71 protein-coding genes (1 of these 71 running past the window's edge) are annotated in these 54,838 nt (G+C 40.0%); 12 read left to right on the forward strand and 59 right to left on the reverse strand.

What is annotated here, in order from left to right:
* The 15 genes from LVY74_RS02300 to LVY74_RS02370 all read right to left on the reverse strand — a co-directional run.
* Positions 1–854, reverse strand: partial view of a host specificity factor TipJ family phage tail protein gene (locus LVY74_RS02300; RefSeq protein ID WP_237813663.1) — the 5' end (the start) only. 1,957 nt of this gene lie to the left of the window's left edge; the window shows 854 of its 2,811 coding nt (coding positions 1–854); its start codon is at positions 852–854; its stop codon lies beyond the left edge, outside the window.
* Positions 832–1,197, reverse strand: a complete 366-nt coding sequence (locus tag LVY74_RS02305; protein WP_237813664.1) for a hypothetical protein — start codon at positions 1,195–1,197, stop codon at positions 832–834. The genes LVY74_RS02300 and LVY74_RS02305 overlap by 23 nt, the downstream gene beginning before the upstream one ends.
* 26 nt (positions 1,198–1,223) lie before the next feature.
* Positions 1,224–1,718 (reverse strand): DUF1833 family protein, encoded by a 495-nt coding sequence (locus LVY74_RS02310; protein ID WP_237813665.1) that lies wholly within the window; start codon positions 1,716–1,718, stop codon positions 1,224–1,226.
* Positions 1,702–2,730, reverse strand: coding sequence for a hypothetical protein (locus LVY74_RS02315; protein WP_237813666.1), 1,029 nt, complete (start codon positions 2,728–2,730; stop codon positions 1,702–1,704). The genes LVY74_RS02310 and LVY74_RS02315 overlap by 17 nt, the downstream gene beginning before the upstream one ends.
* A 5-nt stretch (positions 2,731–2,735) precedes the next feature.
* Positions 2,736–3,653 carry a hypothetical protein gene (locus LVY74_RS02320; protein WP_237813667.1) on the reverse strand — a complete coding sequence of 306 codons (918 nt, stop codon included), beginning with the start codon at positions 3,651–3,653 and terminating at the stop codon, positions 2,736–2,738.
* An 8-nt stretch (positions 3,654–3,661) separates the two neighbouring features.
* Entirely contained in the window at positions 3,662–4,450 is a 789-nt protein-coding gene (locus LVY74_RS02325) for a hypothetical protein (protein ID WP_237813668.1), read from the reverse strand.
* Entirely contained in the window at positions 4,450–8,931 is a 4,482-nt protein-coding gene (locus LVY74_RS02330; RefSeq protein ID WP_237813669.1) for a transglycosylase SLT domain-containing protein, read from the reverse strand. The genes LVY74_RS02325 and LVY74_RS02330 overlap by 1 nt, the downstream gene beginning before the upstream one ends.
* Before the next feature lie 100 nt (positions 8,932–9,031).
* Positions 9,032–9,544: an Sbal_3080 family lipoprotein gene (locus LVY74_RS02335; RefSeq protein ID WP_237813670.1), complete on the reverse strand. Its 513-nt coding sequence runs from the start codon at positions 9,542–9,544 to the stop codon at positions 9,032–9,034.
* 60 nt (positions 9,545–9,604) lie between these two features.
* Positions 9,605–9,760: a hypothetical protein gene (locus LVY74_RS02340; protein ID WP_237813671.1), complete on the reverse strand. Its 156-nt coding sequence runs from the start codon at positions 9,758–9,760 to the stop codon at positions 9,605–9,607.
* Between the two features lie 17 nt (positions 9,761–9,777).
* Entirely contained in the window at positions 9,778–10,251 is a 474-nt protein-coding gene (locus LVY74_RS02345; RefSeq protein WP_237813672.1) for a phage tail assembly chaperone family protein, TAC, read from the reverse strand.
* A gap of 48 nt (positions 10,252–10,299) precedes the next feature.
* Positions 10,300–10,764, reverse strand: coding sequence for a phage tail tube protein (locus LVY74_RS02350; protein WP_237813673.1), 465 nt, complete (start codon positions 10,762–10,764; stop codon positions 10,300–10,302).
* Positions 10,765–11,182: 418 nt separating this feature from the next.
* Positions 11,183–12,049: a DUF6615 family protein gene (locus tag LVY74_RS02355; protein WP_237813674.1), complete on the reverse strand. Its 867-nt coding sequence runs from the start codon at positions 12,047–12,049 to the stop codon at positions 11,183–11,185.
* A gap of 76 nt (positions 12,050–12,125) precedes the next feature.
* Complete coding sequence (locus LVY74_RS02360; protein ID WP_237813675.1) at positions 12,126–12,422, reverse strand: hypothetical protein; 297 nt, start codon at positions 12,420–12,422, stop codon at positions 12,126–12,128.
* An 80-nt stretch (positions 12,423–12,502) separates the two neighbouring features.
* Entirely contained in the window at positions 12,503–13,213 is a 711-nt protein-coding gene (locus tag LVY74_RS02365) for a phage antirepressor KilAC domain-containing protein (RefSeq protein ID WP_237813676.1), read from the reverse strand.
* The gene (locus tag LVY74_RS02370; protein ID WP_237813677.1) at positions 13,210–13,368 is read right to left on the reverse strand and encodes a toxin-antitoxin system HicB family antitoxin; all 159 of its coding nucleotides are present in this window, start codon (positions 13,366–13,368) and stop codon (positions 13,210–13,212) included. The genes LVY74_RS02365 and LVY74_RS02370 overlap by 4 nt, the downstream gene beginning before the upstream one ends.
* Before the next feature lie 10 nt (positions 13,369–13,378).
* Here LVY74_RS02370 and LVY74_RS02375 point away from each other — a divergent pair, with 10 nt between their 5' ends.
* Positions 13,379–13,927 (forward strand): Arc family DNA-binding protein, encoded by a 549-nt coding sequence (locus LVY74_RS02375; protein ID WP_237813678.1) that lies wholly within the window; start codon positions 13,379–13,381, stop codon positions 13,925–13,927.
* A gap of 12 nt (positions 13,928–13,939) precedes the next feature.
* Here LVY74_RS02375 and LVY74_RS02380 read toward each other — a convergent pair whose 3' ends face one another.
* The 23 genes from LVY74_RS02380 to LVY74_RS02490 all read right to left on the reverse strand — a co-directional run bounded on the left by LVY74_RS02380 (position 13,940) and on the right by LVY74_RS02490 (position 28,417).
* Positions 13,940–14,176: a hypothetical protein gene (locus LVY74_RS02380; protein ID WP_237813679.1), complete on the reverse strand. Its 237-nt coding sequence runs from the start codon at positions 14,174–14,176 to the stop codon at positions 13,940–13,942.
* 64 nt (positions 14,177–14,240) lie between these two features.
* Positions 14,241–14,612 carry a DUF3168 domain-containing protein gene (locus LVY74_RS02385; RefSeq protein WP_237813680.1) on the reverse strand — a complete coding sequence of 124 codons (372 nt, stop codon included), beginning with the start codon at positions 14,610–14,612 and terminating at the stop codon, positions 14,241–14,243.
* A 2-nt stretch (positions 14,613–14,614) separates the two neighbouring features.
* On the reverse strand, positions 14,615–15,073 hold the full coding sequence (locus LVY74_RS02390) for an HK97-gp10 family putative phage morphogenesis protein (protein WP_237813681.1): 459 nt from the start codon (positions 15,071–15,073) through the stop codon (positions 14,615–14,617).
* Positions 15,074–15,080: 7 nt separating this feature from the next.
* Complete coding sequence (locus LVY74_RS02395) at positions 15,081–15,434, reverse strand: phage head closure protein (protein ID WP_237813682.1); 354 nt, start codon at positions 15,432–15,434, stop codon at positions 15,081–15,083.
* Positions 15,435–15,442: 8 nt separating this feature from the next.
* Positions 15,443–15,751, reverse strand: coding sequence for a head-tail connector protein (locus tag LVY74_RS02400; protein WP_151777163.1), 309 nt, complete (start codon positions 15,749–15,751; stop codon positions 15,443–15,445).
* Complete coding sequence (locus LVY74_RS02405; protein WP_237813683.1) at positions 15,751–17,190, reverse strand: phage portal protein; 1,440 nt, start codon at positions 17,188–17,190, stop codon at positions 15,751–15,753. The genes LVY74_RS02400 and LVY74_RS02405 overlap by 1 nt, the downstream gene beginning before the upstream one ends.
* Positions 17,191–17,201: 11 nt before the next feature.
* Positions 17,202–17,369 (reverse strand): hypothetical protein, encoded by a 168-nt coding sequence (locus tag LVY74_RS02410; RefSeq protein ID WP_237813684.1) that lies wholly within the window; start codon positions 17,367–17,369, stop codon positions 17,202–17,204.
* A 90-nt stretch (positions 17,370–17,459) separates the two neighbouring features.
* Positions 17,460–18,782, reverse strand: a complete 1,323-nt coding sequence (locus LVY74_RS02415; protein WP_237813685.1) for a phage major capsid protein — start codon at positions 18,780–18,782, stop codon at positions 17,460–17,462.
* The gene (locus LVY74_RS02420; RefSeq protein ID WP_237813686.1) at positions 18,779–19,366 is read right to left on the reverse strand and encodes an HK97 family phage prohead protease; all 588 of its coding nucleotides are present in this window, start codon (positions 19,364–19,366) and stop codon (positions 18,779–18,781) included. The genes LVY74_RS02415 and LVY74_RS02420 overlap by 4 nt, the downstream gene beginning before the upstream one ends.
* A gap of 54 nt (positions 19,367–19,420) precedes the next feature.
* Positions 19,421–21,094 (reverse strand): terminase large subunit, encoded by a 1,674-nt coding sequence (locus tag LVY74_RS02425; RefSeq protein WP_237813687.1) that lies wholly within the window; start codon positions 21,092–21,094, stop codon positions 19,421–19,423.
* 3 nt (positions 21,095–21,097) lie between these two features.
* A complete protein-coding gene (locus LVY74_RS02430) occupies positions 21,098–21,571 on the reverse strand; it encodes a terminase small subunit (protein WP_237813688.1) in 474 nt (157 codons plus the stop codon).
* A 184-nt stretch (positions 21,572–21,755) separates the two neighbouring features.
* Entirely contained in the window at positions 21,756–22,040 is a 285-nt protein-coding gene (locus LVY74_RS02435) for an HNH endonuclease (protein WP_237813689.1), read from the reverse strand.
* Positions 21,988–22,266, reverse strand: coding sequence for a hypothetical protein (locus LVY74_RS02440; RefSeq protein ID WP_237813690.1), 279 nt, complete (start codon positions 22,264–22,266; stop codon positions 21,988–21,990). Before LVY74_RS02440 ends, LVY74_RS02435 begins: the two co-directional genes overlap by 53 nt.
* Positions 22,266–22,502, reverse strand: a complete 237-nt coding sequence (locus LVY74_RS02445) for a hypothetical protein (protein ID WP_237813691.1) — start codon at positions 22,500–22,502, stop codon at positions 22,266–22,268. Before LVY74_RS02445 ends, LVY74_RS02440 begins: the two co-directional genes overlap by 1 nt.
* A gap of 267 nt (positions 22,503–22,769) precedes the next feature.
* Positions 22,770–23,315: a 3'-5' exonuclease gene (locus LVY74_RS02450; protein WP_237813692.1), complete on the reverse strand. Its 546-nt coding sequence runs from the start codon at positions 23,313–23,315 to the stop codon at positions 22,770–22,772.
* Positions 23,315–24,097: a hypothetical protein gene (locus LVY74_RS02455; protein ID WP_237813693.1), complete on the reverse strand. Its 783-nt coding sequence runs from the start codon at positions 24,095–24,097 to the stop codon at positions 23,315–23,317. Before LVY74_RS02455 ends, LVY74_RS02450 begins: the two co-directional genes overlap by 1 nt.
* A 458-nt stretch (positions 24,098–24,555) precedes the next feature.
* Complete coding sequence (locus tag LVY74_RS02460) at positions 24,556–25,104, reverse strand: hypothetical protein (RefSeq protein ID WP_237813694.1); 549 nt, start codon at positions 25,102–25,104, stop codon at positions 24,556–24,558.
* A gap of 11 nt (positions 25,105–25,115) precedes the next feature.
* Entirely contained in the window at positions 25,116–25,598 is a 483-nt protein-coding gene (locus LVY74_RS02465; protein ID WP_237813695.1) for a RusA family crossover junction endodeoxyribonuclease, read from the reverse strand.
* A 113-nt stretch (positions 25,599–25,711) separates the two neighbouring features.
* Positions 25,712–26,470, reverse strand: a complete 759-nt coding sequence (locus tag LVY74_RS02470; RefSeq protein WP_237813696.1) for a phosphoadenosine phosphosulfate reductase domain-containing protein — start codon at positions 26,468–26,470, stop codon at positions 25,712–25,714.
* A complete protein-coding gene (locus tag LVY74_RS02475) occupies positions 26,467–27,411 on the reverse strand; it encodes a helix-turn-helix domain-containing protein (protein ID WP_237813697.1) in 945 nt (314 codons plus the stop codon). Before LVY74_RS02475 ends, LVY74_RS02470 begins: the two co-directional genes overlap by 4 nt.
* On the reverse strand, positions 27,408–27,713 hold the full coding sequence (locus tag LVY74_RS02480) for a hypothetical protein (protein WP_237813698.1): 306 nt from the start codon (positions 27,711–27,713) through the stop codon (positions 27,408–27,410). Before LVY74_RS02480 ends, LVY74_RS02475 begins: the two co-directional genes overlap by 4 nt.
* On the reverse strand, positions 27,695–28,147 hold the full coding sequence (locus LVY74_RS02485; RefSeq protein ID WP_004901041.1) for a phage regulatory CII family protein: 453 nt from the start codon (positions 28,145–28,147) through the stop codon (positions 27,695–27,697). Before LVY74_RS02485 ends, LVY74_RS02480 begins: the two co-directional genes overlap by 19 nt.
* Before the next feature lie 24 nt (positions 28,148–28,171).
* Positions 28,172–28,417 (reverse strand): transcriptional regulator, encoded by a 246-nt coding sequence (locus tag LVY74_RS02490; RefSeq protein WP_237813699.1) that lies wholly within the window; start codon positions 28,415–28,417, stop codon positions 28,172–28,174.
* A 1-nt stretch (position 28,418) separates the two neighbouring features.
* Here LVY74_RS02490 and LVY74_RS02495 point away from each other — a divergent pair, with 1 nt between their 5' ends.
* A complete protein-coding gene (locus tag LVY74_RS02495; protein WP_237813700.1) occupies positions 28,419–29,198 on the forward strand; it encodes a LexA family protein in 780 nt (259 codons plus the stop codon).
* A gap of 123 nt (positions 29,199–29,321) precedes the next feature.
* Positions 29,322–29,549, forward strand: coding sequence for a hypothetical protein (locus LVY74_RS02500; protein WP_237813701.1), 228 nt, complete (start codon positions 29,322–29,324; stop codon positions 29,547–29,549).
* A 49-nt stretch (positions 29,550–29,598) separates the two neighbouring features.
* Here the strand turns inward: LVY74_RS02500 and LVY74_RS02505 are convergent, their stop codons facing one another.
* Positions 29,599–30,489 carry a hypothetical protein gene (locus LVY74_RS02505; protein WP_237813702.1) on the reverse strand — a complete coding sequence of 297 codons (891 nt, stop codon included), beginning with the start codon at positions 30,487–30,489 and terminating at the stop codon, positions 29,599–29,601.
* A gap of 214 nt (positions 30,490–30,703) precedes the next feature.
* Here LVY74_RS02505 and LVY74_RS02510 point away from each other — a divergent pair, with 214 nt between their 5' ends.
* Together LVY74_RS02510 and LVY74_RS02515 are read left to right on the forward strand one after the other, a co-directional pair.
* Positions 30,704–30,904, forward strand: coding sequence for a hypothetical protein (locus LVY74_RS02510; protein ID WP_237813703.1), 201 nt, complete (start codon positions 30,704–30,706; stop codon positions 30,902–30,904).
* 73 nt (positions 30,905–30,977) lie between these two features.
* Positions 30,978–31,256 (forward strand): DNA-binding protein, encoded by a 279-nt coding sequence (locus LVY74_RS02515; RefSeq protein WP_237813704.1) that lies wholly within the window; start codon positions 30,978–30,980, stop codon positions 31,254–31,256.
* Here the strand turns inward: LVY74_RS02515 and LVY74_RS02520 are convergent.
* The 7 genes from LVY74_RS02520 to LVY74_RS02550 form a co-directional block, all read right to left on the reverse strand.
* Positions 31,253–32,272: a site-specific integrase gene (locus tag LVY74_RS02520; protein ID WP_237813705.1), complete on the reverse strand. Its 1,020-nt coding sequence runs from the start codon at positions 32,270–32,272 to the stop codon at positions 31,253–31,255. The genes LVY74_RS02515 and LVY74_RS02520 overlap by 4 nt on opposite strands.
* 151 nt (positions 32,273–32,423) lie before the next feature.
* A complete protein-coding gene (locus LVY74_RS02525) occupies positions 32,424–33,002 on the reverse strand; it encodes a YceI family protein (RefSeq protein WP_151710844.1) in 579 nt (192 codons plus the stop codon).
* Positions 33,003–33,121: 119 nt separating this feature from the next.
* A complete protein-coding gene (locus LVY74_RS02530; RefSeq protein WP_237813706.1) occupies positions 33,122–34,696 on the reverse strand; it encodes an EAL domain-containing protein in 1,575 nt (524 codons plus the stop codon).
* Positions 34,697–35,232: 536 nt separating this feature from the next.
* Entirely contained in the window at positions 35,233–35,823 is a 591-nt protein-coding gene (locus LVY74_RS02535) for an alpha/beta hydrolase (RefSeq protein WP_237813707.1), read from the reverse strand.
* A gap of 11 nt (positions 35,824–35,834) precedes the next feature.
* Positions 35,835–36,788 (reverse strand): glutathione S-transferase family protein, encoded by a 954-nt coding sequence (locus LVY74_RS02540; protein ID WP_237813708.1) that lies wholly within the window; start codon positions 36,786–36,788, stop codon positions 35,835–35,837.
* A gap of 57 nt (positions 36,789–36,845) precedes the next feature.
* On the reverse strand, positions 36,846–37,256 hold the full coding sequence (locus tag LVY74_RS02545) for a DoxX family protein (RefSeq protein WP_237813709.1): 411 nt from the start codon (positions 37,254–37,256) through the stop codon (positions 36,846–36,848).
* 154 nt (positions 37,257–37,410) lie between these two features.
* Positions 37,411–38,322, reverse strand: a complete 912-nt coding sequence (locus tag LVY74_RS02550; RefSeq protein ID WP_237813710.1) for a LysR family transcriptional regulator — start codon at positions 38,320–38,322, stop codon at positions 37,411–37,413.
* Between the two features lie 155 nt (positions 38,323–38,477).
* Between LVY74_RS02550 and LVY74_RS02555 the strand changes: the two genes are divergently transcribed.
* Positions 38,478–39,428 carry a sensor domain-containing diguanylate cyclase gene (locus tag LVY74_RS02555; protein ID WP_237813711.1) on the forward strand — a complete coding sequence of 317 codons (951 nt, stop codon included), beginning with the start codon at positions 38,478–38,480 and terminating at the stop codon, positions 39,426–39,428.
* A 59-nt stretch (positions 39,429–39,487) separates the two neighbouring features.
* On the opposite strand, the gene LVY74_RS02560 is transcribed toward LVY74_RS02555, so the two are convergent.
* The 7 genes from LVY74_RS02560 to LVY74_RS02590 all read right to left on the reverse strand — a co-directional run bounded on the left by LVY74_RS02560 (position 39,488) and on the right by LVY74_RS02590 (position 43,711).
* Entirely contained in the window at positions 39,488–39,706 is a 219-nt protein-coding gene (locus tag LVY74_RS02560; protein WP_151777328.1) for a hypothetical protein, read from the reverse strand.
* A gap of 123 nt (positions 39,707–39,829) precedes the next feature.
* Positions 39,830–40,582: an adenosylcobinamide-GDP ribazoletransferase gene (locus tag LVY74_RS02565; protein WP_237813712.1), complete on the reverse strand. Its 753-nt coding sequence runs from the start codon at positions 40,580–40,582 to the stop codon at positions 39,830–39,832.
* Positions 40,579–41,175, reverse strand: a complete 597-nt coding sequence (locus LVY74_RS02570; protein WP_237813713.1) for a histidine phosphatase family protein — start codon at positions 41,173–41,175, stop codon at positions 40,579–40,581. Before LVY74_RS02570 ends, LVY74_RS02565 begins: the two co-directional genes overlap by 4 nt.
* Entirely contained in the window at positions 41,176–42,228 is a 1,053-nt protein-coding gene (cobT, locus tag LVY74_RS02575; RefSeq protein ID WP_237813714.1) for a nicotinate-nucleotide--dimethylbenzimidazole phosphoribosyltransferase, read from the reverse strand.
* Positions 42,228–42,749, reverse strand: a complete 522-nt coding sequence (cobU, locus tag LVY74_RS02580; RefSeq protein WP_237813736.1) for a bifunctional adenosylcobinamide kinase/adenosylcobinamide-phosphate guanylyltransferase — start codon at positions 42,747–42,749, stop codon at positions 42,228–42,230. The genes cobT and cobU overlap by 1 nt, the downstream gene beginning before the upstream one ends.
* A 9-nt stretch (positions 42,750–42,758) precedes the next feature.
* Complete coding sequence (locus LVY74_RS02585) at positions 42,759–43,388, reverse strand: 2'-5' RNA ligase family protein (RefSeq protein WP_151777332.1); 630 nt, start codon at positions 43,386–43,388, stop codon at positions 42,759–42,761.
* 2 nt (positions 43,389–43,390) lie between these two features.
* Positions 43,391–43,711 (reverse strand): hypothetical protein, encoded by a 321-nt coding sequence (locus LVY74_RS02590; RefSeq protein ID WP_237813715.1) that lies wholly within the window; start codon positions 43,709–43,711, stop codon positions 43,391–43,393.
* Positions 43,712–43,828: 117 nt separating this feature from the next.
* Here LVY74_RS02590 and LVY74_RS02595 point away from each other — a divergent pair, with 117 nt between their 5' ends.
* The 3 genes from LVY74_RS02595 (at position 43,829) to LVY74_RS02605 (ending at position 45,931) form a co-directional block, all read left to right on the forward strand.
* Positions 43,829–44,254 carry an HD domain-containing protein gene (locus LVY74_RS02595; protein ID WP_151710837.1) on the forward strand — a complete coding sequence of 142 codons (426 nt, stop codon included), beginning with the start codon at positions 43,829–43,831 and terminating at the stop codon, positions 44,252–44,254.
* A 64-nt stretch (positions 44,255–44,318) separates the two neighbouring features.
* Entirely contained in the window at positions 44,319–45,236 is a 918-nt protein-coding gene (locus LVY74_RS02600; RefSeq protein WP_151710836.1) for a LysR family transcriptional regulator, read from the forward strand.
* Between the two features lie 254 nt (positions 45,237–45,490).
* Positions 45,491–45,931: an RcnB family protein gene (locus tag LVY74_RS02605; RefSeq protein WP_237813716.1), complete on the forward strand. Its 441-nt coding sequence runs from the start codon at positions 45,491–45,493 to the stop codon at positions 45,929–45,931.
* Positions 45,932–45,969: 38 nt separating this feature from the next.
* Here LVY74_RS02605 and LVY74_RS02610 read toward each other — a convergent pair whose 3' ends face one another.
* Both LVY74_RS02610 and LVY74_RS02615 read right to left on the reverse strand, forming a co-directional pair.
* Entirely contained in the window at positions 45,970–46,629 is a 660-nt protein-coding gene (locus tag LVY74_RS02610) for an SOS response-associated peptidase family protein (RefSeq protein ID WP_237813717.1), read from the reverse strand.
* 119 nt (positions 46,630–46,748) lie between these two features.
* Positions 46,749–47,237, reverse strand: a complete 489-nt coding sequence (locus tag LVY74_RS02615; protein WP_237813718.1) for a RidA family protein — start codon at positions 47,235–47,237, stop codon at positions 46,749–46,751.
* Between the two features lie 412 nt (positions 47,238–47,649).
* Here LVY74_RS02615 and LVY74_RS02620 point away from each other — a divergent pair, with 412 nt between their 5' ends.
* The 3 genes from LVY74_RS02620 (at position 47,650) to LVY74_RS02630 (ending at position 50,400) form a co-directional block, all read left to right on the forward strand.
* Positions 47,650–48,642: a DUF1852 domain-containing protein gene (locus LVY74_RS02620; RefSeq protein WP_237813719.1), complete on the forward strand. Its 993-nt coding sequence runs from the start codon at positions 47,650–47,652 to the stop codon at positions 48,640–48,642.
* Positions 48,643–48,679: 37 nt separating this feature from the next.
* Positions 48,680–49,711: a methionine synthase gene (locus LVY74_RS02625; RefSeq protein ID WP_237813720.1), complete on the forward strand. Its 1,032-nt coding sequence runs from the start codon at positions 48,680–48,682 to the stop codon at positions 49,709–49,711.
* 197 nt (positions 49,712–49,908) lie between these two features.
* On the forward strand, positions 49,909–50,400 hold the full coding sequence (locus LVY74_RS02630; RefSeq protein ID WP_237813737.1) for a flavin reductase: 492 nt from the start codon (positions 49,909–49,911) through the stop codon (positions 50,398–50,400).
* 85 nt (positions 50,401–50,485) lie between these two features.
* On the opposite strand, the gene LVY74_RS02635 is transcribed toward LVY74_RS02630, so the two are convergent.
* The 4 genes from LVY74_RS02635 to LVY74_RS02650 all read right to left on the reverse strand — a co-directional run bounded on the left by LVY74_RS02635 (position 50,486) and on the right by LVY74_RS02650 (position 54,835).
* The gene (locus tag LVY74_RS02635) at positions 50,486–51,475 is read right to left on the reverse strand and encodes a C45 family autoproteolytic acyltransferase/hydolase (RefSeq protein ID WP_237813721.1); all 990 of its coding nucleotides are present in this window, start codon (positions 51,473–51,475) and stop codon (positions 50,486–50,488) included.
* Positions 51,476–51,483: 8 nt separating this feature from the next.
* A complete protein-coding gene (locus tag LVY74_RS02640; RefSeq protein ID WP_237813722.1) occupies positions 51,484–52,947 on the reverse strand; it encodes a biotin carboxylase in 1,464 nt (487 codons plus the stop codon).
* 226 nt (positions 52,948–53,173) lie between these two features.
* Positions 53,174–54,043 (reverse strand): carbon-nitrogen hydrolase family protein, encoded by an 870-nt coding sequence (locus LVY74_RS02645; protein ID WP_237813723.1) that lies wholly within the window; start codon positions 54,041–54,043, stop codon positions 53,174–53,176.
* 543 nt (positions 54,044–54,586) lie between these two features.
* Positions 54,587–54,835: a hypothetical protein gene (locus tag LVY74_RS02650; protein ID WP_237813724.1), complete on the reverse strand. Its 249-nt coding sequence runs from the start codon at positions 54,833–54,835 to the stop codon at positions 54,587–54,589.
* Positions 54,836–54,838 lie beyond the last annotated feature (3 nt).

The following is a 54,838-nucleotide window of genomic DNA, read 5'->3' on the forward strand; positions in this document are numbered from 1 at the left end:
AGTGAGGCATTGGCTTGACCAAACTCAGCGCCCTGAATTGCAATCCCGTCCCCGACTTCAAACGAGTCAGTAAAATCGACACTGCTATTGCTACGATGAATTGCCCCGCCCGATGTAAAGTACAGCCCGACATCGCTTAAGCTAATATCATTGGGTGCTTTTAAGGTTTGCCCATTGATTGATGCCGATTTCTTGACGGTATATGGCAAACTGTCGAAAGCGGTTCCTGCTTGATAGCTTGGTGTTCCGATCAGACTGGTTTCTGGATCATAAAAGCAAGCCGATGAACCGCTAATCCCCTCGACTGCGGTTTCCCCGTCATTCACTTCGGTGACTTGATAATAACCACGCCCTAGACACATCAAGCATTCTTCAATCTCAACACCCTCACTGTTGTAATAAGACAAGGGCACTGCAAGTAGATCAGGAATGGCTTTGACCGTTCCGAAGATATCTGCAACCCGTCCACCGAGTCGCTCTTTATTTGCACGACTCGACAGATCGTTGTTACTTGAACCTTGTGCCACCCCCGACGGTTTTTTCATAGTGAGCACGGTGTACAGCGAGTAAGCCGCCATGATCGCCACCACCGCATAATAGATATACGGCAAGACCGCAGCCCCTGCATGACACACCACATCGAACTGATCTTGAGGATCAGCATTCAGCAAGGCGAAAGCGGTGGCTTTATCGTGTGGGGTGACATCATTTTCAGTGCAGGGATTGCCTTTATAGATGCGGGCCAGTGGATATTTGGCTTTGATCATCAGGAAGGCATGCAAAACGTTGTCCGTGTGCTCGATGCGAATGCTGGAATCATCCAGTGGATTTTCAAAGATTCTGAACATGCTCATAATATCGAAACCTGAGATAGTGAATGTTGAGTGCCCGCAAATGCACGTACTGCACCCCGCCTTCGCTGAGATGCAGCACTTTTCCGCCATAAAAAAGCCCCACATGGTTATCCCCTGTGAGGCTGGTCATCAGCACAATACAGCCGTGCTGTGGCTGTTTGAGTCGTTTGTTTTTGATCACAGTTTGCCGTGAGGTGGTGATCGCCTGATTGAGTGCGCCAGTTAAGCCCATAAAGCTGCTGGAATAATCCTGATGCAGTAAGGCTTTGGCGGCATCAATCACAAAATGCACGCAGTGATAATTTAAAACGTTGTATTGCTTTTCAAATAAGCCTAGATCCATGCCACTGACTCCATTGTTTTGGTTAGTTAGTAGAATCCGATCAATGTTGGAAAGTTAGCTTTGGTAAACAGCAAACCCGTTCCGACGGCATTCAGTTTCGGTGCTTCCGCATTAAAGGTTGTGCCCTGATAGTCCGAGCTTTGGTCAGTCACTTCGAGATTATCAATCACTAGAATCGGTGTAGACAGATCCAGACTGGAGTAAGCCCGATAAGTGACCTGTGGACGTTCGGTTGACCCTGCATCCAGAATCTGGTCAATCAGATCAGGAACGATCTCGCCCAGATCACCAATGGTAATGGCTAGGGTCTGGTCTAAATCGTCTGAGCTACTGCCCTTGTCGATCTGAAGCGGCACATAGTCATAGTTAAAGTAACTGCTGTCATGCCCAACACTGACCCCATCCGCCATATTGGTGACATAGCGCAGCGGGGTTGCCCACAGGCTGTGCTTGATCTCGATACATTCGATCAAATAAGCGGGTTGTGTGGCAAACAGGTATTCTTCAAGCTGATTGGTCATTTCGGGACTCCGCGAGAGTTTGAATTGCGGCTGTATCCAGTGCATTGTTTAAAATATGCATTTGAGCCGTGACTTTAAAAATCTTTCCGTTTTTCGTCATGGCAATGCTGTTCGGAACAAAGTGCGCCTTGTAACGCTGTAATGCCCGTGTATCAATCACCGTATCCATCGTGAACGGTTTACGCAGATGCTGCCAGACCCGATAAAAGGCGGTGAAATAACTGTAGTCAGCGGCAGTTAAGTTAAAGTTGGTCGTGACCACATTTTCCAGTTGCTCAAAGCTGGCCCGATAACGGTTGTCGGTCAGCCCTTCCACCTGAATCACACTGTTTCCCAGCGTTATGGCATAGGAAGCTTGCAAGGGACAGAGATCCAGATGATTAAAGCGTGCCCCTGCAATGTTGCGCGGTTCAATAATCGCTTGGTCATAATAGATATTGAAACGGTTCACCACGGCTTTTAAAGCAAAGGCAAAACGGTAGTTCTTGGTCATGCCGATTTGCACCAGGGCAGATGCTGTACCAAGCTCATATTCAGTCTGAAAACGATCACGTTGTTGGCGATAGTACAGGGTGTCATTGCGAATATAGGCAAAGATCACATCGGCATTGGCGGATTGTTCTGCCCGATGGTCGTCCAGTGCTAGTTGCGGTGTTAGATGTTCAGCATCATAGGTTGTGGTGACATAGGCACTGAGACTGGTGTCATACCACCACAAATAGGCAATGCCATCGACCACATAAGTCACATAGGGACGCATGGAAAAGCTGAAGGCAAAGCTCAATTGAGTAACATTCGCCACTTCAAGCAATGGGTGCGTGATTCCTACATTGTCGGTGATACAGATCCAGCCATTCTGGTAAAAGCATGTCCAAATCTTAACTTGCAGACCATTGGATGCATCCTGAAGATCAGTACCGCCCCATTCATAATCGATCAGGTCACTGGTTCGATCAGGCACTAAAAAGCCAGCGAAGATGCTGGCTGAAGATAGTGTGTTGTCTGGTAGCATGAGAATTATCCTGTATAGCGGCTCCAGCTCAGTTCAAAGGTGTAGGTCATGATTTGGGATGAGGTCTTGGTGATGGGTGGGGAAATTTGAAGTTGGTAGCCTGGCATATTTAAATCAGGATCTGACCCCAATATCCCTCCAACACTGAGATAAAATGATTGGTGATTCGTCACAGCATCATTTAAGCCAATGGTGTAAGTTGCCCTACAACGGGTTGTTGTTGGATAAGAAGTGGCTTTTGAAGCATAGTTATATCGTCCACCTGACGGCATATCTGTAACTGATGCACCGATTGCACCATCCCAAATCAGGTAGCCATTGCGAACACCAATATTGACCTGACCAAAAGACACCATAGGATTATAAATATATGGGAGTCCTGTAAACGTATGGGTACTGATAACAGCCCCTGTTTTATCAAGCAGACTGAATGATCCTGACGGGCTTTGCACAGGATAAACCCGAACTTCTGACACCACATCCAGATATTCATCAGACAATACGGTAATGGTGGTTGGATCACCATTGGCATCTTTAATGAGTGCACGATTCCAAAGATCACTATTCCCCCACCCTAAACCCACTTCTGAGATATTTCCAGCTGCGACACCTTGAGCAAAGCGCCATGTGATTGTTGCTGAATAATAAAAAGGGGCTGTAGTAATTTGAACTGCTGTAGATGTTGCCTGTTGCGTTGTGGTACTGGCCACAAAGCTATCAAGCTGTACTTGGGTGACTACTGGTGTACTGTTGCCTGTGCCGACACAACAGCGATTAATCCATGTCCCTACTGACATACGGGCTAAGCCTGTATCAAGTACTAGGTTTTTAAACCAACCTGTTTCACGGGCAACACGACCATTTGCTTTACGGGCAACCAACTTAAAACGTGCGCCAATTTCCTGATGGAAACTCAATTTCATATCAACCTCTAGTTCGTGATTTGTGCGCCAGTCAATGCAAATCCTGTCTGTATTGACTCTGGAAGCATCGTATTTGATAAAAGAGCAGCTCTTTGAGTGGCTGCTGTGAGTGCCATTGCTGTTGTGACACTTTCATTGACAGATACTGTATTGATGGCACTTCGTATTGTGGCTGCGGTCACTGCAAAGTTTATGTTTATACACTCGATTGCAGCCTGATCACCCCCACCTGTTTCTCCATTCCCACTGCGATTATCAGGATCAGGGTAAAGTGCAATTGCAGATCGGATCGTGGCTTCAGTCAGGGTAAAGGCTGTTTCAACCGATTCAACATCAGCATCCGTAAGGTTCATGACTTCCCGCTGCACCCCATCTGTCAGTGCAAACGCTGTCACCAGACCTTCAACAAACCGAAATGGATACATTCGCGAAGTCAGGGCAATCACTGGACTGATCACCACCAGCAGCTGAGCACTGACATTGAAGATCCGCCCATTCAGTTCGGCAAAGTTAAAGCTGTCGGGCACAAACTGACAGATGTAATCCTTGTACTGACTATCTTCAATAAACAGCTTCATTAAAAAAGGCAGCGGGTTAAGCTGCCAGTTCAGATAAAACGCCCGAAAGTAAAGGTAGTCCATCTCTGTGACCTTAAAAGCAAGACTCACCAGATGCTTTTTAGATTCAGTCACCGTGCTATAGCGTGAAAATCCTCCTGGTAACTGATCTCGCTGCACCGAGCAGCCAAACTGCACGCTATAACTGGCTTGTAACGGGCAAAGATCAAGACGATTCATTATCGGTTTCTCCTTGCCGTGGTATTACGTGCCAGTGATTTGCTTTCGCGTGAATTGGCATTGCCCAGTTGCTGCCATGAACGCTTGATCATCTGATCCACAACATCAATGCTGATGGAACCATCACTGTTCTGCTGGGCATTGACCTGTGCGCCTGAGTTATTGTTGATGGTGATGTTTGCGCCTTGACTTGAACTTGATGACTCTGTAAAAGCCGAAGCAATCCGACTTTGCGTAGCAGAAGCATCAAATCCAACAAGCCCGCCATCGGCCCGAAAGACAGGAAGTTTGCCTGTCTGGTTAATATAGTCGAGTGTGCCAACGCCCAAGCTTTTAACTGTACTGGCTTTAAATACATACTCATTGTTTGACAACCATGCAGGAATTGAATCGCTAGTTTCTGTACCTGCACCACGCACATGTCCACCCTCTGCAAATGCCGCATCAATTGATGAAATCGCAGCAATCGCAGGCGTAATCGCTGCAAAGACAGTGGTTGCACCTGCAACTTTCTGCATCGGGGTCATCGCTGTTGGGTCAGCAAAGGCCTGTGTATATGCCGTCCAAGCATTCATCATCGCTTGAGCAATTGCAAAAGCCTGTTGAGTCGCAAATAAAGCCTTATAAACACCTGATTGTTTATCACCTGCAGCTTCAAGCATATCCAGCATGGCCGTGGTTGAACTTGTTCCCTGATCTAGCCAGAGTTGGGTTTGAGCCATTGCATATTTCTGGTCAATTGCTTGACGGGTAAGATTTGCTTCTTCAGAAATACGATTACGCTCATCTAGACCCTTTTGAATAATGTCATTTAACTGAGTCTGATAATCCTGTTCTGAAGTCAACAAACCAGCTTTACGTAACTCCTCTAGCTTCGCTTCGGCATCACTTTGATTTGCATATGATGCTGAACGTGCAGAATTTTCACCTTCTCGGATAGTCGCATAATCAGCAAGTTTAGCCCCTTGTTCTGGCATGGCAGGATTATCACTGCCTTGACTAAGGGGTTTACCCAGATTTAGACCAAGCGTTTTCTTTAATTCCTCCCATTTTTGCTTGGCCTCGTTAAACTGCTCATCCAAAGCCTTACGGTAGAGCTGCTCCTTATATGCCTTGAGTTGTTCGGCAACTGCTTTGTCATAGCCTGCGGTCTGATCAATCATGGCAATTTCATAATCATGCTGACGCTTTGCATAATCCTGAACGGTTAAAAGACCTTCTTGTGCGGCTAAAAGTATTGCTTCACGCTCTAGCTCAGCATTTTTTAAATTGTGCTGAAACTCTGCATCTTTGCTAGCAAGAATCTCTTTCCGTGCTGTATCAGACAAAGCTTTGTTCTTAACAATTTCATCACGCTCCAAAGCATACTGCTGTTTCATAAACTCGATAGAGTCCATCGAAACCTGCTTGGCAGATAGAATCTGTTGCGCTTCTTCACGTTTGACGGCATCAATCTCAGCCTGCATCTGACGGTCAAGTGTTGCTTTTGCATCTTCACGCTGAGCCTTACTCTTTGTTAAATCAGCATCCATAAGCTGCTGCTTAACTGCATAGCTATCCTTGATCTGTTGAATACGATCAGTTTCAAATGCATGTAACTGGTTATATTCCTCCTTCTCCTGAGCAGACCAAGTATCAAGCTGGCTTTTGTATAACGCAGCCTGTTTTGCCAAAGCATTGGTTTGATCTGAACCTGTCAAGGTTGAGTTAATCGCTTCAATGGCTTCGGTATTATCTTGCGCAAACTGTTGCTTTGGAGTGTAGTACTTCTTGTTGATTTCAAGTTTCTTATCATCCCGTGCCTTTTGGGCTTCTGCCAAAGTTGCCTGTTGAGCCAGTAAATCCGCCTGAGTCGGCATCAAGATAGATTGATCAATGGTAGATTGACCATTGACCCCTGCAAAATTCTTGGCGAACTTTGGCGCATACCCCTTAACCTCTTTCGCCTTGGCAGGCGACATTTGCCCTTTACCTGTCCCGATATTTCCTGCCAGATACTGCTTGGTTCCTGAAATCCCTGCATTCAGCGATCTCAGGGCATCAGGTAAATTGCCAAATTCCTCAATGCCTTTGGCTAAAGCATCTGCAACAGCGGTTGCCTGTTTTTCAATCGGACTATTTTTTGATAATCCATATTGTTTTCTAAAGATACCCGTAGTTTGAAATAAACCGTATGCACCCGTTGGACTGACTGCATTGGCATTACCGCCTGACTCACCTAGAACGTAAGCTGCCAATGTACCTTTTGGTAAGCCGTATAAGCCTTCAATTTGGGCAAAGTTATGCGCTGATGCAATTCCATTTACTTTTGCAATTGCAGCAAATTCATCCTTGGTAAACGTATAATTTTTACTTGCAAACTCTTTATTTGCAGCCAGTTTGACCTGATCAGGCATTGCCTTGTTATAAGCAATACCTGCTGCATCTTTACTATCTGCAAAGGCTTCTGCTTTATCACGCGGAAAGTTTTGCTGCGTCACCAATGCTTGAATATACGCTTGGCGGCTCAGTGTTTTCTCAACACCACGCACATACTGCATCTGCTTTTGAGTTAAGTTTACATATGCTGCTGCTGTATTATTTGTAGCATCGGCATGTTGTTTTTGTTTCTTGGCAGCCTCATCATTTTTTTGATTCAATTGATTTAAAACATCTTTCTGCTGCTGATAAGCTGACTTTGCCCCATCACTGGCAGAAACCAAATCACGAATCTTAGTGACCTGCTCATCACTGATGCCGTTGATTGATTTGAGAGCATTGTAAAATTCAACCATGCTCATATTCGTTTTTGGATCAGAGTACTGTTGAAATAGCTTATTGATCTGCTGAGCAACATTTTCAGAAACACGACCAGAGTCTTCTAAATACCCGATGTATGCATCCAGTTCAGAATAGGCGAACGTGTATTTTTTCCCCAACTCGTTCACCTGTTGAGTCAGTTGATGAATCGCTGTATCTCTCTGTACAGTATTCAACTCTTGCCATTTTGGAAGCAATTCATCTATCTTTTTGCCTTGAGTATCTAAAACCTGAGCCGTGTCTTTGCTACTGTCTTTTAATAGAACATAAGATGCGGCAACCGCTGCGACAGTTAAACCCAAGCCGACTGGCCCACCGAGCAGACCCAATAAACCAATTCCAGTACGAACACTTGCCGCCTGCGCCACATTGTTGGCACTGGTGGCAACCGTCAAACGCTCAGTTGCAGCCGTTTGTGCGGTACGGGCAGTAACATACTCGGCAGATCCTGCAACTGTAGTCGAAGCCAAACGTTGTTCTAACACAGTGAGTTCGGCAGTCATACTGGCTTGAACCTGCTGTAATTCCGCCATTCGTGTCAATGATGCAGCTCGCCCTTGATCTGTATACTGACTACGTAAACTTTGTGCTTCCAGTGCTTTCTCTGCATTTAACTGAGCAATGCTGGATTCAACCCGCTGAATTTCTGAAGCAATCACCTGACGATCTGCTGCCACTTTCGCTTCAGCACTGGCAACAGCTGCACGTGCAGCAGACATTTCCGCATTTGCCGCATTGAGTTCTGCAGTTGCTTTACGCTGTGCGGTTAAAATCGCCGCTTCTTCTGCCTGAATATCCGCAACAATGGCGGTGATTTTGCTATAAATCCCTGCAACATATTTCGCTGCTGATACGGTTCCAGCACCAACCAGATATGCGCCCAGTACGGTTGCCACAGCTTTGACCTCATCCATGTGGGTCACGACTTCTTTCAAGGCTGGCACGGCAACATTGACCAGTTCCGCTTCAAAGCCCTGCCACTGTAAATCTAGAATCTGCAAGTTTTCTTTGGCTAAAGCCAAGTTTTTCACCATGTCATCTGACATGATTTTTCCTGCTTGTTGGGCGGCATCCCCCCATTTTTTAAACCCTTTCCCACCATTTTCAAGCAATGGGATCAGCAATGAAGAATCTGAAATGATCCCTTCCATATGAAATTTTATTTGCTCGGCTGATGCACCAGACTTTTCTAATGAATCATAAAAAAGCTGTAATGCTTCAGGACCTGATAATTTTTTAAAGCTATCTGCGGTCACACCAACACGCGGAGCAATGGCATTAAAGAAATCCACCATAGGCCCACCGCCCGTATCATTAAAATCCCCAATCCGATCTTGCATATCTTTCATTTTGTCGGCAAAGGATTCCATCGAAATCCCTGCGGTTTCGGCACCGACTGCGTAATATTGGAATTGCTGAATTGAGGCATTGGAGAGCTTGGCAAATTTCTGAATGTCATTGCCTGCATCAACAAATTTTTCGGCAAATGCCATCACACTGGCCACCGATAAGCCTGCAGCTACCGCACCCAATGCTTTGACTGCAAAGGATGCTGTATCAAATGACTGGGCAATTTTATTTGTAGAATCTTCTGCCTGACGTTCAGCCCGTTCTAGAGGCTCAGTAAATGAGCTGATACGGGTCACAAGATCAAGGGTTAAACGACCGAGAGATGCAGCCATATTACTTTCCTCTAGATAATAAAAAACCCCGCCAGGCGGGGCTTCTATCAAAATATTTATTGCTTAATTACTGATAAATACCACCCGAAGGTGGCTTATCTTAATTTCGTGGCGCTGGGCTAAGCATCAAGGGCTTTTCTTGACTTAGATCAGATGAGTTCACTTCACTGCCTTTTGACTTTTTTCCTAATAACTCATCAACTAACTCATCAATTTTGGTGTCTGTACTCCGCCATTTATTGAGAGCTAAACCACCTTTTCCTCGTAATCGAAATTCAACCTCAGAAACAATTCTACGATCCTTTTGCAGTGTAAATTTTGCATATGTCATATATGGCACAAAATCCCATGAACGTAATGCCGTATATGTCATTGTTATTTCACAGAGTACAGGTTTTGAATTACTTGGATATACTGATGCCTCAATATCATAACGAGCAAAGCTACGAACAATAGAATCATTAAATCCATTAATAATGACTTTTGGGTTATCAATAATACAAACTTGTTTGACATTTTTAGGTTGAAAGCCATTTCTATTATTCACTTGGATTGAGGTACAGCCACCTAAAAGTAATGAAGCTATTGCTGCAATAGTAATAATTTTTCTCATTTCTAATCTCTTATTTATAAGAGATTAGAATATAACCAATTTACATAATGTAACGCAAACTTACTTATCTACTGTCCCCATCAAATAAGCCGTCAAAGCATCATCATCAAATTCCAAATCATCATTGGCAGCCCGTTTTTCAGTGCCTTCATGCAGCATAAGATCAACAAGCTCAATATTTTTAATGCCTTTTGACACCAAGAACGAATGATGCAACCGAGCAAGTTCCTGTTCTACTCTTCGACCGATGTTAAGGCTTCCGTATTTTCGGATGTAGACTGCCCAGATTTTGATTTCTGTGAACGAGAGTTCTTGGACTTCTTCGATGCTTTTTCCCGTTGCGATGGCGATTTCACAGAGGAGTTCGGTTTCTTCTGCGAGGTCGATGTCTTTCCCAAAGCATTAACATTTACAACCTGATTCCAAATTGCCTCCGCCAAATCATGGCTAAAGTTTTTACGTACTTCATCTTCTGTAAATTGAAGATTACCTTCTTCATCACAAATTGAAGCCGCTAAAATCCCTGCCAAGGCTTCTTTCTGTTCACCAAAAGCCCGTAATTTTGCTACGGTGGTCGCATAAGAATATGGCTTGATGAATGTACTAAATTCAGCATCTTCACCATTAAATTTGATCGGAACCGTGACAGGTTGTGGCTTGGAAATTAATGCCCCTGCTTTGATTTGTGCAATATCAATCTTTTTCATTGTTCTATCCCAAAAGAAAGCCCCAATCAAGGGGCTAAAGGTTTGATCTTAGGTTGCAGGAATAAATGTGGTTGCACTTGAGCGTTGCATGGTCACGGTACAGTTGACCAAAGTATCTGCATCAAATTTCCACACTGGGGTCGTCAACGAGGCTTCAAATCGCCACCATGTACGGTCGGTTGGAAGAGTATCCAATACACCTGCTGTCACAGTTGGAACAGAATCTGAACCTGGTGCGCCCTGAATAATGGTTAATGCTTTTTTCTCAGTCGCCCATTGGACAATCTGCAAATGGCTTGCATTTTCTGTATCAATATCGAATCCCATTGAACCATCACCAGGATCGGATAGACCGGGAAGATAGGTTTTGGTTTCCTCATCATCTAGACAGGTTGTTTCGATTTTCCCTGCCGAATCTGAACCAGGATCAAATGTTTTTAAGCAGACAAGACGGATCAAAGTTGTACCGTCAAACGCCCACCAACGAGAACCCTGAACTTTTAATTTTGCCATGAGTAATTACTCCTAATTTCAGGCATAAAAAAACCTCCCGAAGGAGGCGCGATATTTTTTAAGAATTTGCTATCATCGTAGGGCGGTAATGATTTGTGGTAATTGCCAAGCCAGTATTGCTGCAATGACAAACCCTGTTACTTTCCAGAACCCATATTTCTCCATGAGCTTCTCTACCTTCTCTAAAATTTCTGTTATATTAGGCACAGAGATATTTCTCCTTAACTGTCGTTAGTTGAGTTGATTTAAAAACCTCAGTGTTAGAGCACTGGGGTTTTTGCTTTTTAGGTACTTTACCGACCTAATAAGGCAATTATTATTTAGAAGCTTTTTGATTTCCTCCGTCCCGGTGTCCACAAGGCATAAAAAAACCACCTCGAAAGGTGGATAAAGCTCAAAAATTGCTAAGTAGTCTTTTCTAATCTTTCTTGTCTTTAATAATCATAATATTTGCTCCATAACCATCTTTATCATCAGATTCATTTTCTAATTTTTTATGCGAGTCATTAACGATCTTTTGAACATATTCAGGTAATTCATCACCATATGAAAAATATTCATATTTATTTTTATCAAATGGCTCTATTTCCTTTACAAAGCTCCATACTTTTTCTGGAAGATTTCCCCCATTAGGATTACAAACCAACAGATGCCAAGGGTATAAAAAATTATTAACATCTTGTAATTTATTGCTTTTATTAATTGTTTTCAATCTCATAATGTCCCTTACAGCGACTATAGAACACCCGAAATGCTCTATAGCACTATTACAGAAAAAATGAAAAGATGTAAGCAGATCATTTGTTAGGATATTATTTACATCATTTATATATAAACAATATAAAGGGACTAATGGTTTTTGAATTTTTCTTATAGAGTTAATTTTTTGTGATTTTTCTAAGCCAAAAAATTCTTTATTCATTATCAAATGTTTAAGAATCGATATGCCTTGAGAAGATTCAATTAAAGTATATGTTTGGTTTTTATAATGTAATTGTTCAAAAGAATTACTTTCAAAGTTAATAATTTTAGCTTGAACTCTAAAACCAATACCCTTTTTCCCTGAAGAATTTAAAAACCACCACTCCCAATCTGCACCATTTTTCCCTTCCTCATTGCCTTTAAAAGCTTTTGTAATAACTTCATAAGAATTTTGAGACTTTAATTCAACCATCAAAAAGTCTGTTATTGATGTTTCCCGTATTTGATAGTCAACTTGCCGTGCTTGACCCAACTGCATCCAAGTCTTATAGGATAGATCTCTAAAAATTTGACAAAGACTCATTATTATTTCTCAGAATGTATGATTTCGTTAAATATACAAAAAAACCACCTCGAAAGGTGGCTCTGTTTTTCAAGATTTATGATTGACCATCATATTCTTGCTGATATTGGTCTTCCTGAGTTTTGCTAAAGTCCATAGATTCCTGAATTAAGCCATCAGTGATATGAAAAAGCCGTTTTAGTTCTTTAAACACTGATTCAGGGACGTTATAGACACTTTGCACATATTCAACGATTTTGTCGTGTTTATTATGGATTGCATCAAGCATTGCTGCAACATCGGCAACTTGTTCATATGCCAAAGCATAACCCTCGGCTACATCACTTGCATCGTATGCTTGATTTTTCGGTGTTATCTGTACCATACTGTTCACAGTTACGTTCCTTACGATATGTAGCAACTGAAAGCCCTTTGATTCCTGCCAGTTTCGAGAGGGCTTTTTTATTGCCTGAATTAAACATTTTGACTACTCAATAGCTTAGAAAGTTTAGTTAAACCCTTTGGGGTAACTCGTACTTGTTCGGTCATTTTTGTTGAGCCATCGCTACGAGTAACTTCTGTCACTTTATGCTCTAAATATCCTGACTGAACTTTTTCCTGATAACCCAAATAATGACTTGCGCCAGTACGCTTATAAATCCACTGTTTTTGATTGAGTAATCCAATAAAATCTTTTGGTCGCATTTGTAAGGCTTTGGCTGCATCAGTTAAGCACAAGCTGCCATCTGCTGTTGCAATACGATCATAAGCTGCTACTGTTGGCTGCATACATTCGACTTTCTGTTCCAATTCGATGACTTTTTCAGAATACGTTAGCAAGGCACTACGTAATAAATTTGGATCAGATAAAAGCTGCATTGGGTCAATTGGTTTTGCGACTTGGGCTTCTAGTTCCTGCCAACGATCAACCAAACGTGCCGTAAATTCAGGGCAAAGTTGAGCAACCACAATAATGCTGTCACGTTTACCTTGTTCACCAGTAAAGACATAAAAAGTACTAGGTCGTCCTGCTGTAGGCTTTTCCTCAATTTGAGGAGAAGTAATAACAGATTGCTTTACAAGGTTTTCTATTGTGCGTTTTACATTGTCATGGCGTTTTTCTACAAGTTCAGAAATTTCTAGACTTGTCATCGACTGAGTTTGTAGTGGAACAATTGCATTCATGCCTTTACCTCTCGATTTTGAGTAATTAATAATTCAACTGCTTTGTTGATTAAATAATTCATTGAGCGTTCCTCAAGTTGTGCTTTTGCTTTCAGTCGCTTATGTAATTCATCATTTAGACGAACTTTTACATACGTAATTTCTTTAGATTTCATGATTACTCCAATGACCCCATTATGGGGTGTAAAATTAATGTACCCATTTTGGGGTTATTGGTCAAGCCCCAAAATGGGGTTATCATCATTTTTATTTTATAAGCCTTTTGCCATGAGTGAAGAAGACAACAAAGTTGTAACTCTGAAAGTACGAGTAACACCTGAATTTAGAGAAAAAATTGTTAATACGGCGAAAGAAAATAATCGTTCAATGAATGCAGAGATTGTTGCTCGGCTTGAAAAAAGCTTTGAAGCAAATTCATCAAATGTGGATTTATCAGATTTAATTGCTCGCCAAGAAGAAACTTTGCAATACATGAAAGAGTTACATGAACAAAATAGAATTCTTTCTGAAAAATTAAATGAGGTACAAAAAGAAAATTCTCATAATTTTAAGAATATTCAAGTATTGCGTGGGCTTGATGCTGTAAGTCGAGATGAAAGACGTTTTTTATCAGATAATAAAGAAATTCCATTTTCAAGTATTGGTGAACAAGAAGACTCTAATAAGAACTGGCAGAATTTGAATCCTAATAACCGAAATAAAAAAGCACCATAAGGTGCTTTTTAACTACCAGCTTTCTGAAAAGCAAGTACCATCTTGTTTTGAGTAGTTTAAAATATAGGAGCTTTGAAGACCCCGAACATTTGTGTGTTCAGTATAAGTACCCTCCCCAATCATTTCGTCCTGTTCATTTACAATTGTAAATGAAAGAATTTCTGTCTGACCTAGATGCCCTTTTTCTCTTCGTTGCCCACGAACAATTCTTTCACCAGAATTTAGTACAACTTTATCTTGCCAAGACATAATCACCTCGCTACTTTTATATTTATCAAATTAATCCTAACACTAAAAATATAAAAACTAAGCACTACCGATTCACATGCCAACTCACATCAAAACTGTAGTGCGGCATACCTGTCACTGGGTCACGATCCTGATTGCCATAGCGTGTGACATAACACTCGGTCTCAATCGCATTCCGCACCGCTTTGGCAACATCACTGACCACATCATCATCCGTAGCATAGACATCAATCTGAACATCGACACGGTCACAACTTGGAGCTACGTCCAAATTGTTATACGGGTCACCACCGACAATCTGCCAAGTCACATATGGCGGCTGAGGATTGTCAGGAGCAAGCCCAAAACTATATGCCCGTAAAATACCATTGCTCTCAAGCAAGTCAGTCACGGCGGTATTGGCTTTGAGTATCGGAAAAATAGGCAAATCAATCATGATCAGCCTCCTAAAACAATATTGATTTCAGCAGAAAACACCTGCACAAACTTGTCGGTAATCTGCCCCACGTTTTTAGATAATGCAGGACGCATAAACGGTTGGGCTGCGATTTCACTGGTACCGAACTCGATATAACGCCAATAGGTTGTAATGCCACCCGGTAAACCTGCCAATGCAGTTTTATCTGTGTATTTGTTCTGTGCTGCACCACCACGGATACCGACACGCATAACAATTTCATCAGAATTACGGGTTTTACCTGTCTGGGTAACAATGTTCTTCCAGATTTTCTCTTTGGTAATCGGGTCATCCAGTGCCTTGGCATTTGCTCGAGCAGCATCACGGGCAATGTTCATGGCTTGCCGTGCCGACTTTCGTGCAATCCGTTTAATGGTACTTTTCTTGCCAATGGCACGAAATTTCTGCTGTAACTGCTCTAAACCTTGAATACGTGCCATAAGCCCCTCACGGATTCCACGCCTTTTCCCCTGTGGCAAGGTTTAAGGTCAAATATTCACGGCGACTATCAGGATCCGCCATCGGGTTACCATCGATACGATAGTAATAGCCCTCAAACTTCACCCGCATCGAGGAGGTAATTTGCTTGGCAGTTTGGCTATAACGAATTTTTGCCCGTGCCTGAATGGTACTTTGCGCTGCCTTTGCTGCAATCTGGTCTTTGGTGGAGAGATCTGTAACTGCTGCCCAAACAGTAGCAAGGTCTGACCAATAGCTGATTTGCTTGCCTGTTTTCGGGTCTTGTCCTGTCATGTTTTCTTGTTGAATGGTGATGCGATGCTTTAAGTTAGATGCTTTCATCAATCACCTCATACCACTGTCGGACTACGAAATGGAAAAAGTAAAGCCCGAACAGGTGGCGGCAAGTAATTGCCATCACTGGGCATATCCCCTTCAATGTTGCGGTACTGATCGTAATAACCACACAATAGCAAAACTGCCTGTGTTAATTGCGCGGGATAGCTCACAACACCCGCAGCATCTGCTTCAAACGTATCTGTCACATACGAAAAAACCGCAGATTCTGCGGCTTGTCGGTAGGCATCCAAAAGGTCATTTTGATCATCCGAGTCATAACGCAAATGCTGTTTGACCAGTTCCAAGGTAGTAATTGCCATTATTTTGCCCCTTTTACGCACAACTTGAATGATTCATGGCTGAATTCACCCTGATGATCTTTTTCACAGTGCCAAAGTGAACCTTTAAACGTCACAAAACTGCCTTTTTTATAGGTTTTTTCATCTGAAAATACGCCCTGATACAAACTTTCAAAGGACTTATTTGCATCAGACTGTGGTGCTGGCGTATTGGATGACCCTGTACTAAATGGATCATCTTTGGCATCACGTTTGGCCAATGCTTCCAGTGAGAAATTTTGCTGTTGAATCAGTGGAGAATCACCACCTTTAACGGGCAAATAACCTAATTTTTGCCGCGCTTCATTGGGTGAAAAAATCCCTGCGCCAATTCCTTCCTTGTAATAAGCAATCTTGCTCGATGAGTCCATGCGAATCAGCACATCTAAATCAAGAAAGGCTTCGACACCCAAATCAACCAGACCCAAGCCATCATCTAACAAGTTTTCACGCGCCTCGATATACGCCTGTAAACAATCTGAATAATAGATTTCATTCAGATCAGAAACTTTGGTTGCGCCCTGTACATCGGTAATGCCAATTTTAAAAGGTGGGACATTGAAAGCGGTACAGACAATCCGAGCTGACATATTCAACTGCTCAACCAGTTGGCTGTCCGTGGCTTTCATCCCAATACTGGTGTATTTCGCCCCATCAGACAGTAGCCCTGTTTTACCCACATTTGCACCACCATAGTTTGTGTCCCATTTGGTTTTAATATCTTGGGCTTTATCTTTATCGACTGCACCAGGCACTTCAATCACGCCACCTGGTCTTGAGCCATTCAGAAAGAAATTTTTAGAATTGCGTAAAATCGAGATGCCCTGCTCTGAAGCCAAAGCACATGCCATGATCGGGGTTAAACCAATCAATGGGTGATACAGCGCATTAATACGGTCATGGATAATTTCAGAGGCAGGGATAATCACATTCTCAGTTTGTGTCAGCCGATCAGTGCTCAACTGGTAAAACACATTGCCGTGATCATCCACCAAGGTGGTGACCAAATCAGGGTTGAGAATTACAAGGCGATAAATTTCACCAAAGGCATCTTTCACCTTGAATACATAAGTATTGCCACGCAAAAGTAAGCTTTGCGTCCACTGTTCATTAAATTGCTGCCAGTTCTGATAATGATTGGGCTTTTTAAAGACTCGAACAAGCTGTTTTGGGGTCAACGCATCAACCAAAACACCCTGCTGTTTCTTCTTTAGTACAATCGGCATCTTGCCAATATCTTTGGAAATCAGCCCAATACAAGCAAATACAGCATAAAATGCGGTCATGTCTTCACGGGTAATTTCCTTATTTTGTTGCCAAGCGCCTGAGAATGGCTCTTGCACAAAAAAACTGTTCCAATTTCCTGCATTTCGGGCAGTTTGGTAGCTTTTTCGTTTGAATAACTTCTCAAAAATGCCCATGTCTACCGCCTTTATTTACTTGGGATTTGTTCTTTTTCCACTTCAGAAGATGCCTTTTTAGGTTCATCACATGCCTTTGCAACCCCTGTTTTAATCAAAACATTGGCAGCAAAATCCTCAACATCTTTGACATCACCCACATTGGCATCATGCATCGTCTTTAAATACTCAATTTTCATCGCTGCTCCCATAGCTCAACAATCAATTTTCATTGCTCAGATATGAAAACAGCCCCAAATCAGGAGCTGTTATTCATCAATTTACATGGCTTAGTACTGAATATAAGCACTGGCAATCGCACGGCGTTTTGCCCAAGTGATGAACTTTTCAACACGGATGGCAAACTCATTGTTCTGCCATAAGTTGTAAGTGGTTGTGCCATCCACCAAGGTCGCTTGGTCACTGTATGACACATCCACACCGCCATCTTGAGCCACCAGAATTTCACTCATTTTCACAAGCTCAATTTTAGAACCCACTGCCTGAGAGGTAATCACAGGAATACCCAACAAGCTACGGGCTGCGCCTGCAAACGACATGCCAGTGAAGTAGGTATTTCCTAAAGCATCACGCAGCAAAGCCAATTGCATGGCGCAGGTTTCAGACATCAGGAAATAGGCATTGTCTGTTGATAGGTTGGCTTCCACAAAAGTTGTGATTAGAGTCATTAAGTCCTTTTCATAATCTGCTGCCGTTGTGCCTGAACTTGGTACAGCAGTAACACCATTTAAAATACCTGCTGGAATGACATCCGTGCCCGCACCTGCACCCAAGAATGTGCTATCAACCAGTTCAGCCGATGCAGCAATCAAATCATCCAAAACCAGTTGATCAATCGCAGGGTCTGCACGGCGCAATAGCTCTTGGGTATAGACCGTAATCGCAGCAAGTTTATGCTCTTTAATTTCCACACTATCAAAAGTCGGGTTGGTAAGTGGTTTAGGCTGAGATTCACCTACCCATGCAGCCGTACCACCTGTTTTCTGACCTTTGATTTTTACGTTAAAAGGCACTGAACGATAGCCCTTCAATTTGTCAAAAACAGTGGCATTGCGTAGCAGTTCGATAAAGTCCCCTGTATAAGTACTGGTATCCACCAATGGTGCACCAAAGCCTGTATCTGTTGTGGTCCCCAGTGTTGCCTTTTCCACAAACTGAACCACACTTTCCCCATAACCCAAATTTTTAGCCGCTTGTACAGCGGTCACTGCGTTACCTTTCTTCGCTTCATGGGCTGACAACATTTTTGCACGGACAAACTGAGCAAAACCAATACCTTTCGGCAAGGTTTCAATCACCGTAGCAGGTGCAGCAGGGTTTGGATCACCTTCAGCAGATTTTTTGGCTTGCTGAGGATTTTCACCTGCAACAGGAGTTGCGGTTTGGGCTGCTTTTTCAATTTCAGCAATCTGAGTTTGTACGCGGGCAATATTCTTCTGAATGGCATCAATTTCAGCTTCAAGCTGCTTGATTTCTGCCTCAGTTGCTTCATCAGGTGTCGTCCCTGCTTCTGCTGATTTTGATAATGCTGCCTGCATTGCTTGGTTCTTTTCTGACAATGCTTTCAGCAACTTCGCTAAATATTCTTTCATAGTTTCACTCCGCCCTTCGTTGGGCTTGCTAATTTGACAACAACATGTTTTTGTTCAGATGCATCGCCATCTGGAACGTTCTGAGGTTTTTTGCCCAACGCGGCTTGATGTTCCTCAAATGCTTTGGAGAAATCTGCTTCGGATTCACGGTTACAAGGGATTGTGACCAGTGAGAGTTCGTACCATTCCCACTTGTTAAACTGCACGCCACCGCCTTTAATCATTTCCGCTTCATCCCAATTCGGGATAAAACCAACCGATAGCCCTTTCACCAGTTTGTATTTCAGGGATTGAAAGGCTTTATCGACTTCCCATTTTAAATCGCCTTCTTCCTGAATTTCTGGAATGTGCATTTCGACTTCAATGCCTGCATCCGTGACTTTGGCACTGGTGACATGACCAACAGACTTGGTTGGGTCATGATGAAAAAGTAGCGGCATAGGTAAGGAAAATGACGCACCTTTCGAGACCATAACGTCTTTTACACGGTCCTGATTCGGTGTACTGGCAACCCCGCTAAATGTGCGTTTGGTTTCATCAAAATTCTTCATTTCAAAGTCAAACGTTTTATGTAGAGCAGACATGGCTCCTCCAAAAATAAAAAAGCCCGCAAATGCGAGCTGTACAAACTGGATCAATTAAAAAAAGTAAACGTTGTAGTCTTTCTTGGCAGGTTCAGGGTTCATGCTCATTAAAGCCGTAGCATTCAGGGATGCAATCAGTGGGTCAATCTTGGCAACACCACTTTCCTGCTTACTGACCATAATCCCGTTGCCTTTCATCACAATTCTGGCATTGCCTGCCACCCAAGCCATCAATCCCAAACCTTGGTGCCAGAGTTCACACCCTGCAAGTTTGCGCTCAAGGGTCTGCAAATAACCTGCAAGCTTATAACCTTGAGGAATGCCAATGATTTGCTCCTGAGGAATACCCACATCAAGCAAACCATCCAGTAAACCTCCAAGCATCAATGGATCTAGTCCAACTTTATCGAGCTTGCCACTGTCATAAACTTTCTTGGCAATTGTGGCTAACTCGCTAATGTCATCTCCGACATTTTCATAAATGGTCAGGCTTCCTTCTTTGACAAAATCAAGCAGCTTGGGCGCTTCTGATTTACGGCGCTCAAGTACAATCTGATGACACCAGGCATGATTGTAGAGCAGCCATTCACGTGTCTCTTTATGCCGTCCCAATACCGCAAAACCCAGCAAGTCATCCAAACCACCACCATCACCGCCAATTTCAAGCACATCTGATTGTTGGATAATATCTTCGAGTGAGAGCTTCCGTGCCTGTTGTAACCAGAACTCGGCACCTGCCCAACGATTAGCACGTAGGTTCAGCCCAATTTCAATGTTTAAATGCTTGGCTAGAAAATCTCGAAGCGACTCCTCACCTGCATCTTTAACCTTGTTGAACTCTGAAATCAGATACTCAAGATCAACCGATGCACCCAGATTTGGATTAGTAATATAGAAATTTTCAGGTTTTAAATGCTCGTCATCTTCAATGAGCTGTTTTGGAAACTCGTAGATCAGCGGTAAAAATGCCTTGTCCTCTTTGATTCCATCCCTAACATCGCGGGCATAGTCCAAAAGCTGCTTGAATACTCCGCATGGCATCTCATCTGACATGGTCGACAGATAAATTACACATCCCTCTGGGCGACTGGCCAAACCACCTTTGGCTTCACGAAACATCGATTCAGCATTGGCACGTTTACCAAACAGCCAAACCTCATCAATCAATATGATGGAGGCTTTCTTACCTGCAGCCGCATTACTTTCTGCTGCAATGACTTTCAGCGTTGCACCCGTACCAAGATGCGTCACCGTCTTGGTATGTTCAGAGATATTAATCATTGCGCTGAGTTCTTCATCAGCGCGAATAAAGTCACGGATCGGGTTAAAGCTGTTGTCTGCGACTTCCTTGGTCGGTGCAAGGATGATCAACTCTGCTGAAAGCCGATCATTCAAAAGTAAGGCAACCAGCATCACACCTGCAGCAATCGTCGATTTGGTATTCTTCTTGGAGATCAGAAGAAAAAACTCACGAATCAAACGGCGTTTTGTGCTTGGGTTATATGCCCCAAAAATTGCCCGTACAAACTCAATCACCCATGGCAATGTGACATCGCCCATCTTCGGGCTATCCATCACATCCACAAGAATCAGTTCTTTAAAAATCCGTTCTGCAACGTCTGCCACCTGAGGAAAGAGTGGCTCACATGGCATTAAAGATTGTTTATTGACGATACGTGTCGCCCAATCTGGGCAAGCTGTCGTCCAGATTGGTGACATTGAAGACATGTTTTAACTCGGTAGCTGACTATTCAGGGTGCCAAATTTCCCAGAAGTACTGGCTTTCTTGGCTTCCTCTTCCTTGGTTTGTTTCTTGCCTTTCTCAGCAACTTTCCCATGCTTGTACGGCAAAGCAGCCTTGGCAGCATTGAAACGTAAAAACATGTCGTTGCCCGCGTTGTTCATCACCTCAATCAAAAATTCTAAAGGGTCATCTTTTGAATACGGGTCATCAGGTGGGTCATCCCAATCCTGTTCCTCACTATTCGAGTTAACTTTTTTAACTTCAGTTTTAGTTAAAGAGCGACCATCTTTGTCAGCCTTTAACTTCTCTATATAGACAATAATTTCGGGATGTTTTTTTAATTTTGCGCCTTGTTGCGCTGCTGATTTTTCAGGATAACCTGCTGAAATTGCAGCGTCTTTATTACTCGCACCATCAACAATGGCTTGAGCAAATTTTTTCATTTTCTCATTGATAGCCATTGCTCGACCTTTAACTAAGTTAACTGTTTTTTAACTTTTTAACTCCACCGAGTTAACTCTCAAAAAAGTTAACTCCGCTGAAACGGGAAATTTTTTTATACGTGAGGTAGGGTGCGGTGTCCGTTGGGAAAATGCTTTGAAATTTTTACCTCCCCCCACCCACGGCGATGAGCTCTTTTTTCAATCATAGCCTGCTCTCCTTCTGTGTCTTCTTCTTATGGCATTCAACACATAGAGATTGCAGATTGGATTCGTCATCCGTTCCGCCTTGTGCAACATTGATAATGTGGTCTAGCTCAAGCTCAGTAGTTACCCGTCCACAGCACTGGCATGCCCATTCATCCCGCAGATGTATCTTGCCCTTAAGTCTGCGCCATGGTCTACCACCACGACCTGTTCCCCAGTTTTTCTTGGGCTCAGTCTGTTGACGGCGTATCTCTAGCCTTGGCTTGAGTGTTTGTAGCTTCAAGACTAATCACCTCCAAGTCTTCAATGATTGCATCAATCTGTTGTTGATTGGTTGGGTAGACTTCAATGATTGCCTTCCATACCGCACCTTTCTCAGCAACCAAGGTAACTTTATGGACACCTTCCAATCGAGAACCATCATCTAATAAAACTTTGGTGCCTTGTGCTGAATGTGCATGTGTATTTGTACATTTAGATGTAGGAACAATCGAAACTACTTTAGCCATTAGTCATCATCCAAGTTACGTGATAGTGGTTCATCCTCATCGCCAACGATCTCATCGAGCAGCATGCGGATCTGTGCGGTTTGGTCACTGTTGATTTGAATGAGTTGGTTGTTCTGTTGAATCAGTTGTTTGGTTTGATCGGTCAACAGATTGTTTTGTTGGACTAACTGGTTGTTCTGTTGCACCAGTTGTAAGACGATCGATTGCAAATTGCAGTCGTTGTTTGCTGTAGTCATACATTGCCTTTAGTTTTTGACGGCGTTCTTCACAGCCTTTGCAAGACATAGACACCTCGTAATAAAAAAGAAAAACCGCACTAACTTTTGCAAGCTGTGCGGTTTTGTGTGCCGTAATCCATTCGGAGAATAAGCATGAATGATTTTTTAATATGACATCAATTATGAATAATTTTAATAACCATGCTACTTTTATTAGAAATATAAATATCAAAAAAGACTTATAATTAAATTTTAAAGTATATATTTTAATTACACAGAACCAATCTATAAGAAAGAAAAATTCATTCTATTATTAATCTTTTTAAATATTTCATAGGCTATATAAGCATCTTCTAAAGCATTATGATATCTACTTCTTGGAATATCAAAATAATTGCATGCATCATCAAGAGATGACAATCCTTCCAAATTATTTTCAACACAATACCAATAAAATATAGATTGCAAATCTATATGTCTATAGTTTATTTTATTATATTTATCAGTCATTTTATTTAAATGACATAACTTTCTAAAAAAACCAACATCAAATGATATATTCCAACTAATAAATCTAAAATTTGTCCCCATATCATTAAAAAATTTTTCTATTACCTCTGCAGAATCGGACTTATCGTAAAAGAAAGACTCCTCAAATCCATGCACCTGTTTAGAGGCATTTGAAAAATTAACTGCCTTATCAGGCCTTACAAAAGAATGAAATTCTTTAATAAAGCGAAGATCTTCATCAACTAAAACAGCTCCGATTTCTAGAGTATGATCTTGAAATAAATTTACGCCAGTTGTCTCAACATCTAAAAAGCACCACATTATCCATTTGCCTCGACATCATCATTCTCAGAATCATATATCAATTCAATTTGCTTTTCTCTAAGCATAAAGCTAAATTCTTGTGTTACTTTGTTGTATAGACAGTTTTTGTTCGATGTTTTTTGTGCGTAGATAGTAATAGGTTTGAATGTCTTTGCAACAACCATTTTATTAGGACTTAAATACACTTCGTTATCTAATTTATAATAGCTGTATGAATAACCTCCATCTTTATATAAATATATTTTTAATTGACCTCGATTTTTAGAATCTATTTCTTTAAAAAGATTTTTCAAAGTTTCAGGAGTATTTTCAATATTATCTCTTAGAGGATAATTCCAAAATCTCTCATACTCCTTAATAAAATTATTTTCATTACTTGCAACTACAAATATTAATTTACTATCTTTTTTCGATAGCATTTCTTTAATTTGACTTGTTGAACCATTAATAAAAGTTTTACCGTACATAAAAAATATCGTTGCTTCTTTTGTTTCTTTTAACTTTGCTTTAATAGTAGATTCAATTTCTGAAAAATCATTATAATAATCTTGAATTCCAGATTTAGTATAATGATTACTAGCATCTAATAGGAATTTATTCCACCAAAATGATACTAAAACACATGTAAGAATTGATATTAATAAATTAGAAAGTGCGTTAAATACATTATCACTGACCAAATCTTTAATTACATATAAAAGTCCTAAAAGAACAAATATAGATACACCACTAATGATCGTAAGAGAAGTGTAATTTATTTTTGATAATAAGGGATGCATAAATAATCTCTTTCTTAAAGTCTATAGAGATTACCTTATTTTTTTGTAAAAACAATCATCATATGCTTTTAAATTCAATAAATATCCTATATTTAAAACCACTATTAATTAAACTAAGTGATAAATTAATAGGTATTCTAATTTTATTAGAAAAAGATGCTGATATTAAAAATTTCATAGCTAATGGTAAGATTACTGATTTCTTATGTATACGAATCAAATTTCCAATTTACATTCTTTATCACCATAAAAACCATCTATTTATCAATATTTTACAGATAAAAACTTTAATATTCCATCGAATCATTTAAAAACTCAACACTTTCATGTCAGGCTCTTTACTTACACAGAAAAATGGTCGAATTCTCTTAAACCACTACGATTAATAAAATACGACCATCTTAGTAAAACTATACCCCAATTTACATTTGAGCGAAATAGCTATCATGTAACTATTTTTATGCATATTTTAAGCGCTTACGATACTTCTCAATCGAAGTTTCAACCTCCCAACGAGCACTATAAATAGCCAGCACCATATCTTTTTCATACTTTATCCATGACATCCGATAGGCATCATAAGTCATTCGGTCTTCACCAATCCCTGCAAAATACAAACGTCCTTTTGCCGTAAAGTTAGCCTCAAGCCGCTCATCCAGTGCAAACTCTAAAACCATTCGTGCAATCAACAAAGATAAGTCTTTTAATGAGATATTCTTAGGCTCACCTTTCCCATCCTTTTGTGCCTGTTCAAACATAATTTTTGCTAAGAAATTGATTAGCAGATCATAGGCTTGCTTATCTTTATGTCCCCATACATATAAAGATGCTAGTGCTTTAGCTTGTACTGTATCCATCTTAGCAAATGCACCGCAGCGATCTTCCCATGTGATTGGCTCAAGATTTGTGTCTTGGGTACACATTTCAAAATTTGCTGTTTTAGCTCTCATCTGCTTACCGAGCCACTCAATATTTGAGACTTTGTTCTTTTTTAAATCTGCATTCATACTGACCACCCTCAAATCTTCATCACACAAATATCGAGTAACCCACCTTTCACAACTGGACGGGCATTCACTGTTAAACTTTTCACTTGCGAATCATCTGCAATCAAGCCGCATTTTGTTAAAGCATCAAGGCAAGGTTTTAAAATGTTGTCGATATCGCGGACTTTGTTGTCTGGCATGTGGTAATTAATCTCAACCCGAACATGCCCGCCGTAATTTAACGGCTGTACAAAGCGTTTGACCACTTCAACAAAATGAATGGCACGTTTGCTTAATCGCTTACATGCCTTGCCTGAGTCCAACCAATAGTTATTGATCGACGGCGGGATGATCTCGATGCTGCAATTCAGCAATTCCCCTGCACTGCACTCATAAGTTTTACCCTTGACCAAATACGATGGCAGTTTTGGTACTGGGTCTTTATTGACTGGTTTTTTATCAGTTTGTGGTTTATTGAATGCACGGCGATAGCTGCCCCATGTTGATCGATTCATAAGAACCCCAACGCATGATTGACGCTGTAACTTGATGCACCTGAAACAAGACAGAAAATGATCAGGAGAATCATGCAAATCAAGAAATCATTTGGACTCATGCGACTACCCCCTCAAATCTGACAAAACATGCAAAGTTGTGCTTCATTGTTTCGCTGAGAAGCCCCTTTACTTGTAAATATTGATTTACCAATTTGCTTCTCAACTTCACGAACTTTTCTAAGCTGCGATTGACCAAACGAATCAAATTGAAATGCCTTTTCTTTTGGTGTATTTCCACCTGCTAAACAAGGAAAGCAACCGACACGACTAAAGCCTTTTTGATAAAGTGGATTTGCTGTATTGCCTAAAAATGCAAGAACCTCTTTTTCAGTCCAGCTAACAATTGGTAATCGCATCATCACACCTAATTTTTCTAAATATTTTGGGTACTTACTTGGCATAATTTCATGTGGTGCATACAACTCATGATCAATCTTTTGTCCATAGCGCTTTTCACGCTGGTGGCTTTCACCTGAGCGCAACCCATACCAGACCTCAAACCCACAGCCTTGTTGCTCAGCTAATTGTTTGTAAAAATCCTTGCCAACATTAATTTTTAAATAGTTTGTACAGAAATTAACTTTATCTGTTGGGAATCTGCCCCACTTCAAGCACTGCTCTAAAACACTACCTGCTGTACGTGTAATAATCTCAACGTCATACAGATCTTTCATATTTTCAATGTGCTCATAAGTAAGTGGATGTTCAAACTGGGTATCACAGAACAAACCAATCACATTCTCTTTCCCAAAATGTTCAACTGCTAGTGCAAGGCAGGTTTGAGAATCTTTTCCACCTGATACAGGCACAACGCATCTAACTAGATTCATTCAACTACCCCCTCAAATCCCACCTGTGCCAGATACGGCACAAGTTTTTTGCGTTGTTCAGGATTGCTCAGTTTCGCTGCTATGCGCGCCGTAAGCTGCTCGTAGCTTTCCCCTGCTTCGGCAAACTTGCTCGATACTTCAGGATGGTGTGCCAGTTTCTGGGCGAACAGGTTGATTTGTTTTTCAGAGAGCTTTTTCGGTTTTGCTGTCTGCACCGTTGGGTTTTGCGGTGTTGGTTGTTGCGCTCGGCTTTGGTATTTCAAACGTGCGTTCAGCAACCAGTCAGCAAAGTGGTAATGCATCAGGTCATCACACAGGTTCTTGTCGGCGTTGTAGCGTTCAAATGCGTTTTGCTCTCGTTTGAACCAGTTGGCGGTTTTGATCTGCTCGATGGTTTCTGCATCGGTGATCAAACCAAGTTCTTCTCCAAGTTTTTTCAAACACAACCACGTTTTTTTATTTTTAGATTCTACTGGTAGATTCTTTGGTAGATTCTGTGTCCCATTGTTGGGACTATTCAAAGTACCACTGTTGGGACTATTCAACATCCCATTGTTGGAATCATTCCGTTGTTGGGACTGTTCCATTGATGGGACTGTTTCAGGTGCTTTTTGGCTATTTAATAGTTCCGTTGTTGGTACTGTTTCCCGACCTGTGACACCAAGCAGTTTGTAGACTTTGACGCGTTTGGTTACGCCTTTGCGTTCGCCTGTATCTCTTATCAGGTTATCCGCCAGTAATTCTGAAATAATTTTCAAGATGGTTTTGCGGTCTAGCCCTGTGTCCTGTTCCAGTCGTTGCATACTTGGATAGCAAGTATGGTCTTCGCCTGCCCGATCTGCCAGTGATAGCAGCACCAGTTTTTTAAGCGGTTTTAGGCTGCCGCCTTTACGGTCGGGGAATTTAATCCGCCATGCCCAGTTGGTTGCATCTAGACTCATTGCTCACCTGCTTTGGGCTTGATGTAACCGCCCATCATTTCGATTTTGTCTGCATTGAGCAGGCTTTTTTCGATGTCGTTGACTAGCGCCCAGTGAATGCGAAAACGGCGCTGGAGTTGTTCTTTAAATTTGTGGCGTGGTACGGCGGCATTGGCGACGTTATAGCGCCGTTGGCGTAAGTTCTGCTGTGCTTCTGCCAGTAATTCGTTCAGTACGCGGAGTGCGGGTTCGTACCATGTCTGGATTGCCTGACGTTGTTTTTGCGCGGTCAGGCTGTGTGGGTTTAGTTTTTCTCTATACATGCCTGCACCTGTGTTGCGAGTGTGCCAAGTAGCACATGGAGTTCATGGATAACTTTGCTCATGTCGAGGGCTTCGCCGTGGGTAATGCGTCCGTCTGCCATCATGTCGTGGAAGGTTTGTGCGACATTGCCCTTTTGGATGGCGATACGTACAAAGGTGTCCATAAGGCTATGGTCACGCTGACTTTCGGGTATGTCGGGCAGATCTATGGCAGCTTTGCCATGTTCGGCGCAAAGGGTTTGCAATATGCGGTAGTCCCCTGTCAGTGCCATGAGTTTTGAAGCCTCGAGCAATGTCAGGTGGTGGGTTTCCGTATTTGGGTTGACCTTGCTGTTGAGTACGGCGGGGCTTTTGATGCCTAGGCGTGGAGCTAAGGCAGATGCGCCGCCGTGGTGGTCATGTACGGTTGCGTATGCGGCATCTAGGATGTTCATGGTGGTGTCCTTTGAACGTGTTTCTTAGATGGAAGCTTGATTACTATTTTTAGTAGAACGAACAAATTCCCAATTAATGTCAGGTCTTAATTGCTCTGCTTTTACTTCTTCATTTGTTAGTTCTTCAATCGACAAACAGCGATCTTCAGGAATTTTATTGAAATTCCATTTACTTAAAGCCCATGGCGTAATTCCTAGACTGCGGGCTAATGCTGATTTACTACCTGCTATTTTTATTGCTTTTTCTAAAGCATCCTTTGGAGATGACATAATGCAACCATTAACACTACTAAAAGTAGAAGATAATATACTACCTAAAATAGAATTGGTGCAACTAAAAATACGAGGTAAACTTCTACCTGTGGTAGAAATTGGAAAGAAACCCAAATTGCAAACAGCTAAATATCAAGAATTTGCATCTAGACTCAAAAGTCTTATGGATAAAGATAATTCGCCTATAAAAACGGTAAATCAGTTGAAAGACGCTATTGAAGTCACCTATGAAATGGCTCGTAGATATACGTTGGGTATTGCAAAGCCACGCGAAGAAAAGATGCAAATCTTGGCTGAAAAATTTAATGTTGATATTAGTTATTTAGATCATGGAACTGGATCTGAGACAAATGTGTCTACACCCTTTCCTATAGCAGGGCGCTTAGTTCCTGTAATTTCATGGGTACAAGCGGGTGCATGGACTACCGTTGAAGCTGTACCTGCGGGTACACAGTTTGAAGAGTGGTTACCGCCAAATCCAAAGTGCGGAAAACACGGCTACGGCCTAGAAGTATCAGGTGAGTCAATGCTCCCAGACTTCCGCCCTGGTGATAAAATTTATGTAAATCCTGACTTTCAAGTAAGTGACTTAAAAACAGGAGATTTAGTCATTGTTTCTAGTGAAGGAGGAAAAGCCGCTACTTTCAAGAAACTAATTGTTGAGACGGACAATATGTATTTGCAACCGCTAAATCCTGACTGGTCTGACAAAGCAATAGCCTTAGAAGAGGGATGTAAATTGGTTGGTAAAGTTGTTGGTTTATATCGGGATGTTTAAACAAATTTGGCAATCCCTTTTATAGTAAAAAACCTTAATTTTCAGTGTAAAAAATTTTATTACCAAAAGTGAAATTTGAAAAATGATTGAAGAAATTGAATAGCCACTAATTTTGTAGTTAATGTGGATTCTTCACACTCTGCTAAAAGAAAAATCAGAATCAGAAATACTGAAACCCAGCAAGAAATTTTAGCAATCTTAGAAAATGACACTTTAGATCAAAAGAATCTAAATTTAATTCAAGAAGCTGAATGGGGATACAATCCTGTAATTCTTAAGGTTAGAGCCAAAGAACTTAATGGCATTTATAAAGAAGCAGAAATTCTTGAAGCCAAACAATTAAGACAATAATCATTTAAAGTAAAGCCCACTCAAATAGTGGGCTTTACTTTTCAAAGAATTAAACAGTTTCTGTAATTGGATAATATTCTACTTCAAAAAACCATACTGAACTTACATTTTTAGAAATTGAGCCACCTATATCGAGACCTTTATTCCCAATCTCAGCGGCGATTTTCCCACCACCAGTAAATGTATCCTTAAATTTAAGTGTAACTTGATGCTTGATTAGATGACCATCAAGACGGTCTTGTGCCATCGTACGTAGATCTGTATCAATCATTGTCCATGATTGTAATTCTTCAGGAATATAAGGATCTTTTCGTGGTGTACCAAACTCACTATAAACTTCTCTAATTACGGCACCATTTGTTTCAAAATTTACACTTATACCAATATTAGAACAAACAGCTTGGGGTAATTTAGTATCCGTGCTTAAATTTCCCTTTTGATCAAAAAATTTCGCATCTTTTAAAGTAATTGATTTTGCACCTAAAGAGCTTGCTAATCTTCTGAATGCTGCCTCTTTTTCACGTGCTAGTGTAGTTTCATAATCACATGGACGAATGTATACATTTTCAAGCAACGGATGCTTTAAGTAGAAACTACCATTTGTAGCCCTATCCCCAATATCAAATTGAATATTTGTAGCTTGTGAAGGTGAAACACAACAAATCTCTGTTGAAAGATTTAACTCTTTTTGTATTTGTTTCAAAATTTGCTCTTTGAGTAAAGGTAAGGCTTTAAATGGTTGTGGTTCTTGAGGTTCTTCCTTTTTTTTATTAAATAATTTTCTTAAACCTGCTACAACTGGGTTAAATGAGAAGATAGTACTAACAGCTTCTGCAATATCTAGCATCATTTGTTTATCAAATTTAATTTTTGATTCTTTTACTAATTCTAGTAATTTTTCATCATCAGCAACTAAAATCAATTGTGGTTTCTCTTTCATTACCATCTCCTATCTTTATTTTGAAGCCACACTAATATTTTCTTTTTCCAATATTATCAAAAAAATACATGAGGCATATATGTAATAACAAGTAAATATCTATTAAAACTTTTAGTTGACTTATTTTCTACTTAAAGTAGTATTACTCTCGTAACCAATAAAAAAGCCCCTTCACTTTGGACGGCGTAGGGGCTTTGCATATAGCGAGATAAGTATGAAACAAAAATACATTCCGAGTCAAATGCCCGCAACCTCCGCACGACTCTACCAACACCCCACCCCACAAGAACAACGCCCAAACCGCCTAAAAGTGGTACTCGCCAACACCAAAGACTTTGCACTGTTTGCCAGTATCGGTACGCTGTGCTATGCAGTCATTACAACAGTGGTGTATATGCTTGGAGCTGCGGTATGAGTAAACAACCTACCCCAAACCCACAAAATCACTGCAACCAGTGGGCAACACTCAAAGCAAGTGAGGTCAGCCAATGCAAGAATATATGATCAAAATTGTATCTGAGAAACCACCTAAAATCATGCTAGGTGAAAACATCGGTGGTGGCATTGTAAAAGAGTTAAAAGAAGTTGCTCAAGAACTGGTTACAGCATCACAACTTGCAGCCCTGTACAACCTTTCAGTCAACACGATCCGTGATAAGTTGGTCAGCATCAACCAAGGCACTACTGGCAAAGGCTTATATAACCCTCGCCTTGCCCATGAGCTTTTAACTCAAAAATCTAAAAAAGGCAGACCGAGAGCAAATTAGCTCTCACTGCTGTTAAACATTTCAACCAAATCCTGAGCATCTGGGTTGTAGTAAGTATTAATCAATATTCCAATCGTCTTGTGACCCGTAATTTTCGCTAAAACTTCAACAGGCAATTTCCGAACTTTGACCATACGTGTAATGGCTTCATGTCGTGTATCGTGAAAATTAATATGCGGTAAATTGACCTCTTCACGCATTCGAATCCATGTTCTTTTAAATGTTTTGACCTTAACAGGGACTAAAACATCATTTTCAGGTGGCAATAAAGACAATAGCCTTTTGGCTTCAGCCGACAGCGGTACATTTCGAGATTCGCCGTTTTTAGTCATAGGTAAATGAATAAAACCTTCACGTATATCTGCCCTACGCATTGACAATATTTCACCCTGCCGCATAGCCGTTTCTAAGGCAAATAAAAATGCCCAGCCAACATAATGAAGCATATATTTAGGTGCTGTTTGGTTGTCCCATTTCGACCTTGCAAAAATTGCCTGCTGATCGTCTTCACTAATACGCTGATTTCTTGGCTTACCCTTCGATGGCTTAGATACCGTCTGCCATACATTGGACTCAATCAAAAATAGCTCTTTTTGTGCATAACTGAAGATAGCCGAAAACATCGCAAATTCACGGAGTACAGTGCTGCTTTGTACCTCAAGCAAACGCTTATTACGCCATTTCACAATATCATTTGGATGAAAGTCATGAATCGACTGTGTTGCAAGATGCCCAAGGATCCTATCGAGATTGTCTAACTTACTGCGTATCACATAGTTAGATCTAAGCTTGCTGCCATGTTCAGCATAATATTGTTCACAGAGCTGATGGCACGGAAAACTGGGCTTGATTCCATTTTCAACTTGGGTCTTTCCTGTTTTGAGTTCAAGCAGTTTTAGTGCTGCCCATTGCTCACATTCTTTAGGCGTATCACGAGTGACCGAGTAGCGTTTCTTGTCATAAGTCACCGTAATACGCCAAGTATGACCTCGTTGAATCGGTTTAGGTATCTTCATTTTTTGGTGCAGATTTGGTGTAGATTTTTTCTAATAATACTTATTTTATAATAAAAATGCTCAAAATTATTACCATTTGGCTGCGATACAAATGAAAAAAAGACCTAGTATAATCTCAATAAATTATACTAAGTCTTTGATAGTAAATGTATTACTTAGCTGCTTGAGCTTCAGTTGTAATATTTACAGTAATTGTGTCGCCTACATTTGGCACATAGTTAGCAATACCAAAATCTGAACGTTTGAAGCTAGTTGTTGCATTAAAGCCAACAGCTTCAGCCTTAGTCATTGGGTGAACACCTTGTTTATTTAATACTGCTTTTAAAACAACAGGTTTGGTAATACCTTTAACCGTTAAGTTACCTGTAATTTTAAAATGTTTTTTATCTTTAGTTTCAACTTTTGTGCTGACAAACGTGATATTTGGATATTTCGCTGCATTGAACCAGCCATCTTCTTGGAACTCTTTATCCAAAGCAGGAACATTTGTATTTACACTACTTACAGGAATGGTCACATTCACTGAAGAATTTGCAGGTTTTGCATTATCAACATTAATCACACCTTGAATATCTGAGAAATTTGCACTTGGTGTAGAGAAACCAAAGTGATTCCATGAAAATACTGTTGCTGTATGCGTTGGATCGATTTTGTACGCAACAGGTGCTGCTACTGTAATTGAGCTTGCTACTGCAACGGCTAAACCAAGAGATAATGCTTTAAAGTTCATTCTGTTTGTCTCGTAAACCAAATAAGTTATATGAGCATTTTAAACTTTCACCCAAAGATTACACTGTTATAGATAAGACGTTTTGTTGCATTGATGCAACAATCTTAGTTTATCTAAATTCAACTTTTGAATTTAGAAATAGGATAATTAAAATTATGGTTTTTTTGGATGATTTCATGCAATCGATGTTTACTCATGGCTTTATAAAATAACCACCCCTGAATAAATCCATCTGAGGTTTTACTCAATAAATAATTAAATTGCTCGATCGTTTCAACGCCTTCAAAAACAATCGGATGGTGATTCTCTTGTGCTAAAGATAAAATCGCATCTAAAATATTTTCCCAATATTGATTACTGGTAAAATGCCGAATAAACATTCGATCAATTTTAATTAAATTAAATGATAATCCTGATAATGAAGATAAATTAGAATTCCCCGTTCCAAAGTCATCTAAACTCACTCGACAACCAATATTTTTTATTTGTTGAATTTTATATTCCAAATCTTTAATATCAATATTTACCCGTTCAGTAATTTCAAAAACAATTTGATTAGGTCGAATATCATAAGCTTTTATTTTCTGCTTGGCATAATCTACAAAACCTTCTGTAGTTAAATCACTCTTTCCTAAATTAATACTTAATGAAAAATGTGGATCTAGCCTTAGATAATGCAAACAATCCCCCAATGCATAATTTAAAACCTGTTTGGTAATTTCTCCATCAATATTGGCTTTTTCTGCAATACCAATAAACAATTCAGGTGAAACTTGCCCGTATTTCTTGTCTTTCCAGCGTACAAGCGCTTCAACGCCCGAAATACGCTGACTCTTCATCTCAACAATTGGCTGATATTCCACATAAATTTTATTTTTTCGTATCGCTCGCTTTAAACGATTAGATAAAGCACCTTGCCACCCCCAAGCATAACGAAATAAATAAGTCAGAATAACACCAACAAACCACCCCATAAAAGCAATACTCAGCACAATAAAGCTAGGCAGACGAGCTAAACCTGCATTATTACTTTCAATAGAAACACAGAAAAAACTATCCTTTAAACAGCTTCTTGTGTGTAAATGCTGAAAGGGTAAATATGACCAAATACGATCTGAAAAATGTTGCGTTTCAAAGAAAATATATTTTGAATCGGGTGTCGTTAAATGTATTGTATATTTATGTGCTAGGGAAGTAATGCTTTCAAATGCATACGGTGCGGTGACCGCAACAATATCTTGCTTCGTTGTTAGATTTCCAGTGGCATGAAAGGGTAAATACTGACCTATATTTCTGATTTTTTTATAGCCATTTTGATCAATAAAACCCGGCTGAGCAAGGGATTGTGTTTTTTTAAATTGTTCACCCCACATGGCTGAACATACGATTCGATTATTTTTAACGACAGCAATATCATTTACAAAATGCTTATTCCAAAGAATCATATGCATTTTAGTAATATTAGATTTAGAGCAATCATGAATATCTGAAGCAATTGCCTCATCAATAGATTGTTTTAACTGAATCGAAATACGTTGAGCCAGAACTAAAATTTCTTGCGCATATTGATCAATATTTCGCCTTACCATAAAATAACAAAAGACCTGTGTGAGATATAAAAATAAGATTGCCATGAATAATCCCATGACAATTGGCAAAATTTGCGCTCTGCTCTCTTTAATTAAATCTCTCATTCCACATTGCTCAAGCAATAAACATATACATTACAACCAAGATCTAAAATGATTTTTATACCCTAGATAGACTAAACATCATTTTATCTTATAAAAAACCATCTGATTATTAATCAAAAAAAATAGATTTATCAATTATTTCTTTTTGTTTTTTTTAAACAAAGTCACATATCATTCAAAATTATAAGTAATTTTCACGGTATTATTTACTTTTGTAACGCATGGTAAAAAAAATGATCATTATATTAACCAAATCATAATATATTTAATATTTATAAAATAACCTACTGTTTTATTTACGATTATTATAAAAATCACGATATTGGAGTAAATTGATAATTTTACAAGATAAAAAGATTTTTTTGTCCGCATTTTGCTAATTTACAGCATACTTTATTTAGAAAAATTAAATTTTTTCAGTTAATTGATAGATAAAATTACATAATCATTGTTATAACATCTATTCTATAAGGTTAATTTTTTAAATTTATACAAAGCAGATTGTCATCTGCTTTGAGACTACCGTGATCACGAAATTAAAAAAAAGATAAACTTTGTTCTAACTCTGCTTGATTAATATTATGCCCAAGATCATTAAATATGTTAAGTGAAATTGGAAAACCTGCCTGTTCTAATTGATATGCAGCATCAACCGATGCTGAGATAGGAATGACCTGATCTTGCTGTCCATGCATTAAATGAATTTTTGGTTTATAACTCAGATTTTTCTCAATTGGACTTGCCAAACGCCCAGAAAAACCCATTATTCCTGCAACAGCCCAACGCCCAGACACGACCGCATCTAAAGCCATGATTGTACCTTGAGAAAAACCGCATAACATCACTTGATCCAAATGATCTTCAAGTTGGTGAGTTTGGATAATTGCCTGAATGGTTTCATCAAATGCCTGACGGGCTTGTTGAATGCGTTCAAAGCGATTGGCTTCGGTCACACCATAAATACTAAACCATTGAAATGCATCAGAACTATGCATAAAAGTTTCAGGCGCATTGGGCATTGCAATTTTTAGTTCAGGATAATGATGTTGCCAAAATTGACCTATCGATTGTAAATCTTGACCGCAACTTCCAACACCATGTAATAATATGACCAATTTAATTTGCATAATTTTCATTCCTAGAGTGGAAAATCAAGTTGTGGCCCCACAGGTACAATTCCAAGTGGATTCAAAGATTTAATGGAGTAATAACCTTGTTTTATATGTTCCATATTCACAGTCTGTGCAATTTTTGGCAAAGCTAAAATTGCCTTTACATAACGTGATAAGTGAGGATATTGGCATAACTGTTTGATATTACACTTAAATAATCCATGATATGCCACATCAAAACGAATCAGTGTCACAAACAAGCGAATATCTGTTTCAGTAAAGTGATCACCAAATAAATAATGTGAATAAGCCAGACGTTGCTCTAAATGTTCAAGCATGGCAAATACATCCATGACTGCATGTTCATAGGCAATTTGAGTCGTTGCAAACCCAGCTCGATACACACCATTATTGAGTTTTTGATAAATTTCAGCATTTAAATCATCAATTTCTGCCTGTAAATGAATCGGATATAAATCATAATGGGCATCAGCTAACTCACCAAATCCCTGATTCAACATACGGACAATATCTGCTGATTCATTATTCACAATTGTTTGACGTTTTTTATCCCAAAGTACGGGTACGGTCGCTCGTCCTGTAAATTGTAGATCTGCAAGTGTATAAATTTCATGCATATACGTTTTATGATTGATATCATCAGTATCAGCAGAAAACTCATGCCCAAAGCGCCAACCAAAGTCGGTTAATTTTGGCTCAACCACAGAAACAGAAATGATATCGCTTAAACCTTTTAGCTCTCGTGCAATCAATGTCCGTGAAGCCCAAGGACAAATCAAGGCAATATAAACATGATAACGACCTTTTTCTGCCTGAAAGCCAGCCTCCCCCGTGACACCTGCTTGCCCGTCAGAGGTAATCCAATGACGAAAACTTGAAGTTTGGCGAACAAATCCACCCTCTTGATCCGTTGCTTGTACAGGTTGCCAGTTTTCAACCCATTGTCCATTGACTAACATATTATTAATCCTATAAAAAAAACCGTAAAACACAGCGTTATACGGTTTTTAAATCTTTTATGATTTGAAAGATGCTTTTAAGTGATATGGGCCATCGCCAATTAAAGCAAGACTGATTAAACCAATAATCCAAAATGCTGGGTATTCCCATCCACCATTGGCATTGGTAAACCAAAAACCTGCTGCTCCATGTACGGTAAAAATCGCCCCAAGTAAAACTGGAATTAAAGCTAAAGCAGCTAAACGAGGCTTAAAACCAAGCAAAAGTGCGATTGCACCTAAAACTTCCCATGTTATGGTGACATAAGCCATCCAGCCCGGAACCCCAACAGACTCAAAGAATTTAGCAGTGCCTGCGGGTGTAAATACAAAAAATTTTAGCCCTGCATGTGCAAAGAATAAAATTGCGAGGCTAATTCGTAATAATAAAGCTGCATAAGGTGCAGTACTTGCAGTATTCGTATTCATGCTCATTTCCTTCAACAATGACGTTATGGAAATAGCATAATTATTTTTAATCTGTAGATTAATCCCAGAATAAGCAAAATATTATTTCCAATTTGGAAATAATATCTCATCCGATTACTCAGGTTTTGTGGCAAAGATCAACCTTATGTATGCGTTAAAGATCCCATTCGGAATGATGCTGATAATATTCTTTAAGGAAATCGATAAGACGTCTCACTTTATTGGCTAAATGCCGAGAAGGTGGATATACCGCATATAACCCACTGCTTTTAATCTGATAATTTGGCATCAACCGTATCAGTTTCTGGGTTTGTAATGACTCACCACAAATAAATGCAGGGATACGGCAAATGCCTAAACCTGCTAATGCAGCCGTGTGACACGCTTCAGTATTTGCAAAATGAATTCGCCCTTGAATTTGAACACTTTCCTGCTGCTCAGGCTGTCGAGTTGCTTCAAAGCGCCATAACTCAGGTTCTTTAAAATTTCGGTCAATAATACATTGGTGCTGTAATAAATCTATAGGCTGTTCAGGTAAACACCGATTCTCTAAATACTGTGGTGCGGCAACCAACATAATATGAATATCTAAAAGATGTCTTGCAATTAAATTACTGTCTTTTAAAAAACCTATTCGAATAGCGACATCAAAACCTTCATCAATCACATTCACAACACGATCAGTAAAACTGACATCCAATTCAATCTCAGGATATAACTGGGCAAATTCAACCAAGGCATGACTCAATTGATGCACACCAAAAGAGTGAGGCGCACTAATTTTAATACGACCACTAGGTGTCTGGGACTGATTCTTTACACTGGTTTCCAATACATCAAACTCAGCAACCAGTTGTTTTATCTGTAAATAATAAGCATGTCCAATTTCTGTGGTACGCACTGAGCGAGTTGAACGATGTAAAAGTTGTACACCCAATTCATTTTCCAAACGAGCGATCAACTTTGAGGCCTGCGCTACACTCGTCAAACGCTGCTCTGCCGCTTTAGCAAAGCTACCTTGTTCAATCACTGCAATCAGCATGCGGTTACATTCTAAACGATCCATACTTTAATTTATCCAAGTAAAATTAGATTGCAGAGTGCAAATATTCGGCTTCATCATTTAACAAATGTTGCATTTATTCAACAATGTTTGATATTCATGAATTTGAAGCTTTGCTAATATCATCTTAATAATAATGACAAGTATCCGATATTGATATGATGAAACTAAATGATCTTTATACGGGCTTTAACAACTTTCAGGACGTCGGCAAAGCTGTTTTAAGCTTTTTACATCAGCATTTAGGCTTTGAACTGTGGATGATTACGCGAGTCGATAATGAAGACTGGATCGTCTTACAAAGTGAAGATCATGGCTATGATGTACATCCAGGTGCGGTTTTTCGTTGGTCAGACTCTTTTTGTTCACATATGGTCTTAGGTGAAACACCAACAATTGCGCCAGACTCAGAAAAAATTCCACTTTATAAAACTGCCCCTATTGCACAGCAAGTAAAAATCCGAGCTTATATTGGTCAACCTTTATGGGATCAAAATGGTGAATTATTTGGGACACTCTGTGCAATTGATCCCAATATCAAAGATGACTCTTTATTTAATGCTCAAGCCATGATTGAGCTATTGGCAAACTTATTGAGCTATGTTTTACAAGCCGAGCTAAGAGAAAGTGAACTCAAGCGCCAGTATGAACGTCTTGAAGCTGAAGTCTTAAAAGATCATTTAACAGGCATCTACAATCGACGTGGTTGGGATTATTTACTTGAAGCAGAAGAAGAACGCTGCAAATCTTATGGGCATTCTGCAGCAGTTTTAGTTATTGACCTCAATGATCTTAAAAAAACCAACGACCAATTTGGGCATGATGTTGGAGATCAGCTGATCAAACACACTGCTGATATTTTGGCAGGTTCAGTTCGTGAAGGCGATATTGTCGCACGCCTTGGTGGAGATGAATTTGGCGTGATCTGCATTCAAATTGATTTTTCATCGACTGTGCTACTGCTGAAACAGATTCTACAAAATCTAAAATGCCATCAGATCAGTGCAGCAATTGGCTTTTCAATGCGTCACCCTTCTCAGGACTTACATCAGGCTTGTGTAGATGCAGACAAAGACATGTATCAACACAAGGATCATCTACACAAATGAAAACATTCAGGTAAATTTTAATGATTTACCCGAATGTTTTGAGAATAAAAATCTAAAAACTAACTTTCGATCACTTTGTAAATTTTACGACTTGCTTCACTTTGAAATAAAAGTTCAATGGTTGGTAAAATCCGTTCACCATAGATTTCAATAAAATCAACTTTTTGCTCTAAGGAATAATCATCACCATGTTCACCATCGGCCAATTCTTTTAACACTGCTTTCGCCATGTGATGCACATCAAATTGATCCTTGACATGAATATGAATCGTTCTCATTGTTCAATCCCTCATCCTGATTGATGATTTTTTATACCACACTTTTCGCAAATGAGAATTTTTTTTAATTGTTAAAATTTTTCGCATTGTGCTGATTTTGTAAGTATCTTCAGCATACGAGCGTTATACAAAATGTACGGAAGATAAAATGGCAGCACTAACTAAGCAAATACATTCAGAAATTTCAATACTCGCGCCTATTGTATCTCCAGTGATACCACCTAAACGGCGTACAAATAGATGACGTAAGTAAAATAAAGTACAACAAAAAATGAGTACGACCACGGCGATACGATCATTAAACATAGCAGCAGAAGTAAGACCCACAACTAAAATTGACCATAATATTTTACGTGGTAAATATTCAAGTAGCCCAGATCCCAGACCTTTTTGTCGAACATATTGGCAAGTTAAAAATAAAAATAAAACTGCAAAACGCCCCAACACAGGCAATACAATCAACCAATATAATTGTCGGGTCTGTAATAGCGTTTCTAATGCAACACATTTGAGCAATAAGACTAAAACCAAACTCAGAACACCGATTGGTCCACATTGTGGATCTTTCATAATGGTCAGTGTTCGCTCACGATCACCATACCCTCCAACCCAAGCATCGGCAGTATCGGCTAGACCATCAAGGTGCAAACCACCCGTCAACCCTACCCAAACACTCACCACCAAACCACTTATCAACAAAGTTGAACTATGTAAACTCAATAATCCACAAGCCAAAAAATACAATAAGCCCCCCAACAAGCCTCCAATCACAGGATAAAAAATGAGTGAATAGGCATTTTGCTGAGGAGTCGGCAAGGATTTTAACTGAATAGGAAAGATCGTTAAAAACTGTAAAGCAATCCAGAATGGCATCATTCTTGAATCTCTTGAAGCTGTAGCTTGCTTGAAACACTAAATCTGATCATATGGGCTAACTCTGCTGGCATGCTGAGCAGCCGATTGAGAGCGTGTTGATGAGCAATACAGCGTAACCACTTAATCACACCGCCATGACTAATCAACAGAACGCTATGCCATTTTTGCTGCTCAGCCTGTATGATCAACTGATGTAGTCCCAACTCTAAGCGCTGTTGAAACTGTAATAAATTTTCACCTTGTGGTGCGGCATATTGGCAGGGATCTTGCCAAAACTGACCCAATAATTCTGGTTCAGTTTCATGGATATGCTGCACGGTTTTTCCTTCCCAGCGACCAAAATAAAGTTCTTTAAATTCAGGCATCTCGATCAAAGGACAGCCCAGCTGTTGCTGAATTTTCTGTGCAAATAAAGAACAACGCTGTAATGGTGAGCTGACAATAGCATCCCAAACAGAATGCTCTTTAAGATGTTGATCTATGGTATTTTGCATCTGCTGCCAACCCTGCAAGGTAAGCGCATCATCCAGATGCCCTCGCAAGGTATGTCCTTGCTCAGTTTGACCATGCCTTAACACATCCAGTTGCAACATCTATTGCTTTTCACCTATCACGTCAGCTTGTTGAAAAGTTGCCATTTCATTATGTAATGCACATGCCATTTTCAAAATTCCCACGGCAACACCTGCACCACTCCCCTCACCTAAACGCAGATTGAGCTGTAAGATCGGTTGTGCATGAAGTTCTTTTAAAATACGACGATGCCCATATTCGGCAGATTGGTGTCCAAATAACATCCACGCGCGTACTTTAGGCTGAATTTGTACGGCAATTAATGCCGCCACAGAACTAATAAAACCATCTATCAGCATCGGAATCCCAACTTGCGCACAATGTAAATATGCACCAACCATTGCAGCAATTTCAAAACCACCCACTGCCGCTAAAATCTTGATCGGATCACCATCTACATGAGGACGGTGTAATTCTATAGCACGTTGGATCACCTGTTTCTTATGCTGTAACTTGGCATGATCAATTCCCGTACCAACGCCTGTCAGCACATCAGCCGATTCATTCAAAATTAAACATGCCAAAGCTGATGCTGAACAGGTATTGCCAATGCCCATTTCTCCTGCAATAAATAAATTGCTCTTGTGTTCGGCAGCCTGATCTACACTATTTTTACCAATGGTCATCGCAGCAATACACTGCGGCTCAGTCATTGCCACCGTTTCTACAAAATTTTGTGTTCCTGAAGCGATTGGATGTTGCTGTACCCCTTGATAATCATAAGCTTCCCCCACTGTGCCACAGTCAATTACTTGTAGGTGTGCATGATATTGCTTTGCAATCACACTAATGGATGCACCACCTGTAGTAAAATTATGTAGCATTTGACGAGTCACAGCTTGTGGATACGCTGAAATATTTTCCTGCATTACACCATGATCACCTGCAAACAAACTGATCCAAAGATGATCCACATTGGGCTGCTCAGTACGTTGTAAGCCTGCGAGTGTAATAGCGATTTCTTCTAAGTCACCCAAAGCACCTGTTGGTTTTGTGAGTTGAGCTTGTCGTTCTGTTGCTTTTTCTTGTGATACATGATCTAAATGGCGACAAGGCAATAACCACCAACTCATTATTCTACTCCTTTTAGTTGCATCGGAAATCCAGCAACGCAAAACACCACATGCTGGCACACTTGCCCCAAAGCCTGATGTAAACGTCCCGACTCATCCACAAAACGGCGCGTAATTTCACCCAATGGGATCACCCCAAGCCCCGTTTCATTACTTACCATGATGATTTCCGATTTTAATTTTGGTAATAATTCTAATAATTTCAAACATTCACGCCCCTGTAAATCAGGATCACTGGCCAATAGTAAATTACTCATCCAAATGGTTAAACAATCAACTAAAATAACCTGATGTTCCTGATCCAGTGCTGCAAGGCGGTCTGCCAAATAAATCGGCTCTTCAACCAATTGCCAGACATTTTGACAACGCTGCTGTTGATGATGAGCAATTCGTTGTGCCATTTCGTCATCAACTGCCTGCGCTGTTGCAATATAAATACGTGGTTTTTGTGTGTTTAATGCAAGTTGTTCTGCATAGCGGCTCTTTCCAGAACGTGCCCCACCCAAAACCAAATGCGATATCATGTCAGACTAACCTAAATAAAAACGATGATGGACACTCAACTGCCCTTGCAACTGACGTGCCTGATATGAACCAAACGTTAAATGTTGAAATTTAACTGTCCATACTTGTGTTGTTGTTTGATGAATTTGTTCTAAAATAGTATCAGCAGCAAATTCATCACGATATAAGCCCAAAGTCACATGTGGACAATAAATCATAGCATCAATTTCTTTGGCAACAGGCCAAAAACAGCGCCTTAACTGCAATAAAATATTATTTTCATCAATCACTTCCACAAATAAAGCACTTTGGAAGCTGCGAACTTTACCCAATTTTAATTCAAAACTGGATAATTTTAATTGTTCTAATAGCTGCATTTGTTGCTGGAGTTGCCGTTCATGAAAATGATCTGACAAATGCTGTAAATGAAATGGCGCTTGCCAAAAACCACACACAAATAACGTAATATGCCATTGGCGATGATTTGGCATATAAAGATAAGGTTCAAACTGCTGCTGTAAATCTTTTAGATACTGACCACAAGCACTATCCTCTATCTCTAAATACCAAAGGGAAAATTGATCGCGTCCTTTATGCCAATCTGAATAATCTGCATCCAAGCTTGCAAATGTGTGGCTATTGGGCTGTAAAAACATGACTAGAACTGAGCAATTCCTACATAGCGATATAAATCAGCAACACCTAGTTCCATTTGGTAAATGATAAAATGCTCAGCCTGAGCCTGTGTAATTTCATTAAAAATATTCAATTCTTGAGCATGAATTTCATCGACAGAATGTGCCAATCGCCCTTCAAATTCATCTGCAATATATTCAAAACCCAAGTCCATCGCAATAAAAGCGGTATGCTGACAGGGTTGTAAATACTGTTCTTCATCCCAGTTTAATACGGCATGTTGACAATAGGGGCAAATCACATTGGTTTGCTCGCCCCGAATTTCAATGAGTTGGTAATTCATAAAATATCAATTTTTTGCGGTAGCATAGTTTAAAATATTTTAAGATAAATAGCATTGAATGCTTTGAAGTTGGTTATAATTTTATCAAAAGAATGGGATATCTTTTAAGGAATCAACATGGCAACTTTAGACAAAGCCATCACATTTGCAACACGCAAACATACAGGACAAGTTGACAAAGCTGGACAACCTTACATTTTACACCCTCTGCGTCTCATGTTGAAAATGAAACATGAAACTCAGCAAATTGTCGCCGTATTACATGACGTCCTTGAAGATACCGATGCAACCATTGTGGATCTAATCTCTTTAGGGTTTTCTCAAGATGTCATAGATGCTGTCTGCGCCCTGACCAAAAAAGAAGGTGAAAGCCGAATTGAAGCAGCATGGCGTGCCGTTAAAAACCCAATTGCACGCGAAGTCAAACTTGCCGATGTTGCTGACAATATGGACATTAGCCGTATTACCCATCCGACTGAACGCGACTTTTTACGTTTAAAAGAATATCAACAAGTTCAGGAAATCCTGAAACACGGTATTTAAAACTTGTATCTGTTTATAAGAACGTATATTTTTTAGAGAATTTATCTCTCAGGTCAGCTCTGTAATGCTCAGCGATTTAGACGATTTTTATTGTTTTGCTTTAGTTGTTGAACACGGTGGTTTTAGTGCCGCAGAACGTGCAACCGATATTCCAAAATCCAAATTAAGTCGCCGTGTATACAATCTCGAAGAGCGTTTAGGTGTTCGACTGATTCAGCGTAGTTCACGACATTTTGCTGTCACTGATATTGGCATGAACATTTACCGCCATGCTCAAGTGATGATGAATGCTGCGCAGGCTGCTCATGATCTGATTGATCATTTAAGCGTTGAACCACGAGGAATTGTCAAAGTCAGTGTACCTGTTTCTGTTGCACAAAATGAATTTTCAAAAATACTGCCTAATTTTCTCAAACTCTATCCAGAGATTCGTCTACAGTTAATCGTCAGTAATCGTCGGGTAGATGTGATTAATGAAGGTGTCGATGTTGCCTTACGCGTGCGATCTAAAATTGATGATGACCCCGGTCTGATCGTTCGAAAATTTGACCGACATGAACAGCATTTATTTGCCAGTCAAGCTTACCTGAATCAATATGGCGACCTGAAAACACCCGATGATTTGGCACATCATAAAGTCCTCAGTATGGTGGATGAACATGCCGATCAATTTATGATTTTACATAATCAACAAAATCAACCCAGTAAGATTAAAATCAATCCAACAGTCATGGGTTCTGACTTAATGTTACTCTGCCAATTGGCTCGCCAAAATTGTGGAATTGCATTACTTCCAGATTCTATTACTGCGGACTATATTCAAACAGGTGAATTGGTTCGTGTTTTACCTGAGTGGAAAGCACCACATGGTATCTTGCATGCTGTTTATCCTTCTCGTCGTGGGATCTTGCCTGCCGTAAGAGTCTTTATCGACTACCTTGTTGAACATCTCAAATCAAATGATGATCTTGAACACTTCTGAGCAATACAGGCTTACAGCAAATATATTGAACTTTAATATAATGTTGCCAGATCTTCATTATTTACACTTAATATCTTGATAAATTAGCCACATATAAAGTATCGGATACACTTTTATATCTGAATAGAAGATGTGGATTGAGATATAAAGTGCATGATTAAGATGATATTTTCAAAATAAAGATGAATGTCGCTTAGGCGCATTATTTTTATTCATGATAAATACACAAACAAAATGAAATGAGGAGAACTCTTGTGAAAACCCAATTGATGGCAATCACACTGGCAATTACTACAGCATTATCTGCAGGCGCTGCTTTTGCAAACCCAAATGATGATCATCGTGGCGGTCCACAGCAACAGCAACCGAATGATCATCGTGGTGGTCAACAAGGCCCTCAAAACAATAATCGTCATGATGCACCTCAACAACGTGGTCAAGACAATCATGCTCCACGTTATCAACAAAGTCCGCAAGCATATCGCCATGATATGCCTCGTCCAGGTCAAGAATGGCGTAAAGGCGGTCGTGTCCCAGCAAAATTCCGTGGCGCAAGCTACCAAGTGAATGACTGGCGTTCTCGTGACCTTCCTGCTCCACCACGTGGACACCGTTGGGTTCGCGTAAATGGTGACTATGTTCTTGTTGCTGTTGCAACAGGTGTCATCGCACAAATCTTACTTGGCGGTCACTAAGTTCTAAAAAAGAAAGTACCTTGTGAAAGGTGCTTTCTTTATTCAAACATGTTCAATTGTGGAGATAATTTGATCATTTTTTCTTTCGGGACATGCTGACAGATAAACTCCTCTACAGGAAAGCCTTCCACAAAAGGTTGAATATTTGGATTTTTCCAATTCAACCACGCTTGTAAATGTTGCTGAGGAATGACGATCACTGAACGTTTTACATCGCCAGGTTCATGAAAATCCCTCATCATTGGATGATCTATCGCATTCATAGTCAGCATTGAAGCAGAACGAATAATCTGTTGATCTATTTTTGCGATTTCATATAAAGCAGCAATAAAAAAAGCACGACCATCTTGACGTCGTACACCCCAGCGCTGTGGCTTATTTTCAATATATTTGCTTTCATAAAATTCGGTCACAGGAATCACACCAAATTTATATTTAAGCGCTGAAGCCTGAAAACTGGGTTTTTGTAGAATAGTTTCATGTCGAGCATTATAGGTACGCTTTGCAATACCCAAATCTGTTGCCCATTTAGGAACTAAACCAAACATCACTTCACGCCATTCCATTTGCTGCTCAGCTTGGAACAGTAAAGGACACATTCCCATAGGATAAACTTCATCCGCATAAGAAAAACCGATATTGGGTAGATGTAATTGCTGTAACTGCAATAAAGTTAAAGGCTTAAAATTAGCACACATCTTTATGTCAAAAAATTTATGTTCACTTCTAATTATCAGCTAAAAATGTGTATTTTTCTAATTGACCATCATCCAAATCAATTCGATATGAGCGGCTAAGTACAATGCTGACAGTAAACCTATGTTATCGAGGCATTGGAAATTGCCACGACAAAACTTATTTCTACCGCAGCATTCTTTGGTAATTGACTGACCCCAACCGATGTCCGTGTATGTTTGCCTACATTTAAACCAAAAACTTCATACAGAATCTCAGAAGTGCCATCTGCAACTTCACTTTGTTGAGTAAAGTCAGCGGCAGAATGAACAAAAATATTCACCTGCAAAATCTTTTGAATAATTTTCAAGCAACCATAATGCTGTTTTAATATCGCCAAAGCACGCATAGTGCTAATACGTGCAGCAAGTTGTGCTTGAATAAGATTCACCTCTTGCCCAACTTTCCCTGTAACCTGAACAATATCACCTACTCGAGGAATTTGCCCACTAATATAAGCCAAACCCTGATGTTCGATGAGCGAAGTATATTTACCACCAATTTTAATTTCAGAGAAATCAAACCCCAGTTTTTCAGCAGCCTGATCAAAACAAATATCACAATCAATCATTTAAATTATCCTTATAAAACATTATTTTATACTTTAATTTTAGCCAAAATAGATCAATACTGAACCCTAAAGATTCATCTCGACTGTTATTTTGACTATACCCTGAAAATTATTTTTATAGCGAATTTTCGATATATCAGACTGGAAGACAAACTGAGAAATATTCATTTTTATTTGATATCAATGCTATTGGATCATCTTTTGATTTGCTGTATTCTTGATCTGCATCGGTTGATTTATCATCAAAACACCATATCATCACATTTCTATAAAATCCCCTCCAATTTCCAATAATGAATTTTACTCACTTTTTATTGAATTAATATCATTTTTATTCATGTCATGAATCGGGTATAAATGACTTCATTGAAGAAATTTAGATTTAATCTCAAAAATTAGGATGACAATCACCATGACTAAAGAGTTTGCATGTTCAATCAAACGCATTCGTTTTGATGAAAACTATCAACCAGCAGATAGCACACGTTTAACCACTAACTTTGCTAACTTAGCGCGTGGTGAGAGCCGTGAGCAGAATCTACGTAATACGCTTCGCATGATTAACAATCGTTTTAATGCTTTGGCACAAACTGACAATCCAAACGGTGATCGTTATTCACTTGAAATTGATATCATTTCTGCGGATTTAGATATTGAAGGCAATGGTAAAACTTTCCCGATTATCGAAATGTTGAAAAGCACGATTACCGATCATCATACCAATCAGCGTATTGAAGGCATGATCGGCAATAGCTTCTCATCTTATGTGCGTGACTACGATTTTAGCGTGTTATTAAAAGAACATAATAAAGAGAACTCAACCTCTTATGCACCTGAAGGTTTTGGAGATTTACACGGCAAGCTTTATCAGTACCTTGTGAACTCTGATACCTTTAAAGCTGAGTTTAATCAACAACCTGTGATTTGTTTGAGTGTTTCAACCGCACGTAAATATTACCGTACCACCAATGAGCATCCTATTTTGGGTGTTGAGTATAAGCAAGATCAGTACTCACGTACCGATGAGTATTTCCACAAAATGGGCTTACAGGTTCGCTTCTTTATGCCAAAAGGCAGTGTTGCACCTTTAGCATTCTATTTTGCGGGTGATTTACTGCGTGATTACACCGATTTTGAATTGATCAGTGCGATTAGCACCATGGAAACATTCCAAAAGATTTATCGTCCTGAAATTTACAATGCCAACTCATCAGCAGCGCAAGTGTATCAGGCAAGTTTAGAGTACCCAGATTACTCATTGACTCGTATTGTCTATGACCGTGTTGAGCGTGGTCAGCTTGCGGTGAAACAAGGTAAATGGACGGAAGAAAACTTTATCAAGCCATATCAAGACATTCTTGAACAATGGGCTGAAAACTATAACGTAGAGCGTAACGCTGCTTAATTGAACCGAAACAGAATTTAGAGATAGAAGATTTAAAATGGCAATTTTATTACCAACATCAACGGCTGGCAGCTTACCGAAACCATCTTGGCTGGCAGAGCCTGAAAAACTTTGGTCACCTTGGAAACTTGAAGGCGAGCAACTGCTTGAAGCGAAACAAGATGCTTTACGTTTGTCATTGCAAGAACAGCAACACGCAGGTATTGATATTGTTTCTGATGGTGAACAAACTCGCCAACATTTTGTGACGACTTTTATTGAACATCTTGACGGTGTTGATTTTGAAAAACGTGAAACGGTACGTATCCGTAATCGTTATGATGCAAGCGTTCCCTCTGTTGTGGGTGCAGTGTCTCGTCAAAAGCCTGTGTTTGTGGAGGATGCCAAGTTTTTACGCAGCCAAACCACACAACCCATTAAATGGGCGCTTCCTGGCCCAATGACCATGATCGACACTTTGTATGATGGTCATTACAAAAGCCGTGAAAAACTGGCTTGGGAATTTGCCAAAATCTTGAACCAAGAAGCTTTAGAGTTAGAAGCGGCTGGCGTGGATATCATTCAATTTGATGAACCTGCGTTTAATGTGTTCTTTGATGAAGTGAATGACTGGGGCGTGGCAACTTTAGAACGCGCACTTGAAGGTTTAAAGTGTGAAACTGCAGTTCATATTTGCTATGGTTATGGCATTAAAGCTAATACCGATTGGAAAAAGACTTTAGGTTCAGAATGGCGTCAGTACGAAGAAGCCTTCCCTAAACTGCAACAATCTAAAATCGACATCGTTTCACTTGAATGCCAAAACTCTCGTGTACCGATGGATTTGATTGAATTGATTCGTGGTAAAAAAGTCATGGTCGGTGCGATTGATGTTGCAACCAATACCATTGAAACTGCTGAAGAAGTCGCGAATACGTTACGTAAAGCACTTCAGTTTGTGGATGCAGATAAGCTTTATCCTTCAACCAACTGTGGTATGGCACCTTTGGCACGTGAAGTAGCACGCGGCAAGCTACAGACGCTCAGTGCAGGTGCTGAAATTATTCGTAAAGAGCTTGCAGGCCAATAATTGCGCGTGTGATCACTTCGGGCTGACCTATTGAATGAAATAAGATTTAAAATTGTCATTCAGAAGGTCACCCGACCTTAATTCAAAATGAGTAGTGTTCTCTTGAGAGCACCTTCAGATGATGTGCCTATGTGACTGAATCGCGTGGTATAGCTAATCTCAACAAAAAGTTACGGTTCAAATTTAGGAACAAAATGATGATTGAAGCAGCAGACTTTCGAAATGCAATGTCGTTTTTAACCAGTGCAGTCAGTGTCGTCACCACAGCAGACATGTCTGATCGTTATGGATTTACAGCTTCTGCGGTGTGTAGTGTGACAGATACGCCACCGACATTATTGGTTTGCATGAATAAAGCTTCTAGTTCACATTCACATTTTGTTAAAAATAAGATCTTAACAGTCAATGTGTTAAGTGCGCAGCAGGAACATCTTTCCAAAGCCTTTTCATCTAAAATGACTGCGGAAGAACGCTTTCAGCAAGGTGTCTGGACAGAACTAGAAACAGGCGCACCTGTATTAGAAGATGCGTTAGTCAATTTTGATTGTGAAATTGATCAAATTCAGGAAGTGGGTACACATACTGTATTTATGTGTCGCATTGTTGCGATTCAACAAGGTCAGCAAGAGCAAAGTTTAGTTTATTTTAACCGCGCTTATCACCATGTTGGATTAACAGAAATTGCTTAAAATTTCAGATTAGAAAATTCTATAGTCAACAGCTCACACTAGGTGAGCTGTGTTCAACAAAGTTAAAATCAGGCATTAGCTGAAATCAATAGGATTTTAAATAGATCTGTTTTTGACCCTCAGTAAAATTATCTAAAGATTGTGCCCAGCTTTCTTGAGGCCACCACAATTCAGCACGATTCGACATCGGGTAATACACTGCCGAATATAATGTGCCATAACCACTCAACCATTTGTCTTGATATAACGGTTTAGACAACATGGTTTGAATCATGTCCTGTGAACTGACCGCATAAGGTAATTTATGCTGCAAGGCATTTAATCGCTCTACAGCATGGGTTGCCTCAGCATGTTGTGGCCACTCGACTTGATGCTGAAAATTTGAAGTTGCTGCCTGATACACCACTTCAGTCGGACGATCGGGGTTTACAAATACCGTTGCCCACTGATTCGAACGATCCAACAGCGTAATGTTATAAGACATATGTACGGGAATACGTTTTAAAATATCAACCGCTTCCGAAACATTTTCTGCAACTTCTAACAGGTATCGAACAACCAGCGGAACACCAAAGCCCACACCTGAAACTGTCCGCCCGCCAAAGGATAAAGAAGCCGATAATCCTGATTCATTCATTCCATCTAGCGCGCCCCATAAACAGTCGCTCATTGCCAAAACTTGCTGACCTGACCAGCAGCTTTTCCACCAATTGCCTTCTAAAAGAACAGGGGCAAAGTCATAATTTCGGATCAGCATCGGTTCTTCATATTGCTTGGGGTCAAACCATATCCCTTGGGTACATCCTGCAATGTAAGGTGGTGGACACCACAACGATAAAAATCGTGATTCCACATCGCCGCCCCCTGACAGCTCGATCAGACGTTCCCAAACAGGCACTAATTCTGGCATATAAGTGCGCAATACTTTTCGGCATTCTAAATAACTCGGGCGTCCAGTCACACCACTGCGTAAAAACCATGCACGATAGCCAGGCCAAAGGCGGTTAAAAACCTCCTGCCATTTTTGATCAGGTAACTTTTCTGACAACGTCTGAAATTGCAGTTCAATCGACATGATGCTTCCTATAAAATCTTGAATGCTCCTGGCTCAGGAACCATATGATGATGGGTCGTTGCGATCGGCTTGCCTGCATAATAACCTTTGATTCCGCGAATCCAGTCACGCGCACGCAGATTCAGCTTAAAGTTATTATCCATTGAACGTCCACGCATAATCAGAATACCTAAATCAGCGCCTTCATATCTAAAATCACCAGGCCCAGTAATACGCAAGAAAAATGCCTCGCGCTCGGTATCAATCGCTCTTCGGTCATAGTCAAAGCGTTGATAAGAGACTGCGCCATCTTCACTCATTCGGTAAATGCCTGTCGGTGGCGCATGAGTAACCTGATCAACTTTGTCTTCGGTAAATTTAATAACGACTTGCGACCACGAATCAATAAAATGTGGTTGCGCCCAGCGTTCATTAATTTCTTTGACATTTAAGTCAAATGGTACACCTGAGAATTCAAGTAAGTGAAATAAAAATAATGGCGCATCGGCATAGGCAAATGCAGCATGGTTGGTCATTGGACTCGCCCCACAAATGCGTGGGTTTAATTCACCTAAATAAACTTCATCTGTATCGACATCAATCAGGAAATCCAGATCGAAATAGCCGCGATATCCTTCATTGAGCAGTTGATTACCAAATTTTTCTGCCATATCACGAGCTTTGGCACGAATACTTTCAGAAAAAGCCCCTTGGAAAATTTCATTGCCACACCAGCCGCCTTTATATGGGGTCAGCTCTCGCGCACCAACCACTTCGGTCAATAATGGCCCCACCAATGTGCCTGACTGGGTTGCACAAGCTTCTAAAGTCGCCCCACGACAATTAATTCGCTTCATGACCTTAACTTCAGGGTCATTAATAATTTCATCTTTATGTTTGTCAAAATCATGTTGATTGGCAATAAAAAAGGTCGTGTGCCCCGAATCACCAAAAGCCGTTTGAATCACCAAGTCATTGCCTAAACCATATTCTTTGGAAATTTGCAGTAAATGCTCATAACTGTCGACTTTGACCAAAGCATTTGGAACCGAATAGACACCAGCCTTGTTGCCAATGCGCACGGTTTCCATTTTATTGTCACAACGTTGGCGTAAAGCTGCAGGTGGGAACCAAATATCTAAACCAATTTCTTCTGCCAATTCTTCTGTTTTTTCATCGAACATCAAAAAAGTGCCGACAGGATTGCCCCCGCGACGTTCAATTAAATCCACTACATCTTTATGCTGTAATAAATAATTATTGATGTCTTCTATTGATTGAAATTCTTCGTGTGGGGTTTCTTGAGGAACAAATACATTGGGATGGCGACCATCAAAACAGTCAATATAGTTAATATAACGAAAACGGTTGACCCAACGATCTATTCCAAGCAGGTTAAAGTTTGTGGCACTAATAAAGTAGATTGGTCGTTCATTTCGATGAAACATCAACAACATATCTGAAATGCTAGTCACTTTATTACTTTTATTCATAGGTTCTTCCTTTATTGTGTGCCTTTTTGGGGGGTAAATGCTTTGCCAAAAGTATCGAAGCAAAGTCATGATGGATAATTGACGTTGAATACTCATTCTTTTGAGTCCTCTAAACCTGATTGCCGAGTGAACCGTCAATTCGACAATCAGGTGAACCTATCTAAAACGTCAGTACAGACTTTGCTTGACTTCATTTGTTATAAGATCATGAGTGAAAATCAGGATTTCACTCGGGTTTTGTCAGTGGCCCTAATGAATCCAAATATGAAAATTCAGGGTTTTCTTTTTGATAAACAGTGAAATTACAATCACGGTCTCTAAAACTTTTAAGTGGCTGACCAAGAGTTCGTAAACCGCGACGACGTTCTCGTCTGACTCGCTCAAGGTCAACTTCAATTGGAATAATTTCTGCACTCGATTCAGACTGATGCAGCACATAACCTGAAGGATCAACCACAATCGACTTGCCGACACCACCATCGCCTACGCCATTAATGTCGATAAAGTACACCTGATTTTGTGCTGCAGAAGCGCGAGCAATCGCCAGTTCAATATCACGATCAATGGTATCTGTCATGGTTGGATGCAAAATTACTTCAGCGCCCATGGCAACCAATGTCCGTGTCGTTTCTGGGAACCACATGTCATAACAAATGGAAACTCCAAAACGTCCAACATCAGGTACGTCAAAAACGCAAAATTCTGTACCCGCTTCAATATTTTTTTCGTATGGACGAAACGGAAATAGTTTCCGATAACGTGTCACGATATATCCTTCAGGATTGATCACAGATAAAGTGTTATATACTTTGCTGCTTTCATCTGCGCCCTCTACACGTTCAAACATCGAACCTGAAATCAGCCATAGGCCTGTTTCACGGGCAAGTTCAGTCAGTTGAATTTCGGTTTGACTTGGAAAAACTTCAGCAGTGCTATGTTTTGGACCTAAAGGTGCAAGTTCAGAGAACATGACCATTTTTACCCATGGATAACGCATACGGATATAGCGCATATAGTTACCCATTTGTTCAACATTACTTGCAAATGCAGAAACCTGCATTTGAACACCAGCGATACCAAAAAGACTATTTGACATGAAATCCTCCTGTTCTAACTTCCCAAAAATACATCTTCAAAATCTAAATAAAAGCCAGATTTCATCACTCAAACAAGGGGTATCGTTTACAGCAATCAGACTAGAATCTAAGAAATAATAACGATAAGTCTCACCCGAAAAATTTAATATATGTATTTAAAATATATGATAAAAATTTTTCAAAATCCTCATCTTAAATCAATTTCCTATGTCTAAATTTGTCCTCTCAGGTTGTTTCAAACAAGTGCCAATTTCTGAAATTGACAAGGAGCCAATTTATAAAATTTTAAAGTTTTTTTGCCCAAAATATTTCTATAATGGGCTGGGTTTAATGATTTTATTTTCTGAAAATATTGGACAGAGCTTAAATCGTGATTTGTCCTCATAATCATCAACTATAATGATGGCAAAACTTAATCTATATAAACTGACAAATGATGTGAGAAGCACCTTAACTTAAAGCACTAAAAGCAAACAAAAATTAGAGTTAAAAATTTGATATAAAATAATTTTTATCAAAATTAATAAAGTGTATTGCGATAGCTAAATACTCCTCTTTTCAGAGCAGATCTGTTGATAGCTATTTTTACCCAGTGGAAATTCTTTGTTAAAATTTGGGGTATTATCGATAAAACAACCCCATCCACCTGCATTTGGGGATACGGTGATAAGTTTTCCTTCTATGGTAGCGAGTGCATCGTCAGATAGCTGCCCCAATGTCAAGTTGATATTCACCATTTCTTCAGTAATTGCTCCAGCATTGAGCCAGTATAGTTTAGCGACTTGATACATCGA

It is taken from the genome of Acinetobacter sp. ME22, from assembly GCF_022012315.1.
GTDB classification, from domain to species: Bacteria; Pseudomonadota; Gammaproteobacteria; order Pseudomonadales; family Moraxellaceae; genus Acinetobacter; species Acinetobacter brisouii_A.

Excerpts from the sequence above, each read along its gene's own strand:
- LVY74_RS02305 (WP_237813664.1), bottom strand. The coding sequence starts at position 1,197 with ATGGATCTAGGCTTATTTGAAAAGCAATACAACGTTTTAAATTATCAC.
- LVY74_RS02310 (WP_237813665.1), bottom strand. The coding sequence starts at position 1,718 with ATGACCAATCAGCTTGAAGAATACCTGTTTGCCACACAACCCGCTTAT.
- LVY74_RS02315 (WP_237813666.1), bottom strand. The coding sequence starts at position 2,730 with ATGCTACCAGACAACACACTATCTTCAGCCAGCATCTTCGCTGGCTTT.
- LVY74_RS02320 (WP_237813667.1), bottom strand. The coding sequence starts at position 3,653 with ATGAAATTGAGTTTCCATCAGGAAATTGGCGCACGTTTTAAGTTGGTT.
- LVY74_RS02325 (WP_237813668.1), bottom strand. The coding sequence starts at position 4,450 with ATGAATCGTCTTGATCTTTGCCCGTTACAAGCCAGTTATAGCGTGCAG.
- LVY74_RS02330 (WP_237813669.1), bottom strand. The coding sequence starts at position 8,931 with ATGGCTGCATCTCTCGGTCGTTTAACCCTTGATCTTGTGACCCGTATC.
- LVY74_RS02335 (WP_237813670.1), bottom strand. The coding sequence starts at position 9,544 with ATGAGAAAAATTATTACTATTGCAGCAATAGCTTCATTACTTTTAGGT.
- LVY74_RS02345 (WP_237813672.1), bottom strand. The coding sequence starts at position 10,251 with ATGAAAAAGATTGATATTGCACAAATCAAAGCAGGGGCATTAATTTCC.
- LVY74_RS02350 (WP_237813673.1), bottom strand. The coding sequence starts at position 10,764 with ATGGCAAAATTAAAAGTTCAGGGTTCTCGTTGGTGGGCGTTTGACGGT.
- LVY74_RS02355 (WP_237813674.1), bottom strand. The coding sequence starts at position 12,049 with ATGAGTCTTTGTCAAATTTTTAGAGATCTATCCTATAAGACTTGGATG.
- LVY74_RS02365 (WP_237813676.1), bottom strand. The coding sequence starts at position 13,213 with ATGAATGCAATTGTTCCACTACAAACTCAGTCGATGACAAGTCTAGAA.
- LVY74_RS02370 (WP_237813677.1), bottom strand. The coding sequence starts at position 13,368 with ATGAAATCTAAAGAAATTACGTATGTAAAAGTTCGTCTAAATGATGAA.
- LVY74_RS02375 (WP_237813678.1), top strand. The coding sequence starts at position 13,379 with ATGACCCCATTATGGGGTGTAAAATTAATGTACCCATTTTGGGGTTAT.
- LVY74_RS02380 (WP_237813679.1), bottom strand. The coding sequence starts at position 14,176 with ATGTCTTGGCAAGATAAAGTTGTACTAAATTCTGGTGAAAGAATTGTT.
- LVY74_RS02385 (WP_237813680.1), bottom strand. The coding sequence starts at position 14,612 with ATGATTGATTTGCCTATTTTTCCGATACTCAAAGCCAATACCGCCGTG.
- LVY74_RS02390 (WP_237813681.1), bottom strand. The coding sequence starts at position 15,073 with ATGGCACGTATTCAAGGTTTAGAGCAGTTACAGCAGAAATTTCGTGCC.
- LVY74_RS02395 (WP_237813682.1), bottom strand. The coding sequence starts at position 15,434 with ATGAAAGCATCTAACTTAAAGCATCGCATCACCATTCAACAAGAAAAC.
- LVY74_RS02400 (WP_151777163.1), bottom strand. The coding sequence starts at position 15,751 with ATGGCAATTACTACCTTGGAACTGGTCAAACAGCATTTGCGTTATGAC.
- LVY74_RS02405 (WP_237813683.1), bottom strand. The coding sequence starts at position 17,190 with ATGGGCATTTTTGAGAAGTTATTCAAACGAAAAAGCTACCAAACTGCC.
- LVY74_RS02410 (WP_237813684.1), bottom strand. The coding sequence starts at position 17,369 with ATGAAAATTGAGTATTTAAAGACGATGCATGATGCCAATGTGGGTGAT.
- LVY74_RS02415 (WP_237813685.1), bottom strand. The coding sequence starts at position 18,782 with ATGAAAGAATATTTAGCGAAGTTGCTGAAAGCATTGTCAGAAAAGAAC.
- LVY74_RS02420 (WP_237813686.1), bottom strand. The coding sequence starts at position 19,366 with ATGTCTGCTCTACATAAAACGTTTGACTTTGAAATGAAGAATTTTGAT.
- LVY74_RS02425 (WP_237813687.1), bottom strand. The coding sequence starts at position 21,094 with ATGTCTTCAATGTCACCAATCTGGACGACAGCTTGCCCAGATTGGGCG.
- LVY74_RS02430 (WP_237813688.1), bottom strand. The coding sequence starts at position 21,571 with ATGGCTATCAATGAGAAAATGAAAAAATTTGCTCAAGCCATTGTTGAT.
- LVY74_RS02440 (WP_237813690.1), bottom strand. The coding sequence starts at position 22,266 with ATGGCTAAAGTAGTTTCGATTGTTCCTACATCTAAATGTACAAATACA.
- LVY74_RS02445 (WP_237813691.1), bottom strand. The coding sequence starts at position 22,502 with ATGACTACAGCAAACAACGACTGCAATTTGCAATCGATCGTCTTACAA.
- LVY74_RS02450 (WP_237813692.1), bottom strand. The coding sequence starts at position 23,315 with ATGTGGTGCTTTTTAGATGTTGAGACAACTGGCGTAAATTTATTTCAA.
- LVY74_RS02455 (WP_237813693.1), bottom strand. The coding sequence starts at position 24,097 with ATGCATCCCTTATTATCAAAAATAAATTACACTTCTCTTACGATCATT.
- LVY74_RS02460 (WP_237813694.1), bottom strand. The coding sequence starts at position 25,104 with ATGAATGCAGATTTAAAAAAGAACAAAGTCTCAAATATTGAGTGGCTC.
- LVY74_RS02465 (WP_237813695.1), bottom strand. The coding sequence starts at position 25,598 with ATGAATCGATCAACATGGGGCAGCTATCGCCGTGCATTCAATAAACCA.
- LVY74_RS02470 (WP_237813696.1), bottom strand. The coding sequence starts at position 26,470 with ATGAATCTAGTTAGATGCGTTGTGCCTGTATCAGGTGGAAAAGATTCT.
- LVY74_RS02475 (WP_237813697.1), bottom strand. The coding sequence starts at position 27,411 with ATGAGTCTAGATGCAACCAACTGGGCATGGCGGATTAAATTCCCCGAC.
- LVY74_RS02480 (WP_237813698.1), bottom strand. The coding sequence starts at position 27,713 with ATGTATAGAGAAAAACTAAACCCACACAGCCTGACCGCGCAAAAACAA.
- LVY74_RS02485 (WP_004901041.1), bottom strand. The coding sequence starts at position 28,147 with ATGAACATCCTAGATGCCGCATACGCAACCGTACATGACCACCACGGC.
- LVY74_RS02490 (WP_237813699.1), bottom strand. The coding sequence starts at position 28,417 with ATGTCATCTCCAAAGGATGCTTTAGAAAAAGCAATAAAAATAGCAGGT.
- LVY74_RS02495 (WP_237813700.1), top strand. The coding sequence starts at position 28,419 with ATGCAACCATTAACACTACTAAAAGTAGAAGATAATATACTACCTAAA.
- LVY74_RS02505 (WP_237813702.1), bottom strand. The coding sequence starts at position 30,489 with ATGAAAGAGAAACCACAATTGATTTTAGTTGCTGATGATGAAAAATTA.
- LVY74_RS02510 (WP_237813703.1), top strand. The coding sequence starts at position 30,704 with ATGAAACAAAAATACATTCCGAGTCAAATGCCCGCAACCTCCGCACGA.
- LVY74_RS02515 (WP_237813704.1), top strand. The coding sequence starts at position 30,978 with ATGCAAGAATATATGATCAAAATTGTATCTGAGAAACCACCTAAAATC.
- LVY74_RS02520 (WP_237813705.1), bottom strand. The coding sequence starts at position 32,272 with ATGAAGATACCTAAACCGATTCAACGAGGTCATACTTGGCGTATTACG.
- LVY74_RS02525 (WP_151710844.1), bottom strand. The coding sequence starts at position 33,002 with ATGAACTTTAAAGCATTATCTCTTGGTTTAGCCGTTGCAGTAGCAAGC.
- LVY74_RS02530 (WP_237813706.1), bottom strand. The coding sequence starts at position 34,696 with ATGAGAGATTTAATTAAAGAGAGCAGAGCGCAAATTTTGCCAATTGTC.
- LVY74_RS02535 (WP_237813707.1), bottom strand. The coding sequence starts at position 35,823 with ATGCAAATTAAATTGGTCATATTATTACATGGTGTTGGAAGTTGCGGT.
- LVY74_RS02540 (WP_237813708.1), bottom strand. The coding sequence starts at position 36,788 with ATGTTAGTCAATGGACAATGGGTTGAAAACTGGCAACCTGTACAAGCA.
- LVY74_RS02545 (WP_237813709.1), bottom strand. The coding sequence starts at position 37,256 with ATGAATACGAATACTGCAAGTACTGCACCTTATGCAGCTTTATTATTA.
- LVY74_RS02550 (WP_237813710.1), bottom strand. The coding sequence starts at position 38,322 with ATGGATCGTTTAGAATGTAACCGCATGCTGATTGCAGTGATTGAACAA.
- LVY74_RS02555 (WP_237813711.1), top strand. The coding sequence starts at position 38,478 with ATGATGAAACTAAATGATCTTTATACGGGCTTTAACAACTTTCAGGAC.
- LVY74_RS02560 (WP_151777328.1), bottom strand. The coding sequence starts at position 39,706 with ATGAGAACGATTCATATTCATGTCAAGGATCAATTTGATGTGCATCAC.
- LVY74_RS02565 (WP_237813712.1), bottom strand. The coding sequence starts at position 40,582 with ATGATGCCATTCTGGATTGCTTTACAGTTTTTAACGATCTTTCCTATT.
- LVY74_RS02570 (WP_237813713.1), bottom strand. The coding sequence starts at position 41,175 with ATGTTGCAACTGGATGTGTTAAGGCATGGTCAAACTGAGCAAGGACAT.
- cobT (WP_237813714.1), bottom strand. The coding sequence starts at position 42,228 with ATGAGTTGGTGGTTATTGCCTTGTCGCCATTTAGATCATGTATCACAA.
- LVY74_RS02585 (WP_151777332.1), bottom strand. The coding sequence starts at position 43,388 with ATGTTTTTACAGCCCAATAGCCACACATTTGCAAGCTTGGATGCAGAT.
- LVY74_RS02590 (WP_237813715.1), bottom strand. The coding sequence starts at position 43,711 with ATGAATTACCAACTCATTGAAATTCGGGGCGAGCAAACCAATGTGATT.
- LVY74_RS02595 (WP_151710837.1), top strand. The coding sequence starts at position 43,829 with ATGGCAACTTTAGACAAAGCCATCACATTTGCAACACGCAAACATACA.
- LVY74_RS02600 (WP_151710836.1), top strand. The coding sequence starts at position 44,319 with ATGCTCAGCGATTTAGACGATTTTTATTGTTTTGCTTTAGTTGTTGAA.
- LVY74_RS02610 (WP_237813717.1), bottom strand. The coding sequence starts at position 46,629 with ATGTGTGCTAATTTTAAGCCTTTAACTTTATTGCAGTTACAGCAATTA.
- LVY74_RS02615 (WP_237813718.1), bottom strand. The coding sequence starts at position 47,237 with ATGATTGATTGTGATATTTGTTTTGATCAGGCTGCTGAAAAACTGGGG.
- LVY74_RS02620 (WP_237813719.1), top strand. The coding sequence starts at position 47,650 with ATGACTAAAGAGTTTGCATGTTCAATCAAACGCATTCGTTTTGATGAA.
- LVY74_RS02625 (WP_237813720.1), top strand. The coding sequence starts at position 48,680 with ATGGCAATTTTATTACCAACATCAACGGCTGGCAGCTTACCGAAACCA.
- LVY74_RS02630 (WP_237813737.1), top strand. The coding sequence starts at position 49,909 with ATGATTGAAGCAGCAGACTTTCGAAATGCAATGTCGTTTTTAACCAGT.
- LVY74_RS02635 (WP_237813721.1), bottom strand. The coding sequence starts at position 51,475 with ATGTCGATTGAACTGCAATTTCAGACGTTGTCAGAAAAGTTACCTGAT.
- LVY74_RS02640 (WP_237813722.1), bottom strand. The coding sequence starts at position 52,947 with ATGAATAAAAGTAATAAAGTGACTAGCATTTCAGATATGTTGTTGATG.
- LVY74_RS02645 (WP_237813723.1), bottom strand. The coding sequence starts at position 54,043 with ATGTCAAATAGTCTTTTTGGTATCGCTGGTGTTCAAATGCAGGTTTCT.
- LVY74_RS02650 (WP_237813724.1), bottom strand. The coding sequence starts at position 54,835 with ATGTATCAAGTCGCTAAACTATACTGGCTCAATGCTGGAGCAATTACT.